Source organism: Curtobacterium sp. VKM Ac-2861 (assembly GCF_013204965.1).
Lineage (GTDB): Bacteria > Actinomycetota > Actinomycetes > Actinomycetales > Microbacteriaceae > Curtobacterium.
This window is the reverse complement of record NZ_JABMLA010000001.1, coordinates 514,222-570,241: the sequence shown is the minus strand read 5'-3', so window position 1 is coordinate 570,241 and position 56,020 is coordinate 514,222. Positions and strand designations below refer to the sequence as shown.

The following is a 56,020-nucleotide window of genomic DNA, read 5'->3' as shown; positions in this document are numbered from 1 at the left end:
ATCGAGCCCGAGTACGTCGCGAACGCGATCCTCTTCGCGCTGGCGCAGCCGGCCGGCTGCGAGATCCGGGAGCTGTCGATCATGCCCGCGACGGAGCCGAGCTGGCCGTAGACGCTCGCTGCCTGGTGCGAGGTTGATCACTCCGTGCTGGGACGGAAACCCGCACGGAGTGGTCAACCTCGCACCGCGCGTTGGTCGTCGCCACGTGGCGGACGGGAGGCGCGGTGCCGGTCGTGAGCCGGGCTTCCCGTCCGTCGGTCTTGTCACGTTGCCTGCGCGGTGCGGCTTGCGTCGTCTGGTGCGGGGTTGACGGCCTGGTGCGCGCCTGTGGCGCCGCACGCAGCGGTCAACGGCGCACGGGGTGGCGACGTGCGCACGGTGCGGCCGGGAGGCACGTGTCGGGTTGGCACCGTGCCTCCAGTCCGTCGGTCTTGTCACGTTGCCTGCGCGGTGCGGCGTGCGTCGTCTGGTGCGGGGTTGACGGCGTGGTGCGCGCCTGTGGCGCCGCACGCAGCGGTCAACGGCGCACGGGGTGGGGACGTGCGCACGGTGCGGACGGGAGGCGCGGTGCCGGTCGTGCGCCGGGCGTCCCGGCCGTCGGTCTTGTCACGTTGCCTGCGCGGTGCGGCTTGCGTCGTCTGGTGCGGGGTTGACGACGTGGTGCGCGCTTGCAGCGCCGCACGCAGCGGTCAACCGCGCACAGGGTGGGGACCTGCGCACGGTGCGGCTTGCGTTGCCTGGTGCGGGGTAGACGGCGTGGTGCGCGCTTGCAGCGCAGCACGCAGCGGTCAACCGCGCACGGGGTGGGGACGTGCGCACGGTGCGGTCAGACGGTGCCGCGGTCAGACGGTGCGGAGCAGGTCGGCGACGTCGTCGAGGACCTGCTGCGGGTCGATCTCGTCGACGTAGGACGGGTCGTGCGCGCAGCGCTCGGCCGTCCACCCCACCTGCGTGACGTCGACCCCGCAGACCGGGCAGCGCGTGACGTAGGACAGGTGCACGCGGTGGCGCCCGCGGTCGAACGGCCCGGCGTTGACGACGTTGCCGAACCAGAACACGCCGACGGTGGGCGTCCCGACGGCGACCGCCAGGTGCCGCGGGCCGGAGTCGTCGCCGACCATGACGTCGGCGGCGGCGAGCACGGCGGGGAGCTCGCGGAGCGGCACGGCGCCGGTCAGGTCGTGCACCCGTCCGGCGAGGTCGGCGGGCAGCGCCTCGACGATGGCGGTCGACGCCGGCACGTCGGACGCGTCGCCGACGAGCACCACGTCGTCCCCGGCGGCGAGCCGGACACGGGCGACCTCGGCGAAGCGCGACGGGCTCCATCGGCGGCGCGGGTCCGTCGCTCCGGGGTGGATCGCCAGGAGCCGGGTGCCGTCCCCGGCGACGCCGAGCCGCTCGCGGACCGCCGCCCGCTCGTCGTCGGACACGCGCACCCGCGGATCGAGCGTGACGGGGGCGGCACCCGCGAGCGACACGACCTCGAGGGCACGCAGGACCTCGTGCTGGTAGTAGACGTAGCGCACCCAGCGCTCGAGGACCTCAGCGTCCTCGGTCGCGGTGCCGACGGTGTGCCGGGCGCCGAGGCGGAGCAGGAACGGGTTCGAGTTGCGACCCCCACCGTGCAGCTGCACCGCGAGGTCGAACCGGCCGGACAGCCGCGCGAAGAAGTCCTCGGCATCAGGAGCGTCGGCGCCGACGTCGCGGACACCCGGTGCGACCGGGAGCTCCTCGAAGGCGTGCACGGCGTCGGTCCGACCGCCCAGGACCGCTGCCGCGGCGGGCGTGCCAAGGAGGGTGGTGCGCGCGTCCGGGTAGGCCGCGGCGAGGGCTTCGAGGGCCGGCACGGCGAACATCAGGTCGCCGAGGCCCCCGCCGCGGAGCACCGCGATCTCGGTCACGCCGTCGAACCGTTCTCCGCCCACACCGATCTGCTGCACGCCTCTCGTCTACCGGTCGGATCCCGGTGGGACGTCCAGCACCGGGCGACGGACGGTCACCGATGGACACGAAGCGCGGAGTCGAGTCGGCACACAGCGGTGTCCGAGCACCGTCTGACCCCCGTACGCCCTCCGGAAGGACACCATGACGATCGCACCCGCAGCTGCCGACGCCGCCACGGACCTGGTGGTGACCGACCCCGTCGACGGGACGGTCGCGTCGACCGTGCCCCGTGCCTCCGAAGCCGAGGTCCGCGACGCGGTCGCCCGCGCCCGCGCCGCTGCGGGCCCCTGGGGGCGCACCGCCCCGGCCGAGCGCGGGGCACTGTTGCACGCGGCGGCCGAGCACGTGCGCGCACACGCCCAGGAGCTCGCCGACCTGAACACCCGCGAGACCGGCAAGGTACCGGGTGACGCACTCGGTGGGGTCGACGCCGGCGTCGGGACCCTCGTGCAGTACGCCGAGCTCGGACCGGTGCACCGCGGCGAGGCCCTGCGCGGGCAGTTCGGGGCCGCCGACTGGGCCGTCCCGCACCCCCGCGGGGTCGTCCTCGCCCTGACGCCGTGGAACGACCCGGTCGCCGTGGCCTGCGGCATGCTCGGTGCCGCGATCGTGACGGGCAACACCGTGGTGCACAAGGGCAGCGAGCGGTCCCCCGCCACCATCGCACGCCTGAACGCCCTGCTCGCCGAGGTCCTGCCCGACGGCGTGCTCGTCGGAGTCGACGGGGACGGCTCGACCGGAGAACTGTTGCTCGCCCAGGAGGGCATCGACGTGTACGCGCACGTCGGGTCCACCGCGACCGGTGACCGGCTGTCCGAGGTCGCCGTCGCGACCCGAGCCCACGTGATCCGTGAGAACGGCGGGAACGACGCGGTCGTCGTCGACGCCGACGTCGACCCGGAGTGGGCCGCCGCCCAGGTGGCGCTCGGTGCGTTCGCGAACACCGGGCAGATCTGCACCAGCGTCGAACGCGTCTACGTGCACTGCGACGTGGCCGAGCCCTTCGTCGCCGCCCTCGTGGCCGAGGCGGAGCGCCGCACCGCCGCACCCGCGACGACCTACGGTCCGCTGGTCGACGACCGGCTGCGCAGCACCGTGCAGTCCCACGTCGACGACGCCCTGCAGCGCGGTGCCTCGGCACGGACCGGTGGGGTCACCCCGGACGGCGCCGGGTCGTTCTACCCGGCGACCGTGCTCACCGGGTGCACCGACGACATGCTCGTGATGACCGAGGAGACCTTCGGGCCGATCGCGCCGGTCCGGGTCGTGGCCGACTTCGACGAGGGGCTCCGGCTCGCGGCCGCCGACCGGTACGGCCTGGCCGCCACCGTCCTGACGAACGACACCGGTCACGCCCTGCGCGCCGCCGCGGAACTGCCGGTCGGCACCGTCAAGGTCAACGCGGTGTTCGGCGGGGCACCGGGCGGCAGCGCCCAGCCACGCCGTGCCTCCGGAGCGGGTTTCGGGTACGGCCCGCACCTGCTCGACGAGATGACCACCACCACTGTCGTGCACCTCGAGCCCGCCCCCGCACGCACCGCCGGCGGCACACGATGAGCGTCGACGTCCGGCTCGTCCGCGACCTGGTCGCCACGATCGACGACCGCGAACCGCTCGTCGTCGTGATCGGCGACTGCATCCTCGACCGGTGGACCGTGGGCGAGGCCGAGCGGGTCTCGCGCGAGGCACCGGCACCCGTCGTCCGGGTCACCGAGACCATCGCGGTGCCCGGCGGGGCGGCGAACACCGCGGTGAACGCCCGCGCGCTCGGCGCCCGGGTCCGGATCGTCGGACTCATCGGCGACGACGAGGCCGGTGACGTCCTGCGCGAACGGCTCGAGACCGCGGGCGTCGACACGACGTTCATGGTCGAGATCGCCGGTGCACGCACCACCACGAAGTCCCGCGTGGTCGGTGGCGACCGGGTCGTGGTGCGGGTCGACGACCTGGCCGGTACGCCGACCGCTGACCACAACGAACGGCTGGCACGTGCCGTCGCCCGAGCCGTCCGCTGCGCCGACGCCGCGGTCGTCTGCGACTACGCACTCGGCGTCCGTGCCGAGGACGTCGTCCCGGTGCTCGACCGCGACCGCCCCGGGTCCATCGTCGTCGACGCGCACGACCTGCCCCGCTGGGCGTCGTTGCGACCCGACCTCGTCACGCCGAACGCCGGAGAGACCGCAGCACTGCTCGGACGCGACCTCGGGACCGGCGCCGACCGGGTGGCCGCCGTCCTGGGCGCACGGGCCGACGTCCTCGCCCGGACCGGTGCCCGCGCGGCCGTCGTCACGCTCGACCGCGACGGCACCGTGCTGCTCGAGCCCGGCACGGACGAGGGCTTCCGCACCCGCGCGGTGCCGGCCTCGGAGCAGCAGGCGTCCGGCGCCGGTGACACGTTCTGTGCCACAGCGGCCGTGGCGCTCGCTGTCGACGCGTCCGTCCGTGATGCCGTGTCCGTGGCACAGGCCGCCGCCGACGTCGTCGTCCGCGAGGCCGGGACGTCGGTCTGCAGCGCCGCCGCGCTGCTCGACTCGGTGACGGCACCGGCCGCCACCGTCGTCGACCACGACGAGCTCGCGGTGGCCGTGGAACGGGCCCGCCAGGTCGGTCGTCGCGTGGTGTTCACGAACGGCTGCTTCGACGTCGTGCACCGTGGGCACACGACGTACCTGCGCCAGGCCCGGGACCTCGGCGACCTGCTCGTCGTCGCGTTGAACGACGACGACTCGGTGCGACGGCTGAAGGGCTCGGAACGCCCGATCAACCCGGCCGAGGACCGCGCCGGCGTGATCGCCGCCCTGGCCTGCGTCGACCTGGTGACGGTCTTCGCGACCGACACCCCGATCCCGCTCATCGAACGGCTGCGCCCGGAGGTCTACGTCAAGGGCGGCGACTACTCGCCCGAGATGCTCCGCGAGACGGCGGTCGTCCGCGGGTACGGCGGTGAGGTGGTCATGGTCGACTACGTCCCCGAGCACTCCACGACGGCCGTGGTCCGGCGCATCCGCGAAGCCGCGGCCGCATCGGCCGGGTCGGCGAAGCCACCCGCGGCGTCGGCCGGGTCCGCGGTGCCAGCCGCCGCGTCGGCCGGGTCGGACCCCGACGGGACCACCGACGGAAAGGTCATACCGCAGTAGGGGGTCGTCGAGACCCCGGCGGGATGGCAGCGCTCCCGGCGCTCCGTAGCGTCGAACCCGTCGACGAGGTCCGTCGGCGGAGGGAGCGTCGCCGTGTTCGACCAGATCACCCCGTTCGTCGTCGAGTTGGCCGCGAGTCCGCTCGTCTACGTCGTGCTCGTCGCCCTGTGCTTCGTCGACGGCTTCTTCCCACCGGTCCCGAGCGAGTCCGCGCTCGTAGCCGTCGCCGCCATCGCCGCGACGTCCGGCCAGCCCGTCCTGGCCGGGGTCCTGGTGGCCGCCGCGGTGGGGGCGATCGCGGGTGACTCGGTGGCGTACTGGATCGGCCGTCGGATCGGACTCGCCCGCCTGGCGCAGTCCCGACGGCCGCGGATCGCCGCGGCGTTCGCGTTCGCCGAACGGCAGATGCAGCGCCGGTCCGCGAGCCTGATCCTGGTCGGCCGCTACATCCCCGTCGGCCGGGTCGCGGTGAACATGACCGCCGGCGCGACACGGCTGCCCTACCGTCGCTTCCTCGCCATCAGTGCGATCGCCGGGACGGCGTGGTCCGCGACCTCGGTCGGGATCGCCCTGGCCGCGTCGCAGGTGCTGCACGAGCCGCTCGTCGCCGCGCTGGTGTCGATGGTGGTCGCGGGCGGCCTCGGCATCGCGGTCGACCGGATGATCGGTAGCATCAGCCGCAGGCGCGATGCCTGTGCCGCCCGAGCGGCCGCCGCGATCGTCCCCACGACCGGCGTGCCCGCGACCGACGTGCCCGCGACCGACGTGTCCGCGACCGACCTGCCCACCGTGAGCACCACACCCGTCACGCACGCCCCGTCCGCCACACCCCGCATCGTCCCCACCGGAGAGATCGTCCGACCGTGACCACCGCCCTGCTCCGCCCGCGACCGACCTGGCTGCCGCTGGCGACCCGGATCGCTCTCGTGGTCGCGGTGGTGTCCCTGTTCAGCGTCGCCGCCCCGGTGACCTCGGTCTACTACGCCGTCGCCGTCCCGCTCTCCCTGCTCGTCTCGGCGGTGCTCGCGGTCAGCATCGGCATCGCCCCGTTCGTCCCCCGAACCGCAGCCGCCGCCCACCTCGTCGGACTCGTCGCGCTCGGCCTGCTCACCGCGCCGGTCGAGACGAGCCCGTGGCCGATCCCGGTCACCGGCATCATCGGCCTGAGCGTCCTGCTCGTCGTGCTCGGGGTCCGCTCGACGTGGCGGCTGACCGCGATCGTGTGGGCCGTCGCCGCCGTGCTCCCCCTGCTGCTCGTCGCCGTGACGCCGGGCCGCTGGGACCAGCCCGCGGTGTGGGCGACGAGCTTCGTCGTGTCCGCCGGCGACACGCTCCTGGTCGCCGCGGCCGCCGTCGTCATCGGGCAGCGCCGCAGCATCCGCCAGGAGCTCGTCGCCGCCCGCCGCGACGCCGAGCTCGAGCAGGCCAGGCGCCGCACGGTCGAGGAGCGCTCCCGGATCGCCCGCGAGCTGCACGACGTCGTCGCGCACAGCATGTCCGTCGTGCACATGCAGGCGGAGTCGGCCCCGTACCGGGTGGCCGACCTGCCGCAGGAGGCCCGCGCCGAGTTCGCCGCGATCGCCGAGACCTCGCGCACGGCGCTGCGCGAGATGCGCCAGCTGCTGGGCACCCTGCGCGGGGACACCGCCGCCGAGCGCGCCCCGCAGCCGGACCTCGCCGACCTGCCCGCGCTCGTGCAGGCCACGCGCGCCGCCGGCATCCCGGTGGAGCTCGACGTCGACGTCGCCGACGACGTCGACCGGCTCGCACAGCTCACCGTCTACCGGGTCGTGCAGGAGGCGCTCGGCAACGTCGCCCGGCACGCGCCCGGCGCGTCCACCGTCGTGACGGTCAGGAGGCTCGACACGCGTCTCCGGGTCGAGGTCGCCAACACCGCTCCACCCGCTGGCACCGTGCCGACGGCACCACCCGACGACGGTGGCTTCGGCCTGGCCGGGATGCGCGAGCGGGTGACGGCGCTCGACGGCACGATCGACCACGGCCCCGTGGCGGACGGCGGCTTCACGGTCGTGGTGACCCTGCCCGTCCGCGTACCGGCGGCCGACGGGGGAAGTCGATGACGCGGGTGATGGTGGTGGACGACCAGCAGATGTTCCGCATGGGACTGCGGGCGATCCTCCAGGCCCAGGACGACGTCGAGGTCGTGGGCGAGGCCGCGAACGGTGCCGAAGCGGTGGTCGCGGCGATCCGGCTGCAGCCGGACGTGATCCTGATGGACGTCCGGATGCCGGAACTCGACGGGATCGAGGCGACCCGACGGATCACGGCGGCGCCGACGGACCGACCCGTCCGCGTGGTCATGCTGACGACGTTCGACATCGACGACTACGTGTTCGACGCCCTGCGGGCCGGGGCGAGCGGCTTCCTGCTCAAGGACGCGAGCGCCGACGAGCTCGTCGCGGCGGTGCGCACGGTGGCTGCGGGCGAGGCACTGCTCGCGCCGCGCGTGACCCGGCACCTGGTCGAGGCGTTCGTCGCCGGACCGGTCACCGCCGCTCCGCGTACCGAGGTGCTCGACGTCCTGACCGACCGGGAGCGCGACGTGTTCCTGCTCATGGCGCGCGGGCGGTCGAACGGCGAGATCGCGGGCGACCTGTTCATCGCGGAGCAGACCGTCAAGACCCACGTGGGGCGGGTGCTGGCGAAGTTGCAGTTGCGCGACCGGGTGCACGCCGTGGTGCTGGCGTACGAGGCCGGCCTGGTCCGCCCGTCTGCCTGACGCGCCGCCGCGCCGCTCACGTCCCCCCGCCGCGCCGCGCCCGTCCGCCGCGCCGCTCACGTCCCCCGAGGTTCCGAAATCTGCACATCTCGCGCGCCGAAACGTCGGTCCGTGGAACCTCGGCGTCGCGCCAGCGGCGTGTCGCCCAGCCGCGCACCGGGTCGAAGCGGGTCGCGATGGGCAGACGCGACGACAGACGGACGGGAGGCCCGGTGCCAGCTGGCATCGGGCCTCCCGTCAGGGGTTGGTCGCGACTCAGGCGGCGAGGTGCGCCTGCAGGAACCAGCGGTCCTTCGTCAGACCGCGCTCGATCTCGATGACGACGTCCTGGCTGTTGAGGTCGACCTCGTCGAGACCCTCGACGGCGCGACGGACCTGCAGCAGGGCCGCGTCGATCTGGGCGATGACCTCGGTGATGGTGACGTCGGAGTTCTGGAAGCCCTGCGACAGCGGCGGCAGCGTCGTGTTGGCGGCGACGGTCGCGATGCGCGAGTCGACCGGCAGGCCGAGGGCGACGATGCGCTCCGCGGCGGTGTCGGCGTAGGCCTGGGCGTGCTCGACGATGTCGTCGAGGAGCTCGTGCACACCGACGAAGTTGCGGCCGCGGACGTGCCAGTGCGCCTGCTTGCCGTTGACGACGAGTGCCTCGAGGTCGATCACGACGGGGGCGAGGAACTGTGCCACTCCGGCGGCGAGCTCCGGCGTCGTCGAGAACGGGGACGTGGTGGTCGTGGTGCTGGTGGTGGTCGTGGTCATGTCTGAACCTCCTGCGTCGTGGTTACACCGGATCGCTGGGCCTGTCCTGACCAGTTCGGTGCTGCCGATGGACACAACCATGCCCGCTTCTCTTGTATGCCGCAAGGAAGCGGAGGCTGCCCTTACCGGCGGGTAGCAGCCGCCAGCCGGCAGCGGTCAGCCGGCAGCGGTCAGCCGACGAGCGTGTCGAAGCCGGCGTCGCTCAGCTCGATCTGGACGGCGGAACGCGCGCGCTCGACCCAGGGGCTGTCGGTGCACCCGATCCAGACGCTCGTACGCGGCTCGCAGTCGGCGACGCACCACTCGGCCGCCCAGCCGGTCAGGGCGTGCGCGAGGGCCTCGCCGTGGTCGGCGAAGACGAGCGGCGACACCGCCGAGGTGCGGGCACTGCGGACCAGCCAGGTCACGGTCACGCGGGGCGGCGCGGGCAGGATGCGGATCTGCTCGTCGAGGGCGACCTCGACGAAGACCTGTCCGTACGCGTTCTCCGGCAGGTCTTCGAGCTGACGGCGGATCTCCGGCAGGTCCTCGACGCCGCCGGCGATGAGGATGCGTTCGCTGGGCTGTCGCCGGGTCCGTGCCATGCTGCAACGGTAAGGCAAGCCTTACCTCATCACAAGGGCTGCTGGCCGGTTCCGGCGATCTCCACAGCCGGCACACCGAGTTCGTGCGCCAGGAACGTCCACATCCACGACAGCGCGACGGTGTTCGTGAGCCCCGGGACGCCCTGGGCGATCTGCGTCGCGACACCGTCGCTGTAGGCCGCGAGCTTCAGGGCCACGGTGTCCGGCGAGATCGGTCCGGCGCCGCCCGGGAACGTGCCGGCGTCGGCACCGCGGCGGATCACCCGGACCAGACAGGCCTCCCAGACGCGGATCCGTTCGGCGTACTCGGCGGCCACTTCGGGCCGGCGGGCGACCGCGGTCCAGTAGTCGGACCAGATCCGCCAGTGCTGCCGGACCTGTTCGGTGTCGTCGAACAGGGGCGCCACGAGCATCCGCAGCGCCTCGACGGGGTCGGACTCGGCGTCGACGGCGATGACGATCGCCCCGTAGAAGCGCTCCGTCTCGAGCACGACGACCTCGTTGAGGATCTCCGCCACGCTGCCGAAGTGGTACGTCACGGTGCCGACGGACACTCCGGCCTCGGCGGCGATGTCCCGCAGCCCCGTCGCGCCGACGCCGTTGCGGACGATGACGGCACGGGCGGCCGCGACGATCATCGCGCGCCGGACCGCGGGACGCTGCCGGACGCGCGGCGCCGCACCCGCTGCCGCGCCCGGTGCAGCACCCGCCGCCGCCCCCGGTGCAGCACCCGCCGCGCCGGTCACGCCGAGGTCCTCGGGACGTCGTCGGCGAAGGTCTGCTCGGTGACCAGCACCTCGGGGGCGTCGAGGCCGCCGTCACGGGCCCAGGCCCGCACGGTGTTCACGACGTGGAAGGCCTCGGCGTCGGCGGTGACCTCGGAGGACGTCTCGAGCCGTGCCGACCAGTCCGGCTTCTCCAGGCCGATCGCCCAGTGCGACGATGCCACGGCCGAGTTCGGGTCGTCCGACCGGATGCGGTACGTCTCGCGGGCGTCCTCGCTGAAGACGAGCCCGTCGGGGTAGACCCGTCCACCGCCGTACCCGGGGTCGACGTCGAGGGTCCACTCCCCCGTCTCGACGTCGTGCGTGACGGTGCGCTGGGGCAGCTGCTCGGTCGGTGCAACGCGCTCGATCGCGAGCGGCGTCGACCGCTCGGGCTCGTCGAAGCGCACGTCGTCGTCGGTGTCGCGCGTCCAGACGGGCAGGCACACCTCGGACGCCGTCGGGTCGATCGTGACGGTGGCCTCGGTGCCGTGCGGCCAGACCCAGGGCCAGTAGGACGACGACACCGCGATCCGCAGGCGGTGCCCGGCGGCGAACCGGTGACCGGTCGCGACGAGCTGCACCGGCAGCGACGCCGGCTCACCGGGGACCAGCGGGTCGTTCCGGTCCATGCCGTCCCGCTTCGCCGCGTTGAGCACCCCGCGCGTCACGAGGGTCGACGAGCCGTCCGGCGCGACGTCGCACAACCGCACCGTCAGGGTGGCGCGGGGCTGGTCGCTCGTGACCGACAGGGTGACGAGCGCGTTGCCGAGCAGGTCGAACGCCCGGCCGACGGGCAGGTCGAAGCAGACGGAGCGGCCGTCCTCGGCACGCTGGTCGGGTGGCAGGTCGGTCGCGTTGCCGAACGGGAAGAACCGTCCGGCGTCGGCGCCGGTGTGCTGCGGCGACCGGACGACGACCGGCCCGTCCTCGCCGCCGCGGAGCGTCGCGAGCGGCAGCGCACGCCGGTGCGTCGCCGCCGAGGGCCACGCCTCGGCGCCGACCCACCGGCCCCGTCGCGAGGCGTAGTACGTCGCCGGGGCTTCGCCCTCGTTGATCCAGGCGCGGAGTGCGGGGTCCTCCTCCACGCCGGTGTCGATCCCGCGGAGCCAGCGGTCCCACCAACGCAGCGTCTCCTGCAGGAACCCGATCGACGGTCCGGGTGCGAGACCGCGGTCCGGGTACTGGTGCGACCACGGCCCGACGATGCCCTTGACCGGGGACTGCACGTTCGACACCAGTCGGAGCACGGCGTCGCGGTACGGGTCCGCCCAGCCGCCGACGGCGAGGACCGCTGCACCGATGTTGCCGTAGTCCTCGGCGGCGCTGCCGTGCCGCCAGTAGTCGTCGCGTTCCTGGTGCGCGAGCCACACCGGCGTCATCGGGCGGTTCGACTCCAGCCGCTCGCGCCACCGGTCGACCCAGTCCGTGCCGACGACCTCGGGCCGGGGCGGCCGCGAGTTGAACGCGAACATCGTCGCGCCCCACGCCGCCATGTCGATGCCGAGCACCGCTCCGCCGACGTAGTGCACGTCGTTGTCGTACCGGTCGTCGGTCGAACACACCGTGACGATGGCCTTGAGGGCAGCGGGCGCACGCGCCGCCAGCTGCAGGGCGTTGAACCCGCCCCACGAGATGCCGAACATGCCGACGGCACCCGTCGACCACTCCTGCTCGGCGAGCCAGGCGATCACGGCCTCACCGTCGCGGAGCTCCTGCTCGCTGTACTCGTCGTCGAAGAACCCGTCCGACGAGCCGCTGCCCCGGATGTCGACCCGGACCGAGGCGTACCCGTGCTGGGCGTACCAGGGGTGCCGTTCCGAGTCGCGGGGCGCGGTCCAGTCGTCGAGCCGGTACGGCAGGTACTCGAGCAGCACCGGCACCGGACCGTCGGGCGACACCGGCGACCAGATCCGGGTGTGCAGCCGGACGCCGTCGGGCATCGGGATCCACTCGTCGCGGACGGTCACGCCGTCCGGCAGCGAGTCCGGCGCGCCGATGGCGGTGAAGGTCGAAGCGTCGGCGTAGACCGAGCGATCGCGGCTCATGCGTCCTCCCAGTTCCGGGTCAGGTGTCCGTCGCCGTGGTCGGTCCAGCCCTCGGTGTGCCGCCAGCGCGGCACCCCGTCGCCGACGTCGGGCAGCTCGGTGCTGCCCGGCTCGAGCGTCGCGGCCAGCAGCGTCGACGTGTACGGGTGGTTCGGGCCGGTGAAGACCCGCTCGGTCGGTCCGATCTCGACGATCCGGCCGCCGGTCATCACGGCGACCCGGTCGGCCACGCCCCGGACGACGGCCAGGTCGTGGCTGATGAACAGGCAACTGAGCCCGCGCGAGCGCTGCAGGTCGGCGAGGAGCGCGAGGATCCCGGCCTGCACCTGCACGTCGAGCGCGGTGGTGATCTCGTCGGCGATGACCAGGCGCGGCTCGGCGGCGAGGGCCCGGGCGATGCCGACGCGCTGCCGCTGCCCACCGGAGAGCTGCGCCGGCAGCCGCTCGGCGAACTCCGGGCCGAGGCCGACCTGGGTGAGCAGCTCGCCGACGCGCTGCCGCGAGGACGTGCCCGTGAATAGCTTGAGCGGTCGCCCGATCGCCGCGCCCACGGTGCGCCGCGGGTTGAGCGACGTGTCGGCGTTCTGGAACACGAGCTGCACCGCACGACGAAGGTCCGGGGACCGTCCGGCGATCGGCTCGCGCAGGTCGCCGCTCACGGTCCCGTCGTCGAACGAGAACGTGCCCGACTCGGCCGGCACCAGGCCGGCGAGGGCGGTCGCGAGCGTCGACTTGCCACTTCCGGACTCCCCCACGACCGCGAGCGTCTCACGCGGTGCGATCGTGAAGGAGACGCCGTCGACGGCGGCCGGCAGGCCGCGTCCGTAGCGGATCACCAGGTCCTCGGCGGTCACCACGGGACGGACGAGCGGTTCTGGGCCCACGCCGCCGGTTCCGGCGCGACGCGCCAGCGGCGGGCCGGCCGTGCCGGTGGGGAGAGGAACGGTTCGGCCGGCCGTGGAGGCGACCGTCGACGAGACGGTCGCCGTCTCGGGCACGCGATCCGTCTCTCCCGGCCGTCGCCCGTCCGGCACCGCGGCCAGCAGGGCACGCGTGTACTCGTGCTGCGGGGCGGCGAAGAGCGCCGCCGTGGCGGCGTGCTCGACGATCTCGCCGTCGCGCATGACGGCGATCTCGTCCGCCATCGCCGACACGACCCCGAGGTCGTGGCTGACGAGCAGGACGGCCATGCCGAGCTGCCGGCCGAGGTCAGCGATCAGGTCGAGGACGGCGGCCTGGGTGACGACGTCGAGCGCCGTCGTGGGCTCGTCGAGCACGAGCACCCGCGGGCGTGCGGCGACGGCCATCGCGATCGCGATGCGCTGCTGCTGCCCACCGGAGAGCTGGTGCGGGTAGCGGCGGACGATCGCGTCGGGGTCTGGCAGCCGGACCAGCCGGACCAGCTCGGCGACGCGCTCGGGGCCGTCGGGTTCGCGGTGGGCGCGCAGGGCCTCGCGGATCTGCTCGCCGACGCGCATCGACGGGGTGAGCGCCTGGCCGGCGTTCTGCGCGACGACGGAGGCAACGCCGCCGCGGAGCTCGCGGCGGCCGGACGGTGACAGCGCGAAGACGTCGTCGCCGCCGACGCGGACCGAGCCGCGGACGATGGTCGAGCCCGCCCGGAGGTGCGCGAGCAGGGTCCGGGCGACGGTGGACTTGCCGCTGCCGGACTCCCCGACGAGGCCGAGGGTGCGCCCGGCGGGGATCGCGAAGGAGACGCCGCGCACCACGGGGACCAGGCGCTTGCCGGCCGCGTAGGAGATCGCGAGGTCGTCGACGCGGACGATGGGGTCCGTCGCGGTCGCCGGTGCGGCCGGTGCGGTGTCGGTGTGCGTCATGCGCTCACTCCCTTCGTTGCGCGGTCGACGCCGAGCGACTTGCTCAGGCCGTCGGCGGCGAGGTTGAGCCCGATCACCAGGGTCGCCAGGGCGACGATCGGTGCGAGCGTGCCGAGCGGCACCACGGTCAGCGCGGTGCGGTTCTCCTGCACCATCAGCCCCCAGTCCGGCGTCGGTGGGTTGGCGCCGAAGCCGAGGAAGGACAGCGACGCGACGAGCAGCACGATCCACGAGGCCCGCATGGCGTACTCGACGAGCACCACGTCGAGGACGTTCGGCAGGATCTCGCGGAACACGATCGACAGCGCACGTTCACCCCGGGCCCGGGCGGCCGTCACGTAGTCCTGCGTGATGACGGTGCGGGCGGCACCACGGACGACGCGGGTCACGGCGGGCGCGTAGACGACGGTGACGGCGAGGACGATCACCCAGAGCCCGGCGTCGAAGACGGTGACCACGACCAGCAGGGCGAGGATCGACGGCACGCTGAGCAGGGCGTCGACGACGCGCATGACGGCCTCGTCGAACCAGTTGTCGGCGTACGCCGTGATGCAGCCGAGCACCGTGCCGACCGCGACCGCGATCGTGGTGGCCAGGAACGTCACGAGCAGGGCGTACCGGCCGCCGTTGAGCGTCCGCGACAGCACGTCACGGCCGTACTGGTCGGTACCGAGCCAGTGCGTCCAGGTCGGACCGGCGAGGACGTCGCCGGCGTTCGTGGCCACCGGGTCGTACCCGGCGATGACCGGTGCGAGCAGGGCGAGCACGACGTGCAGGGCGATGAGGCCGAGGCCGATGCTCAGCGCCGTCGAGCCGCGCAGGGGCGCGAGGGCCCCGGCGAGGACGGCGCGTCCGGGGCGGCGGGTGGCGGTGGCGGTCATGCGGCGGCCTTCCTGGTGCTGCGCGTCGTGCGGGTGCGCGTGCGCGGTCGCCGCTGGCGGGTCCGCAGCTTCGGGTCGAGGACGAGCGCCACGAGGTCGGCGGCGAGGTTGCAGACGACGTAGATGACGGCGCTCAGGAGCGCGATCGCCTCGATCGTCGGCAGGTCGCGGTTGAAGACCGACTCGAGCATGAGCTTGCCCATGCCCGGGTAGTTGAAGACGTTCTCGACGACGACGACACCGCCGAGCAGCCAGGCGACGTTGAGCGCGACGACGTTGAGCGTCGGCAGCAGCGCGCTCGGCACCGCGTGCTTCCAGACCACGCGGCGCATCGTCAGGCCCTTGAGCTCCGCCGTGGTGACGAACTCGGACGCCATCACGTCGATGGTCGAGGAGCGGGCGGTGCGCACGATGTAGGCGGCCATCGCCAGGGTGAGCACGATGATCGGCAGCCAGATCGTCGGCAGGAGTTCGCCGACCGTGGCGTCGCTCCCCCGCAGCACGACGGCGGGGAAGATCGGCAGGCCGATCGCGAAGAGCAGCACGAGCACGGTCGCGACCATGAACTCGGGCACGCTCATCACGACGAGGCTGACGATCGAGATCACCTTGTCGGACGGGCGACCCCGACGGACCCCGGCGAGGACGCCGAGCGTCAGGGAGACCGTGACGCCGACGAGCATGGCGGGCACGGCGATGAGCATGCTGTTCCGGAAGGCGGTGAACAGCGTCGGCGCGACGGCCTCGCCGCTGACGAGCGAGGTGCCGAAGTCGCCGTGCACCGCGCCACCGAGCCACTGCAGGTAGCGGAGCCACACGTTCTGGTCGAGGCCGAGGGTCTCGCGCAGCTGCTTGACGGCGTCCGGGGTGGCGTTCTGGCCGAGGAGCTGCTGCGCGACGTCGCCGGGCAGTGCCTGCACGGCCAGGAACACGAAGAGCGAGGCGAGCACGACCGTGAGCACGGCGATGCCGATCCGGCGGAGGACGGGGACGAGGACGTCCGACGGGGTGTTCTTGGTCGTCATCGGCGCAGTCCGATCCGGAGGTAGTCGAACTCGAAGCCGTACTCCGAGTAGTTCACGACGTCGCGGGACAACCCCACGAGCCGGTCGCCGAACATCGGGGTCATGTCGGCCCCGTCCTCGACCACGAGCCGCTGGGCGTCCTGGTAGAGCGTCAGCCGCTTGGCGTCGTCCATCTCGGCGCGGGCGTCGTCGAGCAGCCCGTCGAAGGTCTCGTTCGACCACGCGCTCTCGTTGTAGGACGAGCCCGTGCGGAAGATCTGGTTGAGCAGCTGGTCGATCGGCCGGCCGGTGAACCAGTAGCTCACCATGAGCGGCTTCTGCATCCAGATCTGCGTGTAGTACGAGTCCGAGCTCGCGTTGCGGACCGTCAGGCGGATGCCCGCGTCGGCGACGGCGTCGCGGTAGGCGACCGCCATCGGCGTGAAGACCGACTCGTAGCTCGACGTGTAGATCGAGGTCCGGAACCCCTCGTGACCGGCCTGCTTGAGCAGTGCCTTCGCCTTGTCCGGGTCGTACTCGCGGTGGTCGTCGACGAACGCGGCGAGCTGCGGCGGGACGGGGTTGTCCCACCCGGGCGAGCCGGTGCCCTGCAGGGCGGTGTCGACGATCTGCTGCGGGTCGTAGGCGAGCTTCATCGCCTGGCGGACCCGCGGGTCGCTGAACTCGTCGCTCGTGGCGAGCATCGGGATCGTGTACCACTGGGCGTTCTTCGACCGGGCGACGGTGGCGCGGTCGGACGCGGACACCACCCGAGCGGTCGCGAAGTCCAGGTTCGTCTGCGAGATCAGGTCGATCTGGCCGGCGAGCAGCGCGTTCACCCGGGCGGTGGTGTCCTGGATCGAGTAGAAGTCGATGCCGTCCAGCGCGGGACGCCCGGCGAAGTGGTCGTCGAACGCCTCGACACTGCCGGCACCGGCGGGGGTGAACGCGGAGAGCCGGAACGGGCCCGTCCCGATCCCGGTGCGGCCGATGTCGGCGATCGCGGCCGCCGGCACGATGTAGCACTGGTACGCGGTGAGCAGCGACGGGAACTCGGCGTTCGGCTTGGTCAGCGAGAACCGCAGCGTGAACGGGTCGGTCGCACGCATCGAGTCGGCGTCCATCACATCGCCGAGGACCCCGGCCTGCGGGCTGCCGGTCTTCTCGTCGAGGATGTGCCGGATGCTCGCGATGGCGTCGTCCGCGGTGAAGCGGCTGCCGTCGTGGAAGGTGACGCCGCGGCGGAGCGAGAACGTCCACTCGGTGCCGTCGGCGTTCGCGGACCACTCCTCGGCGAGGTCGGGCACGGTGGTGCCCTGTTCATCGAGCTTGACGAGCCGGTTGTAGAGCGCGCCGAGGTACTCGTACGCCGACAGGGAGCTGGCGGAGTCGAGGGTCTCGGCGGCCGAGGCGGCCGGACGCGCGATGCGCAGGCGACCGCCGCGTCGGGCGACGCCGGTGGCCGCCGCTTCGGGGATGGTGGGCGTGCCGGCGTTCGCGCCGGAGCTGCACCCCGTCAGGGTGAGCAGGCCGAGGCCGGCCAGACCGGCGGCGCCGGTGAGGAGCGCTCGGCGGCTCGGGCCGCGGGCGTTCCGGGGTTCGGGGACGATGGGCTGCATTCGGGGTGGCCCCTCCTGTAATCGTTCCGGTGAACGATAGAGGGAACCCGGCGATCCCCCAACTCCTGCTCCTCGTCCGTCCGAGTGTTTACGAACTCGTTACACGGGCGCCGCCGGCACGGAGCATGATCGGACCATCCCGTCCGAGGAGGATCATGGCGACGTTCACCAGGGGGTTCGGTGGCCGTCGAGCCGACCGCGACGACACCCGCATCCCGCCCGGCCAGACCCTGGTGCGCGACTGGCCGGTCCTGTCGGCCGGTGCCACGCCTGACGTCGATCCGGCGTCGTGGGTCTTCTCGATCCGCACCGAGAACGGTCTGCACACCTGGACGTGGGACGAGGTGCACGCGCTCGGCGTCGAGGACGTCACCGTCGACATCCACTGCGTCACCCACTGGACCAAGCTCGACATGCCGTGGCGCGGCGTCCCTCTCGACCGCCTGTTCGAGAACGTCGAGACGTCGCTCGACTACTGCATGGTGCACAGCACCGGCGGGTACACGACGAACGTGCCGCTCGACGAGCTGCTGGACGGCAAGGCGTGGATCGCGTTCGAGGCCGACGGCGAACCGCTCGAGCCCGAACACGGCGGTCCGGCGCGCCTGCTGGTGCCGCACCTGTACTTCTGGAAGAGCGCGAAGTGGGTGAGCGGGATCGTCATGCAGGCGGACGACGAACCGGGCTTCTGGGAGAACGCGGGCTACAACCTGCACGGCGACCCGTGGAAGGAAGAGCGGTACTGGTGACGGTTCCCGACACCGACGTGCCCACCGCCCCGTCCACCGACCTGGAGGCCCGGATCGCGCCCGCCGGTCGGCCCGCGCCCCGCAGGCGGCCGGCCTGGCACCCCGCGACGGTCGCCTCGGTGGAGCGCGAGACCCCGAACGCCCGTCGGGTCGTCCTGGACGTCCCGACGTGGCCGGGGAACGACCCGGGCCAGCACCTGGACCTGCGGCTCACGGCCGAGGACGGCTACCAGGCATCCCGCTCGTACTCGATCGCCTCGGCGGGTGACCGGACCGACGTCGTCCTCGCCGTCGACCGCGTCGAGGGTGGCGAGGTGTCCCCGTTCCTGGTCGACGCGGTCGAGGTCGGCGACGCGCTCGAGGTGCACGGGCCGCTCGGCGGCTGGTTCGTGTGGCGTCCCGGCGCGTCCGACCGTCCGGTGCAGCTGATCGCCGGCGGCTCGGGGATCGTGCCGCTCGTCGCCATGGTCACCGCGCACGCCGAGGCCGGGGACCCCGCACCGTTCCGGTTGCTCGTCGCCGTCCGGACCCCGGACGGCGTCTTCTTCCGCGCCGAACTCGACCGGGCCGTCGCTTCCGACGCTCCGCTCGAGGTGACCACCGTGTACAGCCGGATCGCTCCACCCGGGTCCGCCGTGCTCGCGGGACGGCTGACCCGCGATGCGCTCGCCGCCGCGGTCTTCCCACCCGACGCCAGGGCGCTCGTCTACGTGTGCGGCTCGACGCCCTTCGTCGAGCAGGTGCTCCGCTGGCTCGCCGACCTCGGGCACGACACCGCCGACGTCCGTGCCGAACGGTTCGGGGGCAGCTGATGACCGTCGTCGACGGCAACGCGCTCGCGGGGGTCCTGTCCGAGGTGCTCGGACCGGAGCCGACCGTGACGGTGCTGTGTTGTGCGGGGTGTGGGTCCCACGGATCGGTCGCACGCACCGCCGTGTACTGCTCGGCGATGGGCTCCGTCGCCCGGTGCCGGACGTGTGACACCGTGCTCGTCACGGTGGTCGAGGCCGGATCCGCGCGCTGGATCAGCCTCCCCGGCACCCGTGCCACGCTGATCCCACTACCCGAGGATCGCGGCTAGCGCAATCACCGAACGCATCTCGTGCGGAGTTCTTGCGGCTTTCCGCATGCCCCGAACTGGGGTCCAATCCGACCGCGACGATGCTCCGGATCACTCTTCGGGACATCGCTGGGCCACCCACCCGGCGTCTCCACTCGGGGCAGTGCGGCCTCTGCGTCCGGCGGGCGCGGGTACCCGAAGCCTGCGCCCCCGGATGCGCCCGCTCACGGCGCCCGGGAACGACAGAACCCCCGGTGCTGCTCTGTGAGCAACCCCGGGGGTCCTGTTCCGTCCGAGCGGATGACGAGATTCGAACTCGCGACCCTCACCTTGGCAAGGTGATGCGCTACCACTGCGCCACATCCGCGTTCGCACGCCGTGTGGGCCGTGCGGAGTCGACTGTACCCGATCGCGGGCCCACAGACGTGTTCTGCGGCAGATCCGGGCGTGTCCGGTGTCGCGAGGCGCGGCCCGTCGCGGCCCGACGCGGTCGTCAGGCGCGGTCATCAGGCACGGTCATCAGGCACCGAGGAGTTCGATCGGAGCATGAGCTACGTGCACGACAACCCGGGCGGGACCGAGGCCCACGGCGTCGACCTGATCGACGGTGACACCCCCGCCATCCGCATCCTGGTGCACGGCGACCTGCCGACCACGATCGAGCACGAGGGGCGGACCTGGCTCGCCACCGGCGACGCGCACGACGACGGTGACGACCAGGCGCCCCCGATCGCGATCTACCGCCCGGTCTGAGCCGCGCTCGGCGACGGGCCGGGCGCTCGACTGCGGTCAGTGCCCGCGGACGTCGCCCGTCAGGATCGCGTGCTCGGCGCCGGCCGACAGCTCGTCGTGCAGGGCGTCCGCGAAGAACTCCCCCGCACCGAGGCTGACCAGGTGCGTGAGCGCACCGCCCACGTCGACCAGCCCGGGGTTCCACTCGTCGTGGAGGGACGCGCGGACGTGCCCGGACTCGTGCACGACGACGACCCCGATGTGGTCGTGGGCATCGCCGACCTCGAGCACGGCGTCGTACACGACCGGTTCGGTGTCCTCGCCGAGGGGCTCCAGGTGCACCTCGCCGATCCCGGGCCACTCGGTGCGGAACACGGGCAGGTCCGGCGCGTGCAGGTGCGGGGCGCGTTCGTCGGTGACGGACTCGATCTCCCCCGACGTCAGGTACTCGTCGACGACCTCGTGGATCCGGTCGTGCAGTCCGGGCTCGTACTGCCACCAGCGCTGGTGCACCGCCCGGAGCCAGTCCTGCGTCGCGGCGTCGGCCGAAGCCGAGGTCCCGACCAGCTGCGGTGCCGTGCCGGGCGATCCGACGACCTCGAGCTGCTCGTCGTGCGTCTCGACGGTGATGGACCCGGTGGCCTCGTCGGGGTGCACGCCGTGGACGTCCTCGGGGGCCGCGGCCCAGATGCTCGCCGGGAGCTTCGGCGGCAGGGCGAACGCCACCGCGATCGCCGGACGCGCCAACGCCTCGTCGAGCGCGTCGCCGAGGTGCACCTCGTCCGAGCGGGACCCCATGACGATGCCGCCGGTCGGGGGCACGGCGGCCAACCGCTCGAGGTCCTCGTGGTCCGCGTTCATCGACGCGAACACGTGGGTGTCCGCCCACTGGACGAACTCGCCGGCGGCACGGTCCTGGTCCTCGAACGGCACGTTCCAGACCGAGGGGTCCGCGAGCACCCACGACGCCGAACGACCGGCGGGGCCACGACGCACGGCGTCGACCACGGCGGGGACGAGCCCGGGCAGCCCGCGGTACGCCGGGCGCACGGTGAGGCGGTCCAGCGCGAGCAGGTCCGGCTTGCCGAGCATCTCGGCGGCGTGCGTCTGCAGCGACAGGAAGGTCTCGCCCGTGGCGTCCGGCACGACGATCGCCGCGGCGAAGTCACCGTCGACGTCGGACACCTGGTACCCGAGCACCAGTGCCTCGACCGACTCGGGCGATCGGCTCGTGTACGCGGCGACCTCGGCGACCGACACCGCTTCGGCCTCGTCGTCGGTGATGGGCACCCGGACGTCGATCACCCACCGGTCGACGTCCTGGCCGGGGTAGGCGTCGCCGTCCTCGTCCGAGATCGTGATGTGCACGAGCCGCAGGGAACCGTCCCACGCGTCGTGGACGTGCTGGGCGATGGCGGCTTCAGGGTCGTCGGTCACGGACGCCACCGTATCGGTGGCGGACCGGGCACGTGGTCAACCGTGCTGCGCGACCATCGCGTCGACGCTCCGCATCGCGGTCGCCAGGATGGTGAGCACCGGGTTGACCCCGCCGTTCGTCACGTGCACCGAGCCGTCGGTCACGCGCAGGTTGTCGTGTCCCCACACCCGGCCGAACGGGTCGACGACCGACGTCGCGGGGTCCGTCCCCATCCGGAGCGTGCCGGCCTGGTGCTGGCCACCGCTCGTGCCCCGGACCGGACCGTGCAGCTCCGCCACGCGCGTGGCGCCGGCCGCGCGCAACCAGTCGCCGCTCCGGGCGCTGGTGTGGTCGCGAGCACGGACGTCCTCCGGGTGGACCCCACCGCTGAACGACGCCACCGGGATGCCGTACCGGTCCGTCACCGCGGGGTCGACCCGGACGCGTGCGTCGGCCGTGGTGACCTCCTGGATCGGCCCCATGATCCGCATGCTGCGCCGCGCCAGGTCCCGCATCGCGTGCTTGCCGTCGAGCCCGGAGCGCGGCGCGAGCCCCGTGCCGACGAGGTACTGGTACGTGTTCGACGGCGTCGCGATGAACTCGTTCGCCAGGATCCCGCCACCGATCTGCCCGGGCACGCCGTGCCGGTAGTCGGTGGTGGCGATCGACGGTCCCGGTCCGAGCCCGTCGTCCACCACGTCGTCGAAGACGCCCATCGCGCCGCCGTAGACGTGGCCCTGCAGGTGCCGGCCGACCTGGTCCGCACCGTTGCCGATGCCGTCGGGCTCCTGGTCGCTCCGGCTGTTGAGCAGGAGCCGTGCCGACTCCACCGCCCCGGCCGCCACGACGACCTCGGCGGCGTCGACCTCGGCCCGCCAGTCGCGGCCGTCCGCGGTGCCGACGATCGTGACGCCGACCACGCGGCCGGCACTGTCCGTGCGCAGCCGGGCGACCCGTGACTCGAGCACGATCGACGCGTTCCCGGTGGCGAACGCGCGGGTCAGCATGGTGTTCTGGCTGCCGTTCTTGGCGTCGACCGGGCACGCGAAGCCGACGCACATGCCGCACTGTTCGCACGCGCGGCGGCCCAGGTACGGCGTCGAGTTGATCAGGAGCGGGACGTGCACCGTCGAGATGCCAAGGGCGTCCGCGGCGCCGGCGAGCCGGTCCCGCGCTGCCCCCGACGGCAGCGGTGGCATCGGTCGCGCGCGCGAGCGCTCCCCGGACCACGGACCGTCGACGTCGCCGCCGCTGACCCCGATCTCCCACTCGGCGCGCTCGTACCAGGGCTCGAGCTCGTCGTACCCGAACGGCCAGTCGGCCAGGGCGCTGCCGTCCGGCACGCCGTACGTCGACGCCATCGCGAAGTCCCGCGGCCCGAACCGCCAGGCCTGTGCGCCGTAGACCCGTGTGCCGCCGCCGGCCGTGACGGCGTTGTTGTGCCACCCCGGCGACGAGGGCCGGAGCACCAGGAGCTCGCGACCGTCCGCCACCGTCCGCGGGTTGCCGACGTCGGACGGCCCCGACCGCGGTGCGACGCCCCAGCTCGACCGCGGGTTCCGGATGTGGTCACGGCTGAGTTCCGCGGTGCCGGGCCACCCACCGGCCTCGACCACGAGCACGCGCCGACCGGACTCGGCGAGCCCGCACGCCGCGACACCCCCGCCGGCGCCCGACCCGACGACGACCGCGTCGTACCGGTCCGCCAGCTGCGACGGGTGCACGACCGTGGGCGCTGCGGTCGGTACCGGTACCGGCACGCTCCAGCCGTCCGGCGGACCGGGCTGCCACCCCACCATCTCCCATGACCGCTCCCCCGCGTTCCCGCCGTTCCCCGCGTCGGCGTAGTAGCCCGCGGCCACGAGCTCGGCGAACCAGGTCCAGTCGGGATCGTCGCCGTCGCGGAGCTCGTCGACGCCCTCGTGGTCGTCCGCGTACTCCACGACGCCACGGAGACGGTCCAGCCAGTCCGGCCGGTCGACCAGCACCCCGGCCAGGAAGTCGAGCGCGCCGGCCTCGGACGCCGACGGGTACTCGTCCGCCGGCACCACCCGGTCGACCAGGGAACGGAGCCGTTCGTCGTGCGTGCGGAGGAACTCCTGCGCTGCGGTGGCCGTGTGGTCCGTCATCGGTCCTGCCTCTCGAGCAGCGCCGGTGCCGCCCCACGAGCACCGTGACGGACACGGCAGGGTCCGAGGCCGGGGCTCAGCCGCCGATGCCCTCGAGGTCGAGCAGGTCGTCGTCGCTCAGCACGACGGCGGCACCCTCGATGTTCTCCTGCAGGTGCGCCCGCGACGACGTGCCCGGGATCAGCAGGATGTTCGGGGACCGGCGGAGCAGCCACGCCAGGGCGACGGACATCGGCGTCGTCCCGAGCCGTGTCGCCACGGTCGAGAGCACCTCGGACTGCAGCGGGGCGAAGCCGCCGAGCGGGAAGAACGGCACGTAGGCGATGCCCTCGGCCGCGAGCCTGTCGATGAGCGGGTCGTCCTGCCGGTTGGCCAGGTTGTACATGTTCTGCACCGAGACGATCGGTGCGATCCCCTGCGCTTCCGCCACCTGTTCCGTCGTCGCGTTGCTCACGCCGAGGTGCCGGATGACCCCCTGTCGCTGCAGGTCGACCAGCGTCTCGAACGCCGGGGCGATCGGCCCCGCGACCGGACCGTTCGCGTCGCCCAGCCGCAGGTTGACGAGGTCCAGCACGTCGACTCCGAGCGTCTCGAGGTTGTCGTCGACCTGTGCGCGCAGTTGGTCGGGTTCCCGAGCGGTCGGCCAACCGCCTCGGGCGTCCCGCCGCGCGCCGACCTTCGTCGCGATGACGAGGTCGTCGGCGTACGGGTGCAGCGCCTCGTGGACCAGCTCGTTGACGATGCGGGGGCCGTACGTCTCGGCGGTGTCGATGTGCGTGATGCCGCCCGCGACGGCGTCCCGGAGCACGGCGACAGCCTCGTCGTGGTCCTTCGGTGGCCCGACGACCCGGGGACCGGTGAGCTGCATCGCGCCGTAGCCGAAGCGTGCGACCGGCCGGTCGCCGAGGGTCCAGGTGCCGCCCGGCAGTCGAGGGGTGGTGGTGCTCATCGGATCTCCTTCGAGGGCGTGCCGACGCCGAGGGCGCAGCGCACTCCTGACAGCCTGCTCGCGTGGGCAGCGGCTCGCACGACACCGACGCGCGTTCCGGCCCACTTGCAGCGGACGGCCCGCTTGCAGCAGACGGCCCACTTGCAGCGGATGCCCCACCGGACGTACGCTCCTGCCAGAGGGCAAAACGCCTCGTCGCTCCGGCGGCCAGGCACCCACACGCGGTCTCGGACGAGTCGCCACTTCTTCATCGAAGGAGTGCACGTGTCCACCCGTTCCCCCGCCCGGCTCCGTGACGCCGGGATCGCCCTCGCCGGCCTGTCCGCCGTCTTCCTGTTCGAGATGCTCGACAACTCTGTGCTGAACGTCGCGCTGCCCACCATCGGCCGTGAACTCCACGCGTCGACGACCGGACTCCAGTGGGTCACCGGCGCCTACTCGGTCGTCTTCGGCGCGCTCATGCTCCTGTTCGGCGCGGTCGCCGACCGGTTCGGCCGACGCCGGGTGATGCTCGTCGGCCTGGTGCTGCTCGCGCTATCCGCGCTGGCGACCACGCTCGTCACCACGACCGGCGAACTCATCGCGGTCCGCGCGCTCATGGGGATCGCGGCGGCCATGACGACGCCCGGGTCGATGGCCCTGGCCTTCCGGCTCTTCGACACCGACGCCCTGCGGGTCCGGGCGCTGACGGTCATCTCCACCGCGGGCCTGGTCGGGCTCGCGGTCGGTCCGACGGCGGGCGGCTTCGCCCTCGCGGTGGCGCCGTGGCAGGCCCTGCTCCTGGTGAACGTCCCGATCGCGGCGCTCGCGTTCATCGGCATCCGAGCCGGCGTGCCCGCTGACCGACCGGAGGACCTGCACCCCGACCGGATCGACGTGACCGGCGCGCTGTTCGGGACCACGGCCCTGGTCGGTGCACTCGGGACGCCCACCCTCTTCGCGGAGGCGGGCAGCGCCTCCTGGCCGGGGTGGACCGGGGTCGTCGTGACGGTCGCTGCGGTGGCGGCCTTCGTGCAGCGGGAGCGCACCGCGGCGCAGCCGCTGCTCGACCTGCGCCTGCTCGCCCGTCCGCTCGTCGCGAGCGGTCTGGCGTACAAGGCGGCCTCCGGACTGGCCGTCTCCGGCCTGTCCTACCTGGTGACGCTGCAGCTGCAGTTCGCCTGGGGGTGGTCGCCGGCGCTGGCCGCGATCGGGACCCTGCCGCAGGTGGTGGTGCTCCTGGCGTCCGGGCGATTCGTCGGCCCGTTCGTGCAGCGGGTGGGCCTCGGCCGCGCGGCCTGGCTGAGCGCCGGTGCCGTCGTCGCAGGACTCGCGCTCTTCACGGTCGGCGGCCGAGCCGGGTACGGCTGGGTCGCCGCGGCACTCGTCCTCGTCGCTGCGGGGATGCGGGTCGTCGGGGTCGTCGCGGGCAACAACGTGCTCCAGGGCCTGCCGTCGAACCGGACGTCGGTCGGTGCGGCGCTCGTCGACACCTCGAGCGAGCTCGCGACCGCGGTGGGCATCGCGGCGACCGGGACGGTGCTGGCGCTGCTCGTGCCGGGCAGCATCGCGTCGACGTCGTGGACGGCGGACCGCCTGACCGCGTTCGAGGACGGGATCACCGTCGCGGGCGTCGTCCTGACGGTCGTCGCCGCGCTGCTCGTCGCCGTCGGCATGGCCCGCGCGACGACCCGCGCGGGCACGCCGGTGGCCGAACCGGCTCAGACGGCGCTGTAGCCGCCGTCCGCCACGAGCACGGACCCGGTGATGAACGACGCCGCGTCGCTCGCCAGGAACACGACGCTCGGCGCGATCTCCTCGGGCAGGGCGAAGCGCTGCTGCGGTGCGTCCTCGATCCAGTACCGCCGGAACTCCGGGGAGTCCACCGGCGCCATCTCGGTCTTCACGTACCCGGGGGCGACGGCGTTCACGCGGATCCCGTACTTCGCCCACTCGACCGCGAGCGACTTCGTCAGGTGGTGCACGGCGGCCTTCGACGCGTTGTACGCCGGCTGCCACTGCGGCCGGTTCACGATGAGGCCCGACATGCTGCCGATGTTCACGATCGAGCCCGAACCGGCATCGCGCATGTGTGCGCCGACCGCCGTCGACGTCTTCCACAGTGCGCGGACGTTGAGATCGAACACGTCGTCCCACTCGCTGTCGGGGACGTCGAACGCGTCCCGGTGGTGGCACGTGCCGGCGTTGTTGACGAGCACGTCGAGGCGGCCGAGGGCCGCCATCGCCTCCTCGGTCATGCGCGCCACCTGCTCGCCGTCGGTGATGTCCGCCGTGATGGTGACGAAGTCGTGGCCGGCTTCCGCGGCCTCGGCGGCGACCCGGGCGTTGCGCTCCGCGGAGCGCCCGACGATCGCGACGCGGGCGCCGGCCTCGGCGAGGCCGAAGGCGAACGCCCGGCCGAGTCCCTGGTTGCCGCCGGTGACGAGGGCGGTCCGGCCGGTGAGGTCGAAGGGTGAGGTCATGGAGCGGGCGCCTTCCTGAGCGGGGTCGGCGCGGTGCACCGCGTCGACGAGGTACCGCCCTGCGTACACGCACCCGGCCGGGAGGCGCGGCGTGCGTCCGCCGCGCGCCGCGCCCACGGCTGTGGTCACGACCACCGCCGCCCGCTCTCCCGGTCACGGCCCTCCGCGTTCATCCGCCGCCTTCTCGATTCCCTCTGCGATCCACGAACGCTCGAACGGCTCGCCCCGGTGGGGCAACGAGCACGACGCTGGTCACGACGAGCACGGCGACGATTCCCACCGCTCCGATCGTCAGCAGGTCCGGGCGGAGGACCGACTGGCCCCGCAGGGCCTGCCACAGCGCGATCGAGGTGACCGCGGCGTACGCCGCCCCTGCGACGACCACGACGCGCACGCGCGACCGCTCCCGCATCGTCGCCGGCAGGACGAGCGCGAGGAGGGGCAGCACCTGCAGGGCGTGCATCCCGATGAAGTGGGACACGCGGAGGTCGCCGTGGAGGCTGTTCCAGCCGAGCAGGGGGATCCCGCCGGAAGGGTCGTCGCCCCCGACGGAGTGCGAGCCGTACGTCCCCGAGCCCGGATCGGCCAGCTGCGCCGCAGTGGGGATGACCATGAGGAACCCCACGGAGAGGCCAGCCAGGGCGACGACGAGCCCGATCCGGAGCGCCCAGGCCGACGCCCGGTCGTCCAGGTTCGAGAAGACCGCGACTGCGGCGCCGACGAGCAGCGTGGCGCAGTACATCAGGGTGACCCCACCGGCCATGAGCTGGTAGAACAACTGGTTCGTCGGGGTCGACACGTTGAAGTGGCTCCCCACGCCTCGCACCACCTGGATCGAGATCACGACGATCTCGAGCAGCGATGCGGCCGCGCCGACGGTCCCGGCCCACCAGCCGATCCGTCGCAGGACGGGCCGCTGCACCAGGGAGAGCATCCACGCCAGCGTCACGGCGTAGAGCGCGAGCGACACGGAGAACTTGAGCGGCTTCGCCCAGATCGGGTCGGCTGCGAGCGTGCGCGGATCGACCAACAACCCGACGACGCACACCACCGCCCAGACGCCCATCAGCGCGGCGAACGCCACGAGCGGCCGGTGCCATCCCCGGGTACTGAGCAGGAGGGCACGGGTCGCGTCGAGGACGACGCTCACGAGCGGGCGTCCACCGCAGTCAGCTCCTCGGAGATCGACCAGAGCCGAGCAGCGGTCTCCGGGTCCTGTGCCTGCTTCGACCGGCCGATGACCTCGGCTCCACCGCGCATGTGCATCATGCGCCGCGGTCCGACGAAGGTCCCACCGGGCAGGTCGGCGCTCGCGGCCATCAGGGACGGCAGCGCACCGTCCTCTGGCTCCTGCCCGAGGACCGGGACGAGACGGTCCCACAGGTTGGGGCGCTGTCCGGCCGGTCGCTCGTAGATCGCCGTCTTCACCAGGCCCGGGTGGGCTGCCAGCGCGCGCACCCGGGACCCCGACGCCAGCAGGCGCCGGTCGAGTTCGGACGTGAACAGCAGGTTGGCGAGCTTGGAGTCGGCGTACGCACGGCCGGCGTTGTAGGTGCGCCGGTACCAGTCGAGGTCGGTGAGGTCGAGTCGGGCCATGCGTTCCGCCTGGGAGGCGACGGTGACGACGCGGTCGGTGACGTGCGGCAGGAGCAGCGTCGTCAGCAGGAAGTGTCCGAGGTGGTTCGTCCCGAACTGGAGTTCGTGCCCGTCCGCCGTCCGTTCCAGGTCCTTCGACTCGACGCCGGCGTTGTTCACCAGGATCGCGATCGGCTCGTCGATGCCGTCGGCGAACGCCTCGACCGTGTCGAGCCGGGCGAGGTCGAGACGGCGCACACGGTGGGTCCCCGGAGCGCCGGGGAGGGCGGAGACGACCGCCCGGCCCTTCTCCTCGTTGCGGACCGCGAGGATGATCCGCGCTCCCGATCCCGCCAGTGCGACGGCCGTCGCTCGGCCGATACCGCTCGTGCCGCCGGTGATGATCACGGTCTCGTCGGTCGGAGCTCGACCGGTCCTGATGTCGTCCATGCCGCCAATGTAGACACTGACTACTTTGTTGTCAACGTCTACACTGGCGTCATGAGTGCGCAAGCTCGTCCGTACCACCACGGCTCACTGCGGCAGGAGCTCGTGCGGGAGGGCCGTGCGCTCCTGGTCGAGGAGGGGCAGCAGGCGGTGACCGTGCGGGAGCTCGCGCGCCGCGTCGGCGTCAGTCACGGCGCGCCCCTGCGACACTTCCGCGACCGGGAGGCCGTCCTCGACGCGATCGCCGCGGACGGCTTCGACGAACTCCGTGGCCACCTGGAGGCCGCGCGCGGCCCCGGGGACCTCGGGCCCCGTCTCACCGAGTACGTCCGAGCGCACGTCCGCTTCGCCCAGGAGAACGGCCCTCTCGTCCAACTGATGTTCACGTCGACCGACGACGGCCCGCGACCCGAGGGCGACCACGGGTCGTGGTCCTCGGCGGAGCGGTTCTTCGCCCTGGGTGCGGAACTGCTCGGTGAGCGCGACCCGGCATCGATGGGCCCGGTCCCGTTCCTGCTCGCAGCGACGACCGAGGGCATCAGCGCACTGGCGGCGGCCGGGCGGATCCCGCCGGAGCGTGTGGACGAGGTCGTCGTCGCGGCGGTGCGGATGCTCCTCCCACAGATCGAGCAGCAGCTCGGCCGGCCCTCCGACGTCTCGATGAGCCAGTCCGGCCCGTGATCGACGCGTGGCGGCCGAAGGCGGCGGGGAACCGTGTTGCCGGCCCCCGCCGCGCGCGGACGGTCAGACGCGGCCGAGCATCGCTTCGTTGAGGATGGTGCCGCCGAGCATCCAGCCACCGTCGGCGACCTCGTCGAGGATGACGAGCGTCGTCGGTCGGGCTCGCTCGCCGTAGACGTCGACGATGGCATCGGTGACGGCGTCCTGGAGCTTCTTCTTGGACTCGGGGGTCAGGGTGTCAGCAGGGACCTTGATGTTGGCGAAGGGCATGGTGTTCCTCTCAGTGGGGGGTCCGGACGTTCCGGGGGTCAGGGTGCGGCGTTCGGGGACAGGAGGTCCTCGATGCCGACGCGGCGGTAGAACTCGGCTCGGATGCGGTCCGCGACGGCCGAGACGACCTCGCTGCCGTCGTGCGAGGGATCGATGTGGACGCGGTACGGACGACCACCGCCGGGCAGGTCCACGACCCGTACGATCTCGTCGGCGACGTCCTGCACGTCGGCGTCCGCCGGCACGGTCTCGGCGAGGCGGCCGGTCAGGTCCCGCCGGAGCGCTCCGTACTCCTCGTCGTGTGCAGCGACGCGGTCGGCGTCCGCCGGCAGCGCGGCGTTCGTGAAGTGGTTCGTGCCCGAGGTGAAGGCACCCGGGACCACGATGGTGGTGTCGATGCCGAAGCGGACGAGTTCTGCGGCGTAGCTCTCGGCCAGGGCGTCCAACCCGGCCTTCGCCGCGAAGTACGGCGCCAGGAACGGCGGGTGCCCGCCGCGGGTCGACGAACTGCCCACCCAGACGACCAGTCCGGACCGGCGGTCACGCATGTGGGGCAGGACGGCACGGGCGACGCGTTGGGCGCCGACCACGTTGACGTCGTACAGCGCCGCGAACTGCTCCGGCGTGAACGCCTCGGCCGGGCCGTAGGCCATGTGTCCGGCGTTCTGCACGAGGACGTCGATGCGCCCGTGTGCACGGACGACGGTGTCGACCGCGTCCTCGACGGACTGCAGCGACTGGACGTCGAGCTCGACGGCGCCGAGCCGCAGCGCCTCACGGTCGGCGAGGTCCTCGAGCGCCCTGCGAGCGGTCGCGTTCCGACCGTCGACGGCGCGCATCCCCGCGATGACGACGTTGCCTGCCCGTGCGAGCGACTCCGCCGTCAGGCGACCGAAGCCGCTCGAGGCTCCGGTGACGAGGACGACCCGCGGCGTGGGCATCAGACCATCCCCCCGTTGGCGCGGATGGTCTGCCCGTTCACCCAGTGTCCGTCCGGTCCGACCAGGAACGCCACGACGCCGGCGATGTCCTCCGGAGTGCCGAGGCGCTCGAGGGGCGGTGCCTTCGCCAGCGTGTCGATCTGCTCTTCCGTCTTCCCGTCGAGGAACAGCTCGGTCGCCGTCGGCCCCGGAGCGACCACGTTCGCCGTGACGTCACGGCCACGGAGCTCCTTCGCCAGGATCAGCGTCATGCCCTCTGCCGCGCTCTTGCTCGCGACGTAGGCGCCGTAGGTGGGGAACTGCGTCCCGACCACCGAGGTCGACATGCCGACGAACGCGCCACCGGCGCGGAGGCGACGAGCCGCTTGCTGTGCGACGACGAAGGTGCCGCGGATGTTCGTCCGGTGCAGCGCGTCGAGGACCTCCAGGTCTTGGTCGGCGATCGTCGACAGTGCGAGGCGTCCGGCGGAGTGCACGACGACGTCGACGCCACCGTGGTCGGCCTCGACCTGGTCGAACATGGCGGCCACGGCGTGCTCGTCGGCGACGTCTGCCTGCACGGCGACCGCGTGTCCGCCGGCTGCTGTGATCTCCTCGACGGTGGCCGCGGCAGCTGCCGACCCGCTCGCGTGGTTCACGACCACGGTGAAGCCGTCCGCTGCCAGACGGGACGAGACCGCGCGGCCGATGCCGCGCGAGCCGCCCGTGACGATGGCAACGCGTGCAGAAGTGTGAGCCATGGGGTGTCCTTTCAGCGATATGCGCCCATCATTTCGGCGCTACGACAGAACGTAGCATGATTACGATCGGTGCTACAAGCTGCGCTACGATCGCCGCATGGCTCGTTCTGACGAAACACTTCGCAACGCGCTGCTCAGCGCGGCGGAGGAGCAGCTGGTCGCGTCTCCGGACGGGGACATCGCCACCCGAGCGGTCTGCGAAGCGGTCGGTGTGACACAGCCCGTCCTCTACCGGATCTTCGGCGACAAGCGTGGTCTCCTGGACGCCCTCGCCGAGACCGGTCTGCAGCGGTACACGCAGCGGAAGGCCGAACTCGAGGCGTCGGATGACCCGTCGGTGGACCTGCGCCGCGGCTGGGACGACCACCTCGCCTTCGCCCGCGAACACGCCGCGCTCTACCGGCTGATGTTCGCTCCGCGACCGTGGGCGAACAGCGCTGCCCGCGATGGACTGACCGTCCTGCTCGAGAGGACACTGACGCGCTGTGCCGCCGCCGGCCTGCTCCGCGTCGACGTACCCGTCGCGGCGACGATGTTGCTCGCTGCCAACGTCGGACTCGCCCTCGACCGGATGAGCACACCCGCGCGGCACGAATCCGGCATCGCTGCCGACGCCCTCCGCGACGCAGTCCTGAGCGCGGTCCTGGTGGTGCCGCCCGGCCCGGGGCACGACGACCTCGACGCAGCACCCCTCCGGCAGCTCCGCGCGCAGCTCGACGCCGGCGGGTCGAGCGCGCTGCTGCCCGAGGAAGCCGCACTCATGCGAGTGTGGCTCGACCGACTCGATCCGCGGAACGATCGCGGCAACGGAGGATCCCGATGATCTCCACCTTCCTCGTCGAGCACGCGCCTCTCGTGCGCGTCGCCTTCTGGGTCGGCGTCGTCGTCGCCGCGGGCCTGGCCTGGGCGCTCCACCGCCTGCGGCTCCGTGGTGTGCTGCTCGGCCTGTCCGGGCTGTCGTTCATCGCGGTGCTCCTGCTCACCCTGCTGCCCGACGGCGCTCGGCCTGACGGCGTCACGTGCACCGTGCAGTTCTCCGTGCCGTTCCAGGGCCTCGACACGCTCGCCAACGTCGCGATGCTGCTGCCGATCGCACTCTTCCTCAGCACGGCGACGAACCGACCGCTCTCCGTCCTCGCCGGTGCGGTCGCCCTCTCCGCTGTCATCGAGGTCGTCCAGGCGCTCGCCCCGGTGCTCGGCCGCCGCTGCGACACGAACGACTGGTTCATGAACAGCGTCGGAGCGGTGCTGGGGGCGGCGATGGCGCTCGCCATCTGCGCGATCGACCGACGGCGACGGGCTGCCTCCGTCTCTGCTTGAGTCGTCGCCGGCGTCGGCCGCCTCGGCGTCGACGCGGGCGTCGGCTTCGACGAGGTACCGCCCGGCGGTGCACCGCGTCAGGTCGCTCGGTGCGGTTCGGTTGCCTCACGACGGTCGAGCTCGGCGAGCATCGCGGCGGTGTTCCGCAGCACCTTCGGTGTCTGCACGATGGTGACGACGAGGAACACCAGGAACATCGCTGCCGCGAACCAGAAGACCGGCCGCCCGGTAACGGCGAGGGACACCTCGAGCACCATCAGCACCACGAACACGACGGGCCCGAACCACCGCTGCCGGCGGTACTGCTGCTGGTAGTGCGTGAGCGCCTGGCGCCACTGCGCCGGGTCCGCATCAGCGGGCAGTTCGCCGCGCCGCACCGCTCGGCCGAGCGCACGGTCACGCGCTGCCGGGCCGACGCTCCGGCGCTGCCGACCGATCCAGAGCCCGAAGAGCACGCCGAACACCGCGCCCGTGACCGCACTCGCGGCGACTCGGACCCCGACGGGGACGTCGTCGGGCATGGTGACGAACGTCGACAGGTACCAGAAGCCGCCGAACGCGACCGCGAGGACGATCATCACGGCCCACAGCGGCCACCCACGCATCGAATCCACCTCGCCATCGTGCCAGCCGACCGCGGCGATCGCCCGGAATGCAGAAAGCCCCCGGCCAGACCTGGTGGTCCTGCCGGGGGCTTCCTCGTGGTGGGCGATACTGGGATCGAACCAGTGACCTCTTCCGTGTCAGGGAAGCGCGCTACCGCTGCGCCAATCGCCCAGATTCCCTGTCTGAACCGGAGTTCGCACAGGATCTGGAGGGTGTTGCTGGAGGTGGGGACGGGATTCGAACCCGCGTGGACGGCTTTGCAGGCCGCTGCCTAGCCTCTCGGCCACCCCACCATCGAGGTTCACGTCTCCGTGAGTACCCGAACGGTGGGATACCCTCTGGTGAGTCGTGGGACTCCGAGAAGACCCACACTCGAGCGGATGACGAGATTCGAACTCGCGACCCTCACCTTGGCAAGGTGATGCGCTACCACTGCGCCACATCCGCACTTGTCTTTCCGCTGTCGCGGCGACGACGTAAACTCTATACGAACCCAGGGGCATCCGCCAAAATCCTTCCCGTTCACCGGGCGTGTCCCCCGAGTTCATGCGGATCCGGCCGGTTCAGTACCCCTCGCAGACCGCGCGCCACACCCGGGGAGCGCGTCGTGTTCGGAGCACCGCCGGACATCCGCTACTATCGACTCGCACGAACAGTGCAGGGGGCGATTGGCGCAGTTGGTAGCGCGCTTCGTTCACACCGAAGAGGTCATCAGTTCGAGTCTGGTATCGCCCACCCTTGAGACAGAGCCCGACGCAGCAGCGTCGGGCTCTTGTCATCTCACCGACCCGCAGCACGCGGGCCGCACCACCAGCACGATCGGACGAAGGGGCGCATGACCGACGTCGACCTCGAGTTCGCCCGGGTCCGAGCGGTCCTCGACCGTCCGACCCTGCGCCTCATGTCCCGCCCGACGAGCGCGACGGTCCTCGCCGTGTTCCGCACGGTGTTCGACCGCGACGTCCAGTACGTCCCCGCCGACCGCATGCACCTGCAGGTCGAGGAGCACGTCGCCCGCCTGCAGGCCTCGGGTGCACGCGTACCCGCGAGCGAACAGCACGAGCAGAGCGAGCAGGACCCCCGACCGAACGGCCGCGCCCTCTGCCGTGAGTGGGTGGCGGCACAGTGGCTGGTCCGCTCCAACTCCCCCGACGGCGACGAGCAGTACTCCCTGACGAGTCACGCGCTCGAGGCCCTGAGCCTCGTCGACGCCCTGTCGGCCGACCGCGCACTGATCAGCGAGAGCCGCCTCGCGATGATCGTCGACGCCGTGCACCGCTGGGCCGCCCGCGCAGAGCCGGACCCCGACGTGCAGATCCGCCGCATCGACGCCCAGATCGCCGAACTGCGGGCCGAGCGTGAGCGCCTCGAGCACGGCGACGACGTCGTCACCGTCGAGGACGACCGGATGCGCGACGGGTACACGAACATCTCCGACCTGATCCGGCAGCTGCCGAGCGACTTCAAGCGCGTCGAAGAGGCCGTCGCGACGATGCACCGCTCGATCGTCGAGGACTTCCGACAAGAGGTCCGCCCGATCGGCGAGATCCTCGACGACTACCTCGCGCGCACCGACAACCTGATGCAGGCGACGCCCGAGGGCCGCGCGTTCGAGGGTGCCTTCGAGCTCCTGCGCGACGACGCCCTGCTGCTCCGCCTGCGCGACGACATCGCGACGATCCTGTCCCACTCCTTCGCCGACGGCCTCGGAGCCGGTGAGCGTCGCGCGTTCCGCAACACCGTCACGATCCTGCGCCAGGGCATCGAGGACGTCCTCGCCCAGCGGCGTCAGCTCACCGCGACACTGCGCGACCAGATCGTCGCCCACGACGTGGTCCGCGACCGTGAGCTCGACGCCGTCATCCGGTCGATCAACCGCGGCCTGGCGACGCTGATGGACCAGGGCGGTGCGCGCGACCGCATCCCGCTCCCGCTGTTGCCGGCGTCGGCCGAGGTCGGCACCCTGCGCGAGCGCTTCTACGACCCCGACGCCGAGTCGGTGCCGCCACCCATCGAGGAACCCGACGACGACGTCTTCGAGGACCTCGACGTCGAGATGCTCCGCAAGCACGGCGGCCCGCTCCTGACCGAGCTGCGTGCCGCGCTCCGGTTCGCCGAGGCCGACTCGAGTGTCGACGCCTTCCACGGGCTGCCGCCCGAACAGCGTCGACCGGTGGAGCTCTTCGGCCTCGCCCACCTGCTCACCGGACGCGACGACTTCGAGTCCGCCGCGCACGTCGCCGAGCACCGCACGGTGCGCCCGGACGGCAGCCCGGTCACCTTCCACATGCCCACCGCGGCGCTCGCTGCGGAGCGCACGCCGGCCGGCGAACACCACGACGACACACAGAACGCACAGGAGGCACGGTGAGCGACACGACGCCGACACCGGTCGACGAGACGGTCCCCTACGACGACCCCGCAACGGTCCTGCAGGACGACGAACGCGACGAGTCCAGCTTCGCCCTCTTCGAGGGCGACGAGGGTCGGCTCGACGAGCACCAGCGCCGCGCCCTGGTGGCGCTGCTCCGCCACTCGTACGTCAGCTCCCGCACCCACCCCGACGAGTGGCGCGCGGTGCTCGACGGCGAGTACCAACTGCGGTCGCGCCTGAACGACCTGTTCCTCGAGCTGCACGTCGACCGCGACCGCGAGGTCGCCTGGAAGCGCCAGGCCCGCTCGGAGAGCCAGCGCCGTCCGTTCCCCACGCTGCTGCGCGACCTGCCGTACACCCGCGAGGAGACGATCGTCCTCGTCTACCTGCGGATGCGGCTGCGAGCCGATGCCCGGCCGGGGCCGGACCAAGTCGTCGTCGACCGCTCCGAGATCCTCGGGCACGTCGCCGGGTTCCGACCGGCCACCGCGACCGACCGCACCCGCGACGAGGGCCGTGTGGCGAAGGCCGTCGAGCGTCTCGTCACGGCGCGCATCCTGATCCGCACGTCCGACCCGGACCGGTTCCGGGTGGCGAGCGTCGTCGAGGTGCTGCTCCCCCTGGAGCGCCTGCTGGAACTGGACACCTGGTTGCGGACCACCACCGCGCAGGAAGTGGCGACCGCCCCGGGCGGCGAGCCGAACGACGGAGCCGACCCGGGCCTCCCGACTGACGACACCGACACCGACACCGACGACGAAGGCGAGACGGAAGCGTGACCGACACGTTCGAGATCCCGGCGCTCTTCGACACGGTCGCGCAGTGGCGCGCCGAGTCGATGCAGGTCGTCAACTGGGGCGGGTTCCACGGGCACCGCCAGGTCGAGCTGTCCGGCACCGCGACGCTCATCTCCGGCGCGTCCGGCACCGGCAAGTCCACGCTCATGGACGCGTACCTGGCCGTGATGATGCCGTCCGACGTGCCGTTCAACGGCGCTTCGAACGACGCCACGACCGGGCGTGCCCGCAGCGCCGACCAGCGGAACCTGCTCACGTACCTGCGCGGCAAGGTCGACACCCGCCGCGACCCCGAGTCCGGCGCCCTGCGCGACGTGAACCTGCGCGGCGACGACCAGACCACCTGGGGTGCGGCCGCGGTCACGTTCCGGAACGACGACGAGCGCCGCTTCACGGTGTTGCGTGCGTACATCGTGCCGAAGCGCGCGCGGGGCGTCGGCGACATCCAGATGACCATGGCCACGGTCGACGACACCTTCGACCTGCGTCGCCTCGAGGAGTTCGTGCCGACGCGGTTCCACCACCTCGAGCTGACCGGGCGCGTACCGGGGCTGGTGATCCGCGACACCTACCAGGAGCTCGCGTACACGCTGCAGACCCGGCTCGGCATCGGCGACTCCGGCGGCGGGAACCGGGCGATGCGCCTGCTCGCGCGCATCCAGGCCGGGCAGCACCTGCCGACCGTCGACGCGCTGTACAAGTCGCTCGTGCTCGAGACCCCGGGCACCTACGAGGCGGCCGACCGTGCCCTCGCGCACTTCTCCGCGCTCGACGAGGCGTACGAGGCGATGGACACCGAGGAACGCAAGGTCCGCATCCTCTCCCCCATCACCGACCTGCACGACGAGATCGAACGCTCGAAGGCCGCGGCCGCGGCCCTGGACGGCATCGCCACCGGAGCCGAGGTCTCCCCGTTCGCGCACTGGACGGCTTCGCGGAAGCGGGAACTGCTCGACGCCGAGGTGGACCGCAATGGCCGGGAGCGCACGGCGTCCCGCGCCGAGGTCGCCGCCGCCGAGGCCCGGCACGCCGCCGTGGAGATCGAGCTGCGTGACGCCGAGGCGCGGCTGCGCGACCAGGGCGGCAACGCGCTCGCCCAGCTCGAGGACCGCATCGAGCGATTCACCCGTGAGCGCGACGCGGTGGTCCGGACCCGGGCGACCTTCGACGAGCGCACAGCGGTGCTCGGCACGTCCGTCGCGACCGAGGCCGACTTCACTGCCGCGCAGCGCAGCTCGCACGAGTTCCTCGGTTCCTACGCTGCTTCGCGCTCGTCGTTGGACGACCGCCGCGACGCCCTGACGCGCGAGGAGTACCCGCTGCTCGACCGGGAGCGCTCGCTGCGCCAGGAGCGGCAGTCGCTCGAGCACCGTCAGGGCGCGATGCCCCTGCCGATGCACGAGGCCCGGCTCGCGATGGCCCGGGCCGCCGGCATCGACCCCGCCGACCTGCCGTTCGTCGCCGAACTGCTCGACGTGCAGCCCGGCGAAGAGCGCTGGCGCACGGCCATCGAGTCCGTACTGGCCCCCGTCGCCCGCACCCTGCTGGTCGACCAGGACCGCCTCGGTGCGTTCAGTGAGGCGATCGACGCACTCCGCCTGCCCGTCCGCGTGCAGTTCGAGGGCGTGCCGACCGGACCGCACCTGGACCTCGACGGCGATCCCGCGATGGTCTCCGGCAAGCTCGCGATCAAGCATTCGCCGTTCAGCACCTGGGTGCGCGAGCGGATCGAGTCGGACCGCACCGACGCCCGTTGCGTCACCGACGCCTCGGAGCTCGGTGGCGGTGGCCGGCGCGTGACCGAGTCCGGCCAGCTCCGCGACGGCCGTCGTGGTGCGCACGGCGACCGCCGCCAGGCCAACGTCATCGGCTTCACGAACGAGGCCCGCGTCGCCGCCGTCGAGCAGGAACTCGCCTCGATCGCGCAGGACCTCGCCACGCTCGAGGCCCGTCGCACCGACGTCGCGCAGGACCTCACCGCGCTCGACGTCCTCCGCGCCGCGCACCAGCACGTGGTCGACGTGACGTGGGACGCCATCGACGTCGAGGGCGTCGAGACGTCGCTCGCCCGCCTCGACGAGGAACGCCAGGCGCTCCTCGCCGCCGACGACGGCCTCCGGACCCTGCGCGCCTCGGTCGCCCGCCTGCGGAAGTCGCTCGACGAGACCGCCGATCGCCGCTCCGCCGCACGGCTCTCCGTGCAGCGCCTCGAGGAGCGGCACGCCGTGCTCGTGGACGGCCAGGACGCCGCCGCCGAGATCCTGTCGCGTTTCGACGACACCCCCGAGTCGTTGCCCGACGACGAGCAGTCGCGACTCCTCGCCGAGACGTTCGCCGAGGTCGGGGCACCGGACGGTGTGGACGGTTTCGACGACGCGACCCGACGGCTCCGGCGACGCCTCGAGGAGCGGCTGTCGCAGGCACTCGACGGTGCCGCAGCGGCCTCGACGTCGTTGACGCTCACGTTCCAGCGGTACCAGGACGCCTGGCCGGACCCGAACCTCGGCACCGGCGTCGCGTCGTACCCGGACTACCACGCCATCCTCGACCAGATCGTCGCGACCGGCCTGCACGCCCGCCGCACCGAGTGGCGTCGGCGGCTGTCGCAGTGGAGCGGCGAGGACCTCGTACCACTCGCCGGTGCCTTCGACCGTGCCGTCGTCGAGATCGAGGAGCGCCTCGAACCGGTCAACGAGATCCTGCGGGACCTGCCGTTCGGCGCGAACCGCGACCGTCTGAAGATCCAGATCCGGCGGGTCACCCGCGAGGACGTCACCGCGTTCCGCCGCGAGCTCCGCGCCCTGTCCGCCTCGGTCGACGCCGAGCTGACCGACGACGTGCTCGAGACCCGGTTCCGCCGGCTCCGGCGCTTCATGGCCGTCATCCGCCCCGACCCCGACGCCGCCCGTGGCCGCACCACGCAGCGCGACGCCGTGCTCGACGTCCGGCGGCACATGGAGATCACGGCGGTCCGCTACGACACGTCGGGCAACGACCTCGGTGTGTACTCGTCGCTCGGTGACAAGTCCGGTGGAGAGACGCAGGAGCTCGTGGCGTTCATCGTCGGAGCGGCGCTCCGCTACCAACTCGGCGACGAGACCCGGCCCCGGCCGCGGTTCGCTCCGGTGTTCCTCGACGAGGCGTTCATCAAGGCGGACTCGGAGTTCGCCGGTCGTGCGGTCACCGCGTGGCTGCGGCTCGGGTTCCAGCTGGTGGTGAGTGCGCCGCTCGACAAGGTCACGGCGCTCGAGCCCTCGATGGAACGGCTGCTCTCGATGCGCAAGCACCCCGAGACCGGTCACTCGTCCATCACCGAGATCGCCCGGGTCCCCGCCGACGCCTGACCTGCGGCGGGGGCGGGCCTGGGCGGGCGTGGCGCCCCGAGGTTCCAAAATCTCGGAACTTCGGGCACTCACGCGGGCATCTGTGGAACCTCGGCGGCACGCACGCGGCATGTCGTGGAACCTCGGCGTCGCCCCGCCGTCCCCGCCGTCCCCGTCATGTCCCCGACGCGTCCAGCTCGTCAGGTCCCGAGATCTCGGAACCTCGGGCGCTCATGCGGGCATCCGTGGAACCTCGGCGGCACGCACGCGGCATGTCGTGGAACCTCGGCGTGCTGGGTGGAACGGGCTGACCAGCGCGCGGGACGGAGCGAGCTGACCAGCGCGCGGGACGGAGCGAGCTGACCAGCGCGCGGGACGGAGCGGGTTGATCGGCGAGCACGCTACGGTGATGGCGTGTTCGGACGCCGCTCCCCCAAGCCCCGCCCCGACGACGCCCCCGGCCTCGGCATCGGTGCGCTCGTGCAGGTCATCGACTCCGCGGAGGGCGGTGAGCGGTGGGCCGACGAGCCGATCGGTGTGATCGTGGCTCCTGGCGGCAACCAGATCGTCGGCTACCCCGGCGTCGGCGAACCGCTGTCGTGGACCGTCGCGTTCGAGGAGCCCGTGTACACGAAGGACGGCCGCGGCCCCTTCGAGCGCGCGACCGTCCTGAGTCGTCAGTTGGTGCCGATCACGACCGGCAGCGGCGAGTAGCCCAGCGGGCTCAGTACTCTTCGGAGCCGCTCTTCATCATGGCGGCGACTGCCATGCAGCAGCCCACACCACCGAGGACGCCGATGCCGATGATGATGCCGGCGATGAGTTCGAGCATGGGGTGACTCCTTGGTTGCTTCGGCCGTGTGGCTTCCCTCAGGTTAGCGGATACCGCGACGGTTCAGCGGATGCCGCGACGGATCAACGGATGCCGCGCATGAGCTTCAGCACCGGCTTGGCCAGGACGAGCAGGACCACGCCGACCGCGACGGCGACGAGACCGAGCACGGCGAAGTACGGCGCCTCGTTCGCCGGGTCGTAGTACTGCGACAGCACCCCGGTGACGGCGGTGCCGAGCGACACGGACAGGAAGAACAGCGCGACCATCTGCGTCTGGAACTTCGGCGGCGCGAGCTTCGTGGCGACGGACTGCCCGACGGGTGACAGCAGCAGCTCGGCGAGCGTGAAGACGAGCAGGATGCCGACCAGGGCCAGCAGCGGCGTGCCGTTCTGGCCCGAGCCGACGAAGGGCAGGAACAGCAGGAACGCGACGCCCATGATGCCGGTGCCCAGGCCGAACTTCGTCGGGGTGGACGGCTGACGGTCGCCGAGCTTGGTCCAGAGCGCCGCGAAGACCCCGGACAGCACGATGATGAAGACCGGGTTGATCGACTGCACCCACGAGACCGGCATCTCCCACCCGAAGAGCGAGCGGTTCAGTCGCTCGTCGGAGTAGACCGTGACGACGGTGAACTGCTGCTGGTAGAGCGACCAGAACACGGCGCTGCCGATGAAGAGCGGGATGAACGCGAACACCCGCGAGCGCTCCTGCGCCGTGATGCCGCTCGTCAGGATGACGACGAAGTACCCGATCGTCGCGAGGATCACGATCGCGACGACCACGGTGGGCAGGTTGCCGACGTTCAGCAGCCCGGTCAGGACGGCGACCGCGATCACGACCAGGGCGACGACGACCCCGACGCCGATCAGCGGCAAGCGTCGGCGATCGACCGGGTTCGTGACGTGGCGGACTGTGTCGGGCAGGTTCTTCCGACGGATGGCGTACTGGACCAGGCCGGCTGCCATGCCGACGGCGGCGAGCCCGAAGCCGTAGTGGAAGCCGAGCGAGCTCTGCAGCAGCCCGGTCAGGAGCGGCCCGAAGAACGCACCGAGGTTGACGCCGAGGTAGTACAGCGAGAACCCGGCGTCACGGCGGGGGTCGTCGCGGCTGTAGAGCCCACCGACGATCGTCGTGGCGGTCGCCTTGAGTCCGCCGGACCCGAGCGCGATGAGCACGAGCCCGACGCCCACGCCGGCCACCCCGGGGATGAGCGCCAGGGCGATGTGGCCGAGCATGACGACGATCGCGCTGCCGAACAGTGTGCGGTCGGCACCGAGCAGCCGGTCGGCGATCCACGCGCCGATGATCGTGAACAGGTACACGGCGCCGCCGTACGCGCCCATGATCCCGGTCGCGATGCCCTTGTCGATCCCCAGGCCGCCCTGCGTGACCGTGTAGTACATGTAGATCAGGACGATGCCCTGCATGCCGTAGAACGAGAACCGCTCCCAGAGCTCCACCGCGAAGGGCGTCGACAGCTCGAACGGCTGTCCGAAGAAGGTGCGTTTGGGCTTGGGATCGTGTCCCGTGGTGGAGCCTGACATGTCGGCCAGTCTGCCCCGCGGGCCGGTGGCGCGCCCAATCGTTGATGGGTGCTCATCAAATCGATCGACGCGTGCAGTTGGAGGGTTCCCACCATCGTGGTCGGTCCGTGCCGGGCAGCGTTGTGCGGCCCGCACGGCGTTCCGCCGGCTCCCGGCGGTGGTGTCTAGCGTGGGGAGCGCAACACCGGACACCGCAGTTCAGGAGGACTCCGACCATGGTCGACACCGCATCCGCGCAGCACACCGGCACGCCCACGGCGAAGCACGACGCCGGCGTGAACCCGGGCACGAACGCCAGCGAGAACTCGGGCAAGAACGCCAGCGAGAACTCGGGCAAGAACTCGAGCAAGCACACGAGCGACAACGCGGGCAAGCACACCGACATCCGCATCGACGTCGACATGGTCGAGACCCTCCTCCTCGGCCGCTGGGCCGAGGACCGCCGGATCTCCCGCCGCCTCGTGCTCGACCCCGCACTGCACAAGACCGAGGGACTCGGCACCATCGAGCACCGGGCCCGCGCGTTCGAGCAGCTGCAGATCCTGGTCGACGCCGGAGCCATCCAGCGCCCCTACCCGCCCGAGCTCGGCGGCCAGGACAACCACGGCGGCAACCTGGCGGCGTTCGAGGAGATCACCACCGCCGACCCGTCGCTGCAGATCAAGGCCGGCGTGCAGTGGGGCCTGTTCGGCTCCGCGGTGCACCACCTCGGGACCGCGCGGAACCACGAGGAGTTCCTGCCCGGCATCATCGGGTTCGCCGTTCCCGGCTGCTTCGCCATGACCGAGACCGGCCACGGTTCGGACGTGCAGAACATCGCCACGTCGGCGACCTACGACCCCGCCACGCAGGAGTTCGTCGTGCACACGCCGTTCCGCGGGGCGTGGAAGGACTACATCGGCAACGCGGCCCTGCACGGCAAGGCGGCCGTCGTCTTCGCGAAGCTCGTCACCCAGGGCGTCGACCACGGCGTGCACGCCTTCTACGTGCCGCTCCGTGACGACGACGGCGCGTTCCTGCCGGGCGTCGGCGGCGAGGACGACGGCGTCAAGGGTGGCCTGAACGGCATCGACAACGGCCGGCTGCACTTCGACCACGTCCGCGTCCCCCGCACGAACCTGCTGAACCGCTACGGCGACGTCGCCGAGGACGGCACTTACAGCTCGCCGATCGACTCGCCCGGACGCCGCTTCTTCACGATGCTCGGCACCCTGGTGCAGGGCCGCGTGTCGCTCGACGGCGCCGCGGTCGTCGCCCAGAAGATCGGGCTGCAGATCGCCCTGACGTACGCGATGCAGCGCCGGCAGTTCCCGACGGCGGGCGGTGTCGAGGGCGTCCTGCTCGACTACGGCCGGCACCAGCGTCGCCTGATCCCCCGTCTGGCGACGGTGTTCGCGCAGTCGTTCGCGCACGAGCAGCTGCTCCGCACCTTCGACGACGTGTTCAGCGGGCGCGCCGACACCCCGCAGCGCCGCGAGGACCTGGAGACCCAGGCCGCCGCGTTCAAGTCGCTGTCGACGTGGTCCGCGCTCGACACCCTGCAGGAGTGCCGCGAGGCCTGCGGCGGCGCGGGCTTCCTCGCCGAGAACCGCCTGACGAGCCTGCGCGCCGACCTCGACGTCTACGTGACGTTCGAGGGCGACAACACCGTCCTGCTGCAGCTCGTCGGCAAGCGTTTGCTCACCGACTTCCGGAAGCGGGCGCCGCGCGACGCCGCGTCGACCGCGAAGTTCGTCGCCTCGCAGGTGGGCGCGAAGCTCGCGGACGCCTCGGGCCTCCGCCGCCTGGGCCAGACCGTCGCCGACCGCGGGTCGCTCACCGCGAGCGTCACGGACCTGCACGACCCTGCCACGCAGCGCGCGCTGCTCGCCGGCCGCGTGGACACCATGGTCACCGAGATCGGGCTCCGGCTGAACACCGCCGGCAAGGACCGCGCCCGCCAGGCCGTGCTCCTGAACCGGTCGCAGCACGAGCTGATCGAGGCCGCACGCGCCCACGCGGAACTCATGCAGTGGGACGCCTTCACCGAGGGGCTCGACGCGGTCCCCGAGGGCGACACCCGCCGGGTCCTCGTGTGGCTGCGCGACCTGTTCGCGCTCGGGCTGCTCGAGCAGCACCTCGACTGGTACCTGGTGCACGGCCGTCTGAGCGCGCAGCGTGCCCGTGCGGTGTCGGCGTCGATCGACCGGCTCGTGGCGCGGCTCCGTCCGGTGGTCCCGCAGCTCATCGAGACCTTCGGCTACGAGCCCGGCCACGTGCGGGCGCCGATCGCGCTCGGCGAGGAGCAGGCCCGCCAGGACGAGGCCCGTGCGTGGTTCGCCGCCGAGGCGGCAGCCGGACGACTCCCCGAACAGGAGAAGAAGCCCCGGCGCTAGCGACGGGCTCCGGCGCCAGCGACGGGCTCCGGCGCGAGCGACTACTCGGTCGGGTCCGTCGGCTGGGCGGACCCGCCGAGCGCGGCACGCAGCCGTGCCTCGGCGTCGTCACCGGAGGCACCGGTCGCGCCGGCAGCCGCAGCGGCCTCGGCGTTCGCCTCGGCGACCGCGCGCACGACCTCTTCACGCTGGATCTTCACCCCGCGTGGTGCGTCGATGCCGATCCGGACGCCGTCGCCCCGGGCGTCGAGGACCGTGATGACGATGTCGTCACCGACGAGGATCCGCTCGCCGACCTTCCGCGTGAGTACCAGCACCCGCTCAGCCTAGCGACAGGACGGGGACCCCCAGCAGGTCGACGGACTCCGGCGTGGCGGTCTCGCCCGCGCCGATCGCGACGACACCGGCCACCGGCAGCCGTGCGGCCACCGCGGACACCATCGCCGCGGTGTCCTCGGGCTTCCGTCCGACGTCGACGACCACCCAGACCTGGTCGGCCTCGATCCCTTCGCCGGTCGCGCGGTCGTCCCACGCGGCGACGGCGAGCACCGCGTGGCCGTCGCGCACGCCGTCGGCGCGGGCGAGGATGGCGGACCGCCGGTCGGCGGCGTCCGTCGGCCGCAGCGCGTGCCGGACGGCGAACAGCCCGGCCGCGGCGTCGACGTCGTTCGCCCGGCCGACCAGCAGGACCAGGTCACCGTCAGCAGACCGCACTGCCGAGACAGCAGACCGCGCGGCAGGGGCCGTGGGCCGGGCCACGCGCACGGCGGGCGCGACGTCGGGGACGGTGGCCGGGCCTCCTGGCAGGGTGTCGGTGACGGCCTGGAGGCGCGGGTCGACGTCCGCAGGCCCGTCCGCTCCGGGCAGTGCGCGCGTCGGGCGCGGGGCGCTCCCCGTGATCCCGTCCGCCACGAAGCCGTCGAGCGCCGACGCGAACGCGTCGGCACGCGTGGCCTGGGTGCCGTCACCGCGCGCGATGCGGGCCTCGGCCGCGTCGGCGTCGGCGAGCAGCGCCGCGATGCCGATCCGCTGGACGGGTGAGTCGGCGATCACGACGCGTGCGGTCGGGGTCTCCCCCGGTTCCGGCACCTCGACGGTGGCCTCGACGTGGGCCTTGCGGAACAGCCCGCCGATGCCCGGCGTGGTGACCCGCTCGGCGGCGACGATCCTCGCGCCCGCGCCGAACTCGGTCCGGACGGCGTCGCGGACCTCGTCGAGCGTCGCGCCGTTACGCTGCAATCGGGTCGGCGGCACGGACAACTCCCACGGTCTCGATGGTGGAGCCCGCGGCGGTGGCCTCCTGGTACGACAGCACCGGGAGCCCGTTCGACTGGGCGGCGACCATGCGGTGCACGGCCGGGCGGAGCTGCGGGGCGCAGACCAGGACGGCGGACAGGCCCTGGTCCTCGATGCTGCGCACGGCATCGCGGACGGAGCCCAGGACCTGCTCGATGCGGTGGGCGTCGAGGACGATCTGGCTGCCCTGTTCGGATGGCCGCAGCCCCTCGAGCATCGACTGCTCGAGCAGCGGGTCGATCATGATGACGCGCAGGGTGCCCTGGTCGGTGTACCGGGCGGCGAGGGCGGGGCCGAGTGCGGCGCGGGCGGCCTCGACCAGCCCCTCGGGGTCGGTGGAGGCCTTGGCGCGCAGGGTCAGCGCCTCGCAGATCCGCCCGAGGTCGTTGATCGGCACGCGTTCGGCGAGCAGGCCCTGCAGCACGCGCTGGAGTTCGGCCATCGAGAGCATGCCCGGCACGAGTTCCTCGACCGCGGCGGGGTTGACCTGCTTGACGCCCTCGGTCAGGACCTTGACGTCCTCGCGGGTGAGCAGGCGAGCGGCGTTGTCGCCGATGACGGCCTGCAGGTGCGTGACGAGCACGGACACCCGGTCGATCACGGTGGCGCCGGTCATCTCGGCGGCGTGCCGGAGTTCGGCGGGCACCCACTTGCCGGTCAGGCCGAACACCGGCTCGACCGTCGAGGTGCCCGGCAGCCCGTCGAGGTGGTCGCCGAGCGCCAGGACGCTGCGGGCCGGGGCGGTGCCGCGGCCGGCCTCGACGCCGGCGATCCGGATGGCGTAGGTCGACGGCGGCAGGTCGATGCTGTCGCGGGTGCGGACCGGCGGCACGACGATGCCCATGTCGACCGCGATCTTGCGACGGAGGGCACGGACCCGGCCGAGCAGGTCGTCGGAGGCGCCGGACACCATGTCGACCAGGTCGGGCGCCAGCAGGATCTCGAGGGCGTGCACGCGCATCTGCTCGATGAGGTCCTCGGGGGTGTCGCCGGAGGGAGCGGCGGCTTCGAGGGCCTGCTGCTCGGCGGCGGCCGACTCGGCGTTCGCGGCGTTCCGGCCGATGCGCCACGCGGTGAACAGCAGGGTCGCACCGACGAGCAGGAAGGGCAGGATCGGCATGCCGGGGATGAACCCCATCGCGATCGCGGCGACGCCGGCGATCATCAGGGCGTTGCGCGACTGCGAGAGCTGGGTGGCGGCCGACGCACCCATCTCGGACTCCGCGCCCGAGCGCGTGACGATCATGCCGGTGGAGACCGCCATGAGCAGGGCCGGGATCTGCGTGACGAGGCCGTCGCCGATCGTCAGGATGCCGTACTTCGACAGGGCATCGGTGGCGGACAGCCCGTTCTGCAGCATGCCGATCGCGATGCCGCCGACCAGGTTGATGATGATGATCAGGATGCCGGCGATCGCGTCGCCCTTGACGAACTTCGAGGCGCCGTCCATCGCGCCGTAGAAGTCGGCCTCGGCGGAGACCGCGGCACGGCGGTCCTTCGCCTGCTGGTCGGTGATGAGCCCGGCGTTCAGGTCGGCGTCGATCGCCATCTGCTTGCCGGGCATGGCGTCGAGGGTGAACCGTGCTCCGACCTCGGCGACGCGCTCGGCACCCTTCGTCACGACGACGAACTGGATGACGATGAGGATCAGGAAGATCACCGCGCCGATGATGATCGACCCGGACACGGCGACGTGGCCGAACGCCTGGATGACGTCGCCGGCGAAGCCCTCGCCGAGCACGAGCCGGGTCGACGCCACGTTCAGGCCGAGGCGGAACAGCGTCGCGACGAGCAGCAGCGACGGGAACACCGAGAAGTCGAGCGGCTTCTTCACGAACAGCGTCGTGAGCAGGATCACCAGCGCCAGCAGGATGTTGATGATGATCAGGAAGTCGAGCAGGAACGACGGCACCGGCAGGATCAGCAGCAGGATGATGCCGACGATGAACACCGGGACGACGAGCTTCGGCAGGTCCTTGCGGTTCATGCGGGGAGTCCTTCGGTCGGGGTCTCGGCGATGCGCGGTGCGCGGAGCTTGCGGGGGCGGAGGTCACCGGTCAACGTGGCCGGGTCGATGACGCTCGCCACCTCGTCGGGCGTGGTCGGCCTCGGTGGTGCGTGGGTGCCGGCCGCTGCACCGCGGGCCTTCAGGGCCATCACGAACGACAGCACCCGGGCGACCGGCGTGTACAGGTCGACGGGGATCTCGTGCCCGAGCTCGCACGCGGCGTGCAGCGCTCGGGTGAGCGGGACGTCGCGCACGATCGGCACACGGTCCTCCTCCGCCCGGGCACGGATGACGTCGGCGACGGGCCCGGCGCCCTTCGCGACCACCCGCGGTGCGGCCTTGCCCGGCTCGTACTTGAGCGCGACGGCGTAGTGGGTCGGGTTCGTCATGACGACGTCCGCGGTGCCGACCGCCTGGATCATCCGGTTGCGGCTCATCGCGAGCTGGCGGGAGCGGCGCTGGCCCTTCACGAGCGGGTCACCGTCGCTCTTCTTCTGCTCGTCCTTGACCTCGCGCTTGGTCATCATGGTGCGCTTGCGGTTGCGGCGGATGACCACGAGCACGTCGATCGCGGCAAGGACGAGCCCGGCGGCGATCGCGGCGCGGAGCAGGGTGCCCGCGCCGTCCGCTGCCGCCTCGAGCACGGCGGACAACGGCAGCGAGCCGCTGGTCATGAGCACGGGCATCAGGCCCTGCACGGCGAACCAGAGCACGAGCCCGACGACGGTGGTCTTCAGCAGCGCCTTCGCCCCGTTCCAGAGCGCCTGGACGCCGAACACGCGCTTCAGGCCCGCGATGGGGTCGAAGTGCGACGCCTCGGGCGCGAGCTTCCGGATGTGCACGCCGCCCTGCGCGACGGCAGCCGCGGTGACGGCGACGAGCACCACCGCGAGCATCGGGCCGAGGGTCGCGCCGACGCTGGCCATCGCGTCGCCGAACACGTGGTTCATGGTGCCGATCGTCGGGTTCGCGATGACGGACTGCACGGCGACGAGCTGTGCCGTACCTGCGGCCTCCGCGTTGCCGATCATCGACGGCACCATGAGGGCGACGACGGCGATGCCGATCCACGCACCGAGGTCCTGGGACCGGCCGAGCTGGCCCTTCCGGTGGACCTCCTGCATGCGCTTCTGGGTGGCCTTCTCGGACTTCTCACCACTGTCGGACACGGCGCCTCACCCCCGTCCCGTGATCGCCTGGACGGCGTCGCCGGTCAGCGACGACACCACCGAGGGCAGGGCCATGAAGAGCGCTCCGGCGAACAGGACGGTCAGCCCGATCTTGATCGGGAACCCCATCTGGAACGCGTTGAGGGCCGGTGCGACGCGGGTGAGCAGGCCGAGGCCGACGTCCGCCAGGAACAGCACGACCACCAGGGGCCCGGCGATCTGCAGCGTCGCCAGGAACATCTGCGACATCGCTGCCACGAGCAGGTGGGCCAGACCGTCGACCGCGAAGCTGCCGGTGAGGGGCACGGCGTCGAACGACCGCACGAGCCCACCGACGATGAGCTGGTACCCGCCCGAGGTGAACAGGAGCGCGAGCGCCGCCATCTGGAACAGCCGGGTGAACTGGGCGCCGTTGACCTGCGACTGCGGGTCGAACGCCTGCGCGAGCGTGAACCCGCCGAACAGGTCGATGAGCGCACCGGCGGACTGCACCGCGGCGAACACCAGGAACACGAGGAAGCCGAGCGACAGCCCGACGACGAGCTGGGTGAGCAGCGCGAGCAGGAAGGGCCCGGTGTCGAGCGACTCGTAGCCGACGGCGACGCGCGGGGCGACGCCGATCGCCAGGCCGAGCCCGAGGATCACCTTCACGGTGCCGGGGAACGCCCGGTACGAGAACGGCGGCGCGATGACGAAGAACGCGACGAGCCGGACGCCGGCGAGCATGGTCGCCTCCAGACGGTCGGCGTTGATCGCGAGCTCCATCAGCCGCTGCCGAGGAGCTTCGGGATCATGTCGAAGGCGACGTGCGTGAACGCCACCATCTCCGAGATCATCCAGTTGCCGCAGACGACCAGGGCGATCGCGACGGCGACCGCCTTCGGCACGAACGAGAGCGTGACCTCCTGGATCTGGGTCACGGACTGGAACAGCGAGATCGCGAACCCGACGACGAGCGACGTGACGAGCACCGGAGCGGCGAGCTTGCCCGCGACCAGGAGCGCCTGGAGGACCAGGTCGATGACGGCCTGCTGGTTCATGCCTGCCCCCTAGACAACGTGGTAGCTCTCGATGAGCGACGTGATGATGAGGCCCCAGCCGTCGACCAGGACGAAGAGCAGGATCTTGAAGGGCAGCGAGATCATGACCGGCGGGAGCATCATCATGCCCATCGACATGAGTGCCGCCGAGACGACGAGGTCGATCACCAGGAACGGGATGAAGATGACGAACCCGATGATGAACGCGCTGCGGAGCTCCGAGATGATGAACGCCGGGATGACGGTCGTCATCGGCACGTCGGCCATCGACTTCGGGTTGTCGAGCCCCGCCGCGCGGGTGATCAGGGCGACGTCCTCGTCACGGGTCTGGTGCAGCATGAAGGTCCGCAAGGGTTTCGTGCCGATCTCGACGGCCTGGTTGAAGTCGAGGTGGCCGGACAGGTAGGGCTGCAGGGCATCGTCGTTGATGTGCCCGAGCACCGGGGCCATCACGAACAGCGACAGGAACAGCGCCAGGCCCGCGATCACCTGGTTCGGCGGGATCGACTGCAGCCCCAGGGCGTTCCGCGTCATCGCGAGGACGACGAAGATCTTCGTGAACGACGTCATCATGAGCATGAGCGCCGGGGCGACGCTGAGCAGCGTGATGCCGATGAGCGTCACGACGGCCGACGACGGGGTGCCGTCCGGGCCGTTCACGCTGACGCTGAAGTCGCCGTTCGCGGGAGCGGTCGGCGTCGCGGGGGCGGTCGGTTCGACGACGCCGGCGGCGTGGGCACCGGTCGCGGTGAGCATGAGGAAGCCGGCGACGACCGCCAGCCCGAGCAGGACGAGGGCGGCGGTGCGTCCGGTGCGGACCGCGGTCACCCGGCGCGCCGGTTCCGCAGGGCGGCGGCCGCCTGCCGCCAGGTGTCGACCGACAGGATCGAGCCCTGCAGCTGCTGCGCGGTCGGCACCGTGGTGCGCTGCGGACGACGGTTGCGCGGGCGCATCGGGAGGGGCTGCGCCGTCGCTTCCGTTCGGTCGGACGGGAGGCCCGTGGGGGCGTCCGCCTGCAGCGCCAGTTCCTGACCGAACACGTCGGCCGACGGGGCGGGACGCACGGGCAGCTGCACGGGTCCGGTCACGATGGTGAGCTCCGGAACGGGCGCCTGCCCGCTCCTCAACAGGCTGACGCCCTGCTCGGAGACCCCGAGCACCAGACGCTCCCCCTCGACGTCCACCACCACGACGCTCGCCTTGCCGCCGAGGCCCTGGCGACCGACGACCTCGACGGTCGCCGCACGGCGCCCGGAGGTCTTGCCGGCGAAGCGCTTCTTGCTGGCACGGTGCAGCACCCACATGAGGGCGAGCACGACGCCGAGCGACAGCGCGACGCGGAGCGTGATGAGGAGGGTGTCCACGCGGGGCTCAGAGGGATTCGGCGACGTCGAGGATGCGGGTGATCCGGACGGCGTAGTCCTGGTCGACGACGACGACCTCGCCGTGCGCGATGAGGCGACCGTTCAGCAGGACGTCGGCGGGCGCACCGGCGCTCCGGTCGAGTTCGACGACCGCGCCGGGCTCCATGCCGAGCACGTCGCGGACCGACATGCGGGTGCGACCGATCTCCACGGTCAGGGTCATCTCGACGTTGTTGATGCGGCCGAGGTTGCCGGCGGGCACCCCGACGGGCGCGGCGGCCGAGACCGTGCCGTGCTCGCGCACCCGGATGCCGAACCAGCCGCTCGGGACATCACCGGCGGTCAGCTCGAACACCACCGTGTCGGGGTCGGCCAGCAGCGCGGCCGCCGACTCGCGGCTCGCCTCGCCGAGGACGCCGACGCCGAGCACCGACGCGGCGGCCTCGAGCGACGGACGCAGCACGTCGGTGACGGCCACGATCCCGTGGTCGGTGCCGCCGGCAGCGATGACGGCCTCGAGGTCGGTGAGCACGAGGGCCAGATCGGCCGACAGGCCGCCGACGAACGACGCGACCACGGCGTCGGTCGCCGCTTCGAGCACGACCGGGGTCGCGCCTCCCGGCAGCAGCAGCGCACCCAGCGGGACGGCCGTCGGGAGCTGCGCCGCGAGCGACTCGGCCGCGGTGGTCTGGAGGGTGGTCGTTTCGGTCATCAGTGCTGCTCCGTGCTCGTGGTGGTGACGACGATGCCGGCGAGGCGCGAGCCGTTCGCGCCGACCGCGGCGGTGCCGACGGGTTCACCGTCGACCGCGATGGTGAGGGGGCGGTGCTGCGGGTGCGGCAGCGGCAGGACGTCGCCGACGGCGAGCCGGAGCACCTGCGTGGGCAGGACCGTCGCCGGGGCGAAGCGCAGGCTGACGCCGACGGGGACGCCTGCGAGCTGCGCGTCGAGCAGGGCCTGGGCGTCGGCGGGCGACACGTGCGCGGCGGCCTCGCCGAGCTGCGGCAGCACGGCCTCGGCCGGCAACGCGAGCGTGCCGGGGGCGACGCGGTCGCCGACGCGGATCGAGAACGCCGCGACGATCATCAGGTCGCCCTTCTGGGCGGCCTGGGCGAACTGCGAGTTGAACTGGAAGCCACCAGCCGTGACGTCGTGCGCGAGCAACCCGCCGAACGAGTAGCGGAGGTCGTCGAGGGCGTCCTCGACGATCTTGCGCACGAGGGCCTGCTCGATGGGCGTGAAGGTGCGCTCCGGGGTCGGCAGCGGCTTCGAGGCGCCGAGGGCGTGCGAGACCCAGGTCAGCGCGGCGTCGAGCGGGACCTGCAGGACGCCCTTCGGGACGACGTCCGCGATCGGCAGCAGCACCATGCCGGTGAGCGCGGGCAGCGAGGCGGCGTACTCGTCGTACGTCACCATCTGCACCTGCTCGCAGGTGACCTGGCTCACGGCGCGCACCTTCGCGGTGAGCTGCGTGCCCCACTGCCGCGCGAAGGTCTCGAACGCGAGCTCGAGGACCCGGGCGTGCTCGCGGGCGAGCGTCGACGGGCGCGCGAAGTCGTACACCTCGGGCGCTGGCAGGGTCTCGGTCACGGGTGCGTCTATCGGTCGCCTGTGCGGCACCCGTCAGTGCTGTACCCCGTACTGGGGATGCGGGGTCTCCAGCCCCGTCGGCCGTGCGTCAGCCCTGGCGTGCTCCGTCCTGCGCCTTCGCCAGTGCCGGCATCAGTGCGCTGACGTCCTGGTCGGCGTTCGACAGGACCACGATGTCGACCCGTCGGTTCAGGGCGAGGTCCTGGTCGGTCCCGCCCTTCGCGAGCGGCCGGCTCGACCCGAAGCCGACGCTCTGCACGTGGTCGCCCGGCATCCCGCCACGCTCGACGAGGTCGCGCAGCACCCCCGTCGCCCGGGCCGCGCTGAGCTCCCAGTTGGTGGCGTACGGTGCCGTCGAGTTCCGCTGGTCGGCGTGCCCCTCGACGCTGACGTCGTGGTGGCTCGTCTTCAGGACCGGGGCGATCGCGTCCATGATCGACCTCGCCTGGTCGGACAGGTCCGCGCTGTTCGTGCCGAAGTAGGTCTCACTGCCGACGAGCCGGACGATCAGGCCACGGGCGTCGACCGTGAACTGCACGTTCGCGGTCTGGCCGGCCTTCGCGAGGTTCTGCTTGATCGCCTGCTCGATCGCGGTGAGGTCGTCGAGCTCCTTCTGGGCGTCGGCGAGGTCCTGCTTCGTCGCGGTCACCGGCACGACGGTCGACGCGGGGTCGACGTTGGTGTCCTTCGTGCCGGACGACGCCGTCGAGTGGTCGGCCTGCGACTTGTCGGTCGAGTACCCGGAGCCGTCCTCGACCTGGTCCTTCGTCACCACCGTGCCGCTGGCGGTGTCGACCTTCTGCGACTTCACCTCGCCGAAGCCGGTCGCCAGGGAGTTCTTCAGGGCGATGTACTTCTCCTGGTCGACCGTCGACATGGCGAACAGCACCAGGAACATGCACATCAGCACCGTGATCATGTCCATGTACGAGGCCATCCAGCGCTCGTCGGGGTGCTCGGCGTCGTCGTGGCCCTTCTTCGCACGACCGCGGCCGCGGCCACGGGGGTTGGCGCTCATCGTCAGGCCGCCAGCTGCTGGTCGTCGGCGTCGGCGTCTTGCTTGTTCTTGCCGGCCTTGCTCTTCGAGGTGTCGGTGCGCGCTGCCGGCGGCACCATCGCCTTGAGGCGTTCACCGAGCAGCCGCGGCTGGCTGCCGGCCTGGACCGCGAGCAGCCCTTCCATCAGGAGCGTCTGGCGGTCCGACTCGAGCTGTGCGAGCTTCCGGAGCTTGCCGCCGATCGGCAGCCACATGAAGTTCGCGGTGAGCAGGCCCCACAGGGTCGCGACGAACGCGCTCGCGATGAGGGGACCGAGCTCGTCGGGCTTGCCGAGGTTTGCGAGCACGTGGGTCAGGGACACGACGGTGCCGATGATGCCGACCGTCGGGGCGAAGCCGCCGAGCCCCATGAAGAACGCACTCGCACTGCGCGTGGGGGCCGCGTTCGACTCGATCTCGTCCTCGAGCAGGATCCGCAGCTCGTCACCGTCGGTGCCGTCCGCGATGTTCTGCAACGCCTTCTTCATGAACGGGTCGTCGTGCTTGTCGGCCTCCTGCTCGAGGGCGAGCAGACCGTTCGACCGAGCCGTCTCCGCCAGGCCCACGACGTCGTCGATGACCGACTGTGGCGGCGTGACCTTGCCGGTGAACGCCTTCGGGACGGCTTTGAAGCTCGCGATGGCGTCCTTCAGCGTGGTGCTCGCGATCCCGCAGCCGATGGTGGCACCGAACACGAGCAGCATCGGCGCGGGCAGGAACAGCCCGGCGAGCTCGACGTGCTCCATCTCGACCATGCCGAACAGGGCGCCGAAGGCGAGCAGGATGCCGACGATCGTTGCGATGTCCACGTCAGCGACCCCCGTCCAGCGCGCGACCGTGCTGCGTGGAGCGGAGCGCGGCGACCGGGGCGAGTGTGGGCTGCGAACCGGTGTTCGTGCGGGGGGCCTGGTCGGTGCCGTAGGCCATCCCGACGATGCGGGCGCGGTACGCGGCGATCAGGTCGATGACGTCGGCCATCGACTCCCGCACGATGTACTTCGCGCCGTCGACCATGATGAGCGTCGTGTCCGGCGTCTCCTGGATGCGCTCCACGAGATCGGGGTTCACAGCGAATCCGCTGCCGTTCAGTCGTGTGACGACGATCATGGCCCGTCCTGGTTCTCGATCGTCCCGCCGCCGTCCGTGGGGCGGGATGCGGGCCCGTCCGTGGGCCTGCACGGAGGACTATCGGCGGGTGCGACGGGTGCGTTAGCGGCCGTCACTAGCCTGGTTCGGTGATCGATGCCTCGGACCTGCTCGCCCACCCGCGTGGCCGGCGCTTCTGCCTGGAGCTCGTCAGCGGTGTGCAGGACCCCGCCGACCCGGCCGCCCTGCAGCTCGGCGACCTGCTCTTCTGGGCGGAGCACCACCTCGGCGTCGAACGCGGCGACGACCGAACGCTCTTCGGCATCGGTGGTGCGGTCGGACCCGAGCCGGCTCCGGACCTGGCAGCGGTGGCGAGCGCACTCGCGGCGGTGCCCCTGCCGTCCGTGGGCGAGGACGATGTCGTCGTCGCGCTCGAGTCGACTGCGGACAGCGCGCTGTGGTGGCAGCAACCCGATGCGCTGGACGCGCTCCTCGCCCGGACGGAACTGCAGGCCGCGCTCCGGCGGCTCGCTCGGTGGGCGGTCGACAGCCCGGTCGTGCGCCGGCTCTTCGACCCGCAGGGCGGAGCATGGAGCGTCGAGTTCGACGAGGGCGACCAGGCCCGTCGTCCGAGCGCGGAGGCGGCACTGGCCGACTGGGCGCTGGAGCTGCGTGACGAGATCTCCGAGGGAAGTCCGGGGGTGGCCAGCGGGGTGTGGTGGACGACCCCGCCGTGGCCGCTCGCGCAGCACACGCGAGCGCCGTTCCCGTCCGCCGGGCCGCTGGCGCT

Annotated in this window: 53 protein-coding genes and 5 tRNA genes (2 of these 58 running past the window's edge); 21 read left to right on the top strand and 37 right to left on the bottom strand. The window is 72.1% G+C overall.

Going from position 1 to position 56,020, the window contains the following annotated elements:
- Positions 1-111, top strand: the 3' end of a protein-coding gene (locus HQQ88_RS02600; protein ID WP_173168557.1) for an SDR family oxidoreductase. 594 nt of this gene lie to the left of the window's left edge; only the last 111 of its 705 coding nucleotides appear in the window; the start codon falls outside the window, past its left edge; it ends in the stop codon at positions 109-111.
- A 731-nt stretch (positions 112-842) separates the two neighbouring features.
- On the opposite strand, the gene HQQ88_RS02595 is transcribed toward HQQ88_RS02600, so the two are convergent.
- Positions 843-1,940 (bottom strand): glycosyltransferase family 9 protein, encoded by a 1,098-nt coding sequence (locus tag HQQ88_RS02595; protein ID WP_173168556.1) that lies wholly within the window; start codon positions 1,938-1,940, stop codon positions 843-845.
- Positions 1,941-2,085: 145 nt separating this feature from the next.
- On the opposite strand from HQQ88_RS02595, the gene HQQ88_RS02590 reads away from it, so the two are divergent.
- The 5 genes from HQQ88_RS02590 to HQQ88_RS02570 all read left to right on the top strand — a co-directional run bounded on the left by HQQ88_RS02590 (position 2,086) and on the right by HQQ88_RS02570 (position 7,821).
- Entirely contained in the window at positions 2,086-3,501 is a 1,416-nt protein-coding gene (locus HQQ88_RS02590; RefSeq protein ID WP_173168555.1) for an aldehyde dehydrogenase family protein, read from the top strand.
- Positions 3,498-5,081 (top strand): D-glycero-beta-D-manno-heptose 1-phosphate adenylyltransferase, encoded by a 1,584-nt coding sequence (gene rfaE2 / locus HQQ88_RS02585; RefSeq protein ID WP_173168554.1) that lies wholly within the window; start codon positions 3,498-3,500, stop codon positions 5,079-5,081. The genes HQQ88_RS02590 and rfaE2 overlap by 4 nt, the downstream gene beginning before the upstream one ends.
- A 93-nt stretch (positions 5,082-5,174) precedes the next feature.
- Positions 5,175-5,948 (top strand): VTT domain-containing protein, encoded by a 774-nt coding sequence (locus HQQ88_RS02580; RefSeq protein WP_173168553.1) that lies wholly within the window; start codon positions 5,175-5,177, stop codon positions 5,946-5,948.
- Positions 5,945-7,162, top strand: coding sequence for a histidine kinase (locus HQQ88_RS20060; protein ID WP_173168552.1), 1,218 nt, complete (start codon positions 5,945-5,947; stop codon positions 7,160-7,162). The genes HQQ88_RS02580 and HQQ88_RS20060 overlap by 4 nt, the downstream gene beginning before the upstream one ends.
- On the top strand, positions 7,159-7,821 hold the full coding sequence (locus tag HQQ88_RS02570; protein ID WP_123292794.1) for a response regulator transcription factor: 663 nt from the start codon (positions 7,159-7,161) through the stop codon (positions 7,819-7,821). Before HQQ88_RS20060 ends, HQQ88_RS02570 begins: the two co-directional genes overlap by 4 nt.
- Positions 7,822-8,076: 255 nt before the next feature.
- Here the strand turns inward: HQQ88_RS02570 and HQQ88_RS02565 are convergent, their stop codons facing one another.
- The 8 genes from HQQ88_RS02565 to HQQ88_RS02530 form a co-directional block, all read right to left on the bottom strand.
- Positions 8,077-8,577, bottom strand: a complete 501-nt coding sequence (locus HQQ88_RS02565) for a Dps family protein (RefSeq protein ID WP_111084072.1) — start codon at positions 8,575-8,577, stop codon at positions 8,077-8,079.
- Between the two features lie 170 nt (positions 8,578-8,747).
- Entirely contained in the window at positions 8,748-9,161 is a 414-nt protein-coding gene (locus HQQ88_RS02560; protein ID WP_123292793.1) for an SIP domain-containing protein, read from the bottom strand.
- Positions 9,162-9,190: 29 nt separating this feature from the next.
- Positions 9,191-9,907 carry a TetR/AcrR family transcriptional regulator gene (locus tag HQQ88_RS02555; RefSeq protein WP_260215230.1) on the bottom strand — a complete coding sequence of 239 codons (717 nt, stop codon included), beginning with the start codon at positions 9,905-9,907 and terminating at the stop codon, positions 9,191-9,193.
- Positions 9,904-11,973, bottom strand: coding sequence for a CocE/NonD family hydrolase (locus HQQ88_RS02550; RefSeq protein ID WP_173168551.1), 2,070 nt, complete (start codon positions 11,971-11,973; stop codon positions 9,904-9,906). The genes HQQ88_RS02555 and HQQ88_RS02550 overlap by 4 nt, the downstream gene beginning before the upstream one ends.
- Positions 11,970-13,811, bottom strand: coding sequence for an ABC transporter ATP-binding protein (locus HQQ88_RS02545; protein WP_173168550.1), 1,842 nt, complete (start codon positions 13,809-13,811; stop codon positions 11,970-11,972). Before HQQ88_RS02545 ends, HQQ88_RS02550 begins: the two co-directional genes overlap by 4 nt.
- Entirely contained in the window at positions 13,808-14,692 is an 885-nt protein-coding gene (locus HQQ88_RS02540; RefSeq protein ID WP_123292790.1) for an ABC transporter permease, read from the bottom strand. The genes HQQ88_RS02545 and HQQ88_RS02540 overlap by 4 nt, the downstream gene beginning before the upstream one ends.
- A complete protein-coding gene (locus tag HQQ88_RS02535; RefSeq protein WP_123292789.1) occupies positions 14,689-15,717 on the bottom strand; it encodes an ABC transporter permease in 1,029 nt (342 codons plus the stop codon). The genes HQQ88_RS02540 and HQQ88_RS02535 overlap by 4 nt, the downstream gene beginning before the upstream one ends.
- On the bottom strand, positions 15,714-17,315 hold the full coding sequence (locus tag HQQ88_RS02530; protein ID WP_173168549.1) for an ABC transporter substrate-binding protein: 1,602 nt from the start codon (positions 17,313-17,315) through the stop codon (positions 15,714-15,716). Before HQQ88_RS02530 ends, HQQ88_RS02535 begins: the two co-directional genes overlap by 4 nt.
- 155 nt (positions 17,316-17,470) lie before the next feature.
- On the opposite strand from HQQ88_RS02530, the gene HQQ88_RS02525 reads away from it, so the two are divergent.
- Genes HQQ88_RS02525 through HQQ88_RS02515 form a run of 3 tightly spaced genes read left to right on the top strand, consistent with a single transcriptional unit; the run spans position 17,471 to position 19,145 of the window.
- Entirely contained in the window at positions 17,471-18,064 is a 594-nt protein-coding gene (locus HQQ88_RS02525) for a molybdopterin-dependent oxidoreductase (RefSeq protein WP_131920226.1), read from the top strand.
- Positions 18,061-18,876 (top strand): ferredoxin reductase, encoded by an 816-nt coding sequence (locus HQQ88_RS02520; RefSeq protein WP_248703329.1) that lies wholly within the window; start codon positions 18,061-18,063, stop codon positions 18,874-18,876. Before HQQ88_RS02525 ends, HQQ88_RS02520 begins: the two co-directional genes overlap by 4 nt.
- Positions 18,876-19,145 (top strand): DUF6510 family protein, encoded by a 270-nt coding sequence (locus HQQ88_RS02515; protein WP_173168548.1) that lies wholly within the window; start codon positions 18,876-18,878, stop codon positions 19,143-19,145. Before HQQ88_RS02520 ends, HQQ88_RS02515 begins: the two co-directional genes overlap by 1 nt.
- 274 nt (positions 19,146-19,419) lie before the next feature.
- On the opposite strand, the gene HQQ88_RS02510 is transcribed toward HQQ88_RS02515, so the two are convergent.
- Positions 19,420-19,491 (bottom strand) — tRNA-Gly (locus HQQ88_RS02510).
- 179 nt (positions 19,492-19,670) lie between these two features.
- On the opposite strand from HQQ88_RS02510, the gene HQQ88_RS02505 reads away from it, so the two are divergent.
- Entirely contained in the window at positions 19,671-19,877 is a 207-nt protein-coding gene (locus HQQ88_RS02505; protein ID WP_111084081.1) for a hypothetical protein, read from the top strand.
- 36 nt (positions 19,878-19,913) lie between these two features.
- Here HQQ88_RS02505 and HQQ88_RS02500 read toward each other — a convergent pair whose 3' ends face one another.
- From HQQ88_RS02500 to HQQ88_RS02490, 3 genes are all read right to left on the bottom strand, one after another.
- On the bottom strand, positions 19,914-21,293 hold the full coding sequence (locus tag HQQ88_RS02500) for a hypothetical protein (protein WP_148058294.1): 1,380 nt from the start codon (positions 21,291-21,293) through the stop codon (positions 19,914-19,916).
- A gap of 36 nt (positions 21,294-21,329) precedes the next feature.
- Entirely contained in the window at positions 21,330-23,402 is a 2,073-nt protein-coding gene (locus tag HQQ88_RS02495; protein WP_173168547.1) for a GMC oxidoreductase, read from the bottom strand.
- Between the two features lie 76 nt (positions 23,403-23,478).
- A complete protein-coding gene (locus HQQ88_RS02490) occupies positions 23,479-24,351 on the bottom strand; it encodes an oxidoreductase (RefSeq protein ID WP_301952645.1) in 873 nt (290 codons plus the stop codon).
- A gap of 264 nt (positions 24,352-24,615) precedes the next feature.
- Here HQQ88_RS02490 and HQQ88_RS02485 point away from each other — a divergent pair, with 264 nt between their 5' ends.
- A complete protein-coding gene (locus HQQ88_RS02485; RefSeq protein ID WP_308221990.1) occupies positions 24,616-26,067 on the top strand; it encodes an MFS transporter in 1,452 nt (483 codons plus the stop codon).
- On the opposite strand, the gene HQQ88_RS02480 is transcribed toward HQQ88_RS02485, so the two are convergent.
- The 3 genes from HQQ88_RS02480 to HQQ88_RS02470 form a co-directional block, all read right to left on the bottom strand.
- Positions 26,052-26,813: a glucose 1-dehydrogenase gene (locus HQQ88_RS02480; protein WP_173168545.1), complete on the bottom strand. Its 762-nt coding sequence runs from the start codon at positions 26,811-26,813 to the stop codon at positions 26,052-26,054. The two genes, HQQ88_RS02485 and HQQ88_RS02480, sit on opposite strands and share 16 nt — an antisense overlap.
- Positions 26,814-26,982: 169 nt before the next feature.
- A complete protein-coding gene (locus tag HQQ88_RS02475) occupies positions 26,983-27,963 on the bottom strand; it encodes a hypothetical protein (RefSeq protein WP_132100389.1) in 981 nt (326 codons plus the stop codon).
- Entirely contained in the window at positions 27,960-28,838 is an 879-nt protein-coding gene (locus tag HQQ88_RS02470; RefSeq protein ID WP_132100390.1) for an SDR family NAD(P)-dependent oxidoreductase, read from the bottom strand. Before HQQ88_RS02470 ends, HQQ88_RS02475 begins: the two co-directional genes overlap by 4 nt.
- Before the next feature lie 51 nt (positions 28,839-28,889).
- Here HQQ88_RS02470 and HQQ88_RS02465 point away from each other — a divergent pair, with 51 nt between their 5' ends.
- On the top strand, positions 28,890-29,516 hold the full coding sequence (locus tag HQQ88_RS02465) for a TetR/AcrR family transcriptional regulator (RefSeq protein WP_173168544.1): 627 nt from the start codon (positions 28,890-28,892) through the stop codon (positions 29,514-29,516).
- A 63-nt stretch (positions 29,517-29,579) separates the two neighbouring features.
- Here HQQ88_RS02465 and HQQ88_RS02460 read toward each other — a convergent pair whose 3' ends face one another.
- From HQQ88_RS02460 to HQQ88_RS02450, 3 genes are read right to left on the bottom strand one after another with little or no spacing between them, the layout of a single operon-like run.
- The gene (locus HQQ88_RS02460; protein ID WP_066656327.1) at positions 29,580-29,786 is read right to left on the bottom strand and encodes a tautomerase family protein; all 207 of its coding nucleotides are present in this window, start codon (positions 29,784-29,786) and stop codon (positions 29,580-29,582) included.
- Between the two features lie 38 nt (positions 29,787-29,824).
- On the bottom strand, positions 29,825-30,727 hold the full coding sequence (locus tag HQQ88_RS02455) for an SDR family oxidoreductase (RefSeq protein ID WP_173168543.1): 903 nt from the start codon (positions 30,725-30,727) through the stop codon (positions 29,825-29,827).
- A complete protein-coding gene (locus HQQ88_RS02450; protein ID WP_173168542.1) occupies positions 30,727-31,467 on the bottom strand; it encodes an SDR family oxidoreductase in 741 nt (246 codons plus the stop codon). Before HQQ88_RS02450 ends, HQQ88_RS02455 begins: the two co-directional genes overlap by 1 nt.
- Positions 31,468-31,564: 97 nt before the next feature.
- On the opposite strand from HQQ88_RS02450, the gene HQQ88_RS02445 reads away from it, so the two are divergent.
- A complete protein-coding gene (locus tag HQQ88_RS02445) occupies positions 31,565-32,290 on the top strand; it encodes a TetR/AcrR family transcriptional regulator (RefSeq protein WP_173168541.1) in 726 nt (241 codons plus the stop codon).
- Complete coding sequence (locus tag HQQ88_RS02440; protein ID WP_132100395.1) at positions 32,287-32,787, top strand: VanZ family protein; 501 nt, start codon at positions 32,287-32,289, stop codon at positions 32,785-32,787. Before HQQ88_RS02445 ends, HQQ88_RS02440 begins: the two co-directional genes overlap by 4 nt.
- 77 nt (positions 32,788-32,864) lie before the next feature.
- On the opposite strand, the gene HQQ88_RS02435 is transcribed toward HQQ88_RS02440, so the two are convergent.
- The 4 genes from HQQ88_RS02435 to HQQ88_RS02420 all read right to left on the bottom strand — a co-directional run bounded on the left by HQQ88_RS02435 (position 32,865) and on the right by HQQ88_RS02420 (position 33,840).
- Positions 32,865-33,401: a hypothetical protein gene (locus tag HQQ88_RS02435; protein ID WP_173168540.1), complete on the bottom strand. Its 537-nt coding sequence runs from the start codon at positions 33,399-33,401 to the stop codon at positions 32,865-32,867.
- Between the two features lie 88 nt (positions 33,402-33,489).
- Positions 33,490-33,564: transfer RNA gene (locus HQQ88_RS02430), tRNA-Val, on the bottom strand.
- A 48-nt stretch (positions 33,565-33,612) separates the two neighbouring features.
- Positions 33,613-33,686, bottom strand: a tRNA-Cys gene (locus tag HQQ88_RS02425).
- An 82-nt stretch (positions 33,687-33,768) separates the two neighbouring features.
- Positions 33,769-33,840, bottom strand: a tRNA-Gly gene (locus tag HQQ88_RS02420).
- Positions 33,841-34,055: 215 nt separating this feature from the next.
- On the opposite strand from HQQ88_RS02420, the gene HQQ88_RS02415 reads away from it, so the two are divergent.
- The 5 genes from HQQ88_RS02415 (at position 34,056) to HQQ88_RS02395 (ending at position 40,601) form a co-directional block, all read left to right on the top strand.
- Positions 34,056-34,128, top strand: a tRNA-Val gene (locus HQQ88_RS02415).
- A 100-nt stretch (positions 34,129-34,228) separates the two neighbouring features.
- Positions 34,229-35,764, top strand: coding sequence for a DUF3375 family protein (locus HQQ88_RS02410; RefSeq protein WP_173168539.1), 1,536 nt, complete (start codon positions 34,229-34,231; stop codon positions 35,762-35,764).
- Complete coding sequence (locus tag HQQ88_RS02405) at positions 35,761-36,546, top strand: DUF4194 domain-containing protein (RefSeq protein ID WP_173168538.1); 786 nt, start codon at positions 35,761-35,763, stop codon at positions 36,544-36,546. The genes HQQ88_RS02410 and HQQ88_RS02405 overlap by 4 nt, the downstream gene beginning before the upstream one ends.
- Positions 36,543-39,908 (top strand): SbcC/MukB-like Walker B domain-containing protein, encoded by a 3,366-nt coding sequence (locus HQQ88_RS02400; protein WP_173168537.1) that lies wholly within the window; start codon positions 36,543-36,545, stop codon positions 39,906-39,908. Before HQQ88_RS02405 ends, HQQ88_RS02400 begins: the two co-directional genes overlap by 4 nt.
- A 393-nt stretch (positions 39,909-40,301) precedes the next feature.
- On the top strand, positions 40,302-40,601 hold the full coding sequence (locus tag HQQ88_RS02395) for a hypothetical protein (protein ID WP_123292766.1): 300 nt from the start codon (positions 40,302-40,304) through the stop codon (positions 40,599-40,601).
- 201 nt (positions 40,602-40,802) lie between these two features.
- Here the strand turns inward: HQQ88_RS02395 and HQQ88_RS02390 are convergent, their stop codons facing one another.
- Positions 40,803-42,266: a peptide MFS transporter gene (locus HQQ88_RS02390; RefSeq protein WP_123292872.1), complete on the bottom strand. Its 1,464-nt coding sequence runs from the start codon at positions 42,264-42,266 to the stop codon at positions 40,803-40,805.
- A gap of 215 nt (positions 42,267-42,481) precedes the next feature.
- Between HQQ88_RS02390 and HQQ88_RS02385 the strand changes: the two genes are divergently transcribed.
- Entirely contained in the window at positions 42,482-44,641 is a 2,160-nt protein-coding gene (locus HQQ88_RS02385) for an acyl-CoA dehydrogenase (RefSeq protein ID WP_173168536.1), read from the top strand.
- 41 nt (positions 44,642-44,682) lie between these two features.
- Here HQQ88_RS02385 and csrA read toward each other — a convergent pair whose 3' ends face one another.
- The 13 genes from csrA to HQQ88_RS02320 all read right to left on the bottom strand — a co-directional run bounded on the left by csrA (position 44,683) and on the right by HQQ88_RS02320 (position 55,251).
- On the bottom strand, positions 44,683-44,958 hold the full coding sequence (csrA, locus tag HQQ88_RS02380; RefSeq protein ID WP_123292764.1) for a carbon storage regulator CsrA: 276 nt from the start codon (positions 44,956-44,958) through the stop codon (positions 44,683-44,685).
- A 4-nt stretch (positions 44,959-44,962) separates the two neighbouring features.
- Positions 44,963-45,895, bottom strand: coding sequence for a hypothetical protein (locus tag HQQ88_RS02375; protein WP_173168535.1), 933 nt, complete (start codon positions 45,893-45,895; stop codon positions 44,963-44,965).
- Positions 45,870-47,924 carry a flagellar biosynthesis protein FlhA gene (locus tag HQQ88_RS02370; protein WP_123938084.1) on the bottom strand — a complete coding sequence of 685 codons (2,055 nt, stop codon included), beginning with the start codon at positions 47,922-47,924 and terminating at the stop codon, positions 45,870-45,872. Before HQQ88_RS02370 ends, HQQ88_RS02375 begins: the two co-directional genes overlap by 26 nt.
- On the bottom strand, positions 47,921-49,114 hold the full coding sequence (locus HQQ88_RS02365) for an EscU/YscU/HrcU family type III secretion system export apparatus switch protein (RefSeq protein WP_173168534.1): 1,194 nt from the start codon (positions 49,112-49,114) through the stop codon (positions 47,921-47,923). Before HQQ88_RS02365 ends, HQQ88_RS02370 begins: the two co-directional genes overlap by 4 nt.
- Before the next feature lie 6 nt (positions 49,115-49,120).
- Positions 49,121-49,879 (bottom strand): flagellar biosynthetic protein FliR, encoded by a 759-nt coding sequence (locus tag HQQ88_RS02360; protein WP_123339580.1) that lies wholly within the window; start codon positions 49,877-49,879, stop codon positions 49,121-49,123.
- On the bottom strand, positions 49,879-50,154 hold the full coding sequence (gene fliQ, locus HQQ88_RS02355) for a flagellar biosynthesis protein FliQ (RefSeq protein ID WP_111084131.1): 276 nt from the start codon (positions 50,152-50,154) through the stop codon (positions 49,879-49,881). The genes HQQ88_RS02360 and fliQ overlap by 1 nt, the downstream gene beginning before the upstream one ends.
- Positions 50,155-50,163: 9 nt before the next feature.
- The gene (gene fliP / locus HQQ88_RS02350) at positions 50,164-50,910 is read right to left on the bottom strand and encodes a flagellar type III secretion system pore protein FliP (protein ID WP_254066887.1); all 747 of its coding nucleotides are present in this window, start codon (positions 50,908-50,910) and stop codon (positions 50,164-50,166) included.
- Between the two features lie 68 nt (positions 50,911-50,978).
- Complete coding sequence (locus HQQ88_RS02345; protein ID WP_123292758.1) at positions 50,979-51,518, bottom strand: flagellar biosynthetic protein FliO; 540 nt, start codon at positions 51,516-51,518, stop codon at positions 50,979-50,981.
- Positions 51,519-51,525: 7 nt separating this feature from the next.
- Complete coding sequence (gene fliN / locus HQQ88_RS02340; protein WP_173168533.1) at positions 51,526-52,230, bottom strand: flagellar motor switch protein FliN; 705 nt, start codon at positions 52,228-52,230, stop codon at positions 51,526-51,528.
- Positions 52,230-53,108 (bottom strand): flagellar motor switch protein FliM, encoded by an 879-nt coding sequence (locus HQQ88_RS02335; protein WP_123292756.1) that lies wholly within the window; start codon positions 53,106-53,108, stop codon positions 52,230-52,232. Before HQQ88_RS02335 ends, fliN begins: the two co-directional genes overlap by 1 nt.
- Positions 53,109-53,196: 88 nt before the next feature.
- Positions 53,197-54,126, bottom strand: a complete 930-nt coding sequence (locus tag HQQ88_RS02330; protein ID WP_123292755.1) for a flagellar motor protein MotB — start codon at positions 54,124-54,126, stop codon at positions 53,197-53,199.
- Between the two features lie 2 nt (positions 54,127-54,128).
- Positions 54,129-54,953, bottom strand: coding sequence for a motility protein A (locus tag HQQ88_RS02325; protein WP_123292754.1), 825 nt, complete (start codon positions 54,951-54,953; stop codon positions 54,129-54,131).
- 1 nt (position 54,954) lies between these two features.
- A complete protein-coding gene (locus HQQ88_RS02320; RefSeq protein WP_173168532.1) occupies positions 54,955-55,251 on the bottom strand; it encodes a flagellar FlbD family protein in 297 nt (98 codons plus the stop codon).
- A 128-nt stretch (positions 55,252-55,379) separates the two neighbouring features.
- On the opposite strand from HQQ88_RS02320, the gene HQQ88_RS02315 reads away from it, so the two are divergent.
- A protein-coding gene (locus tag HQQ88_RS02315) for a hypothetical protein (protein ID WP_173168531.1) crosses the window boundary here: on the top strand, positions 55,380-56,020 show its 5' portion. The gene runs 439 nt beyond the window's last position; the window shows 641 of its 1,080 coding nt (coding positions 1-641); it begins with the start codon at positions 55,380-55,382; its stop codon lies off the right edge, out of view.

What these genes read in the sequence shown, in the direction of transcription:
- HQQ88_RS02590 (WP_173168555.1), top strand. Translation starts at nt 2,086, where the DNA reads ATGACGATCGCACCCGCAGCTGCCGACGCCGCCACGGACCTGGTGGTG.
- rfaE2 (WP_173168554.1), top strand. Translation starts at nt 3,498, where the DNA reads ATGAGCGTCGACGTCCGGCTCGTCCGCGACCTGGTCGCCACGATCGAC.
- HQQ88_RS02570 (WP_123292794.1), top strand. Translation starts at nt 7,159, where the DNA reads ATGACGCGGGTGATGGTGGTGGACGACCAGCAGATGTTCCGCATGGGA.
- HQQ88_RS02565 (WP_111084072.1), bottom strand. Translation starts at nt 8,577, where the DNA reads ATGACCACGACCACCACCAGCACCACGACCACCACGTCCCCGTTCTCG.
- HQQ88_RS02560 (WP_123292793.1), bottom strand. Translation starts at nt 9,161, where the DNA reads ATGGCACGGACCCGGCGACAGCCCAGCGAACGCATCCTCATCGCCGGC.
- HQQ88_RS02550 (WP_173168551.1), bottom strand. Translation starts at nt 11,973, where the DNA reads ATGAGCCGCGATCGCTCGGTCTACGCCGACGCTTCGACCTTCACCGCC.
- HQQ88_RS02545 (WP_173168550.1), bottom strand. Translation starts at nt 13,811, where the DNA reads ATGACGCACACCGACACCGCACCGGCCGCACCGGCGACCGCGACGGAC.
- HQQ88_RS02540 (WP_123292790.1), bottom strand. Translation starts at nt 14,692, where the DNA reads ATGACCGCCACCGCCACCCGCCGCCCCGGACGCGCCGTCCTCGCCGGG.
- HQQ88_RS02535 (WP_123292789.1), bottom strand. Translation starts at nt 15,717, where the DNA reads ATGACGACCAAGAACACCCCGTCGGACGTCCTCGTCCCCGTCCTCCGC.
- HQQ88_RS02530 (WP_173168549.1), bottom strand. Translation starts at nt 17,315, where the DNA reads ATGCAGCCCATCGTCCCCGAACCCCGGAACGCCCGCGGCCCGAGCCGC.
- HQQ88_RS02525 (WP_131920226.1), top strand. Translation starts at nt 17,471, where the DNA reads ATGGCGACGTTCACCAGGGGGTTCGGTGGCCGTCGAGCCGACCGCGAC.
- HQQ88_RS02515 (WP_173168548.1), top strand. Translation starts at nt 18,876, where the DNA reads ATGACCGTCGTCGACGGCAACGCGCTCGCGGGGGTCCTGTCCGAGGTG.
- HQQ88_RS02505 (WP_111084081.1), top strand. Translation starts at nt 19,671, where the DNA reads ATGAGCTACGTGCACGACAACCCGGGCGGGACCGAGGCCCACGGCGTC.
- HQQ88_RS02495 (WP_173168547.1), bottom strand. Translation starts at nt 23,402, where the DNA reads ATGACGGACCACACGGCCACCGCAGCGCAGGAGTTCCTCCGCACGCAC.
- HQQ88_RS02490 (WP_301952645.1), bottom strand. Translation starts at nt 24,351, where the DNA reads ATGAGCACCACCACCCCTCGACTGCCGGGCGGCACCTGGACCCTCGGC.
- HQQ88_RS02480 (WP_173168545.1), bottom strand. Translation starts at nt 26,813, where the DNA reads ATGACCTCACCCTTCGACCTCACCGGCCGGACCGCCCTCGTCACCGGC.
- HQQ88_RS02470 (WP_132100390.1), bottom strand. Translation starts at nt 28,838, where the DNA reads ATGGACGACATCAGGACCGGTCGAGCTCCGACCGACGAGACCGTGATC.
- HQQ88_RS02465 (WP_173168544.1), top strand. Translation starts at nt 28,890, where the DNA reads ATGAGTGCGCAAGCTCGTCCGTACCACCACGGCTCACTGCGGCAGGAG.
- HQQ88_RS02460 (WP_066656327.1), bottom strand. Translation starts at nt 29,786, where the DNA reads ATGCCCTTCGCCAACATCAAGGTCCCTGCTGACACCCTGACCCCCGAG.
- HQQ88_RS02455 (WP_173168543.1), bottom strand. Translation starts at nt 30,727, where the DNA reads ATGCCCACGCCGCGGGTCGTCCTCGTCACCGGAGCCTCGAGCGGCTTC.
- HQQ88_RS02450 (WP_173168542.1), bottom strand. Translation starts at nt 31,467, where the DNA reads ATGGCTCACACTTCTGCACGCGTTGCCATCGTCACGGGCGGCTCGCGC.
- HQQ88_RS02445 (WP_173168541.1), top strand. Translation starts at nt 31,565, where the DNA reads ATGGCTCGTTCTGACGAAACACTTCGCAACGCGCTGCTCAGCGCGGCG.
- HQQ88_RS02440 (WP_132100395.1), top strand. Translation starts at nt 32,287, where the DNA reads ATGATCTCCACCTTCCTCGTCGAGCACGCGCCTCTCGTGCGCGTCGCC.
- HQQ88_RS02410 (WP_173168539.1), top strand. Translation starts at nt 34,229, where the DNA reads ATGACCGACGTCGACCTCGAGTTCGCCCGGGTCCGAGCGGTCCTCGAC.
- HQQ88_RS02390 (WP_123292872.1), bottom strand. Translation starts at nt 42,266, where the DNA reads ATGTCAGGCTCCACCACGGGACACGATCCCAAGCCCAAACGCACCTTC.
- HQQ88_RS02385 (WP_173168536.1), top strand. Translation starts at nt 42,482, where the DNA reads ATGGTCGACACCGCATCCGCGCAGCACACCGGCACGCCCACGGCGAAG.
- HQQ88_RS02370 (WP_123938084.1), bottom strand. Translation starts at nt 47,924, where the DNA reads ATGAACCGCAAGGACCTGCCGAAGCTCGTCGTCCCGGTGTTCATCGTC.
- HQQ88_RS02360 (WP_123339580.1), bottom strand. Translation starts at nt 49,879, where the DNA reads ATGGAGCTCGCGATCAACGCCGACCGTCTGGAGGCGACCATGCTCGCC.
- fliQ (WP_111084131.1), bottom strand. Translation starts at nt 50,154, where the DNA reads ATGAACCAGCAGGCCGTCATCGACCTGGTCCTCCAGGCGCTCCTGGTC.
- fliP (WP_254066887.1), bottom strand. Translation starts at nt 50,910, where the DNA reads ATGCTCACCGCGACCGGTGCCCACGCCGCCGGCGTCGTCGAACCGACC.
- fliN (WP_173168533.1), bottom strand. Translation starts at nt 52,230, where the DNA reads ATGACCGAAACGACCACCCTCCAGACCACCGCGGCCGAGTCGCTCGCG.
- HQQ88_RS02330 (WP_123292755.1), bottom strand. Translation starts at nt 54,126, where the DNA reads ATGAGCGCCAACCCCCGTGGCCGCGGCCGCGGTCGTGCGAAGAAGGGC.
- HQQ88_RS02320 (WP_173168532.1), bottom strand. Translation starts at nt 55,251, where the DNA reads ATGATCGTCGTCACACGACTGAACGGCAGCGGATTCGCTGTGAACCCC.